Genomic DNA, 56,163 nt, shown 5'->3' on the forward strand with positions numbered 1-56,163 from the left:
CGACTTCGAGGCCGATTATCCCGCTATGGTCGAGCCAGCCTATATCCTGTTCGAGGGGAATGGTTCGGGCGAGTTCGCCTTCGGATGCTGCACCGGACACATCTGGGAGGCGAGCAACACCGAGGCGACCAGCATCGACTTCTCCTGGGACGGCAGCGACGAAATGACCGAGGTAGCCGGAGATGGCTCAGCCGAACTCCAGTCGGACGGCTCCCTCCACGGCGAAATCTGCTACCGTTATGGCGACGAATATCCCTTCATCGCCCGAAAATGGACTTCTTCAACAGCCTGCTAGAGCGTTTTCGATGCCGCATTTTCCAAGTCGTTGACCGTATACGGTCAACTTGAAAATGCTCTAGCCGCGCCTCACCGCGCGACCGTACTCAGCCGCGAGTGCCGGTTGAGGCTTTCCTGCATATGCTGGCGCGCGCATTGCCGGGCGGTCGACGGATCCATGCGGACGATCGCATCGAGGATCGCGTCATGTTCGCGGTGGATCATCTCGGCATAACGGCGATGCCCCTCTTCGGATTCGTCGCGCAGGTACAGGGTGCGCGGAGGAACGAGCCGGACGCCCAGGAAATCGATGATCCGGACATAATAGTCGTTCTGCGTCGCCCGGGCGATGGCGAGATGGAATTCGGAATCGGCGCGCGCCGCCGCCTCGGCATCGCCGCCGGTCTGCGCCATGCGCTCCAGCGCGTCGCGGATCGCGACGATGTCTGCAGTGGTCCGGCGCGATGCGGCGAGCGCCGCCATCTCGGCCTCCACGGCCAGTCGGATCTCGAGCAGCTTGATGACGTCGGCAAGCTCGACCAGCTCCTCACGCGTGACCTGGAATGCCCGATAGGGCGCGTTCTCGGCGACATAGACGCCCGAGCCCTGGCGCGAGAGCGTCAGTCCCTGGGCGGAGAGCCGGGCAAAGGCCTCGCGCACCACGGTGCGGCTGACCGATTCGGCTTCCGCCACGTCCTTCTGCGACGGCAGGCGCGAGCCGGGAGCCCAGGCGCCGGAGCGGATCTGGCGTTCGAGGCTTTCATAGAGACGGTCGGTAAGCGAGTCCGACATGGCAGCGATCTTTCTTCTGAAACTCGGGGCGACGGGGCAATCAGCGGGCCGGATCGAACTCGGGAGTCTGACCGGACACATGTCGCACCCAGTCCGCCTCGGTTCGAAAATCCGGTCCGCCGCTCCATGCCGCGCCCATATAATAGACAAAGGGTTGATCCGCCTCGACGCGGATCAGGACAAGGTGATTGTTGGCATCGTCGCGGATCGCCTCGATCCGTTTCGGATCGACCATCAGCGCCACGCCCATCGATCCCTTGCCCGGCTCGTCCGGCCCCCACCACACCAGCCGGCCGCGCGCGCGATCCACGGTCAGGCGGCCGGGGCGGTCCGATGTCGCCTTGCGGCTGATGCCGATGCCGACGACCAGCGGACCCGGCTTGTCCGAGTGGATCGTCGAGACCATGCGCGTGAAATTGGTGCCGAGCGGCAGCGAGAAGCGGCGCGTTTCCCAGACGCTGCGCGCGGTCCCGACCGGCCAGGGCGCATAATCGACCTCGAACCGCGCCTCGTCCGGTCCATTCTTCAGGATCCGGTGCCCGCGATAGTTGCGCGACACCCACAGCTTGTTGTCCTGCCAGACGCCCAAGCCGCCGGCACCGCGGAATTCGTTGACGTTGTAGAAGTCGAGCCCCTCGCCATGATCGGCATGCTGGTCGCCGGTGCGCAGCTGGCGGTCCATGAACGGCCAGCGAAACCGCTTGCCCCAGGCATCGATGCCGGACGTCGAGGGCGGCTCGACCGCCTCGAGCGCCGCGCCATAGATGCGATGCGCGGTCCGGTCATTCTCCCAGAGGAGATCGTCATAGCGATAATCGGCGACCACCACCGTCGCGCGGGGCACATGGTCCGGCGCCGGCTTCATCGGCGGCCGGGCCACCCGAGCGGTTTCGGCACCCGGCGTCTGCGCGTGCGCGACCGTCACCCAAGACAGCGCCGCGATCACTGCGCAGCCAAGCCCCCTGGCGGCCCTCGTCATATCCCCTCCTCAACCTTGCCCGCCAGCTTATACGATAACTTATCGCCGCTGTCATGCTCCCAGATAAAATGGGCTTTATTCCTTTTGTATCATTAACTTGATAGTCCCATTCGCGACATTTGTCCCCGCGGGAATGCGCCATAGATAAAAAGTTATACTACAACTTATTGCACTTTCCGGATCGGTCGGTTAGGTGCCGGGCAACGATCGGACGACTCGGCATATCAGCCCGGGCAGGTCGCAGGGAAAAGGGGAGGTTTGCATGAGGTTGAACAGGAATCCTGTGTCCGCGGCTCGGCCCGAGTGGCGGTTTGGCGCGTCACTTCTCGGGCTGGCGCTGGCGTTGCAGTCGGGTGCCGCCCTGGCGCAGTCGGCTCCCGCGGACGAACAGACCGAGACGCAGGAAGACCCTGCCTCCGAAATCGTCGTCACCGGCTTTCGCGGCAGCCTGAGCCGTGCGCTCGATATCAAGCGCAACCAGGCAGGCATCGTCGACACCATCTTGGCCGAGGATATCGGCAAGTTCCCCGACGCGAACCTGGCCGAATCGATGCAGCGCGTGCCCGGCGTCGCGCTGACCCGCGGCGACGGCGGCGAGGGCCGCGCGATCACGGTGCGCGGCTTGGGTCCGATCTTCACCCGCACCCGCGTCAACGGCATGGAAGCGAACAGCGGCATTTCCGGGTCGGACGTCCAGGGCACCAGCGGCCGCAGCCGCGGGTTCGACTTTAACGTCTTCGCCTCGGAAATCTTCCAGAACCTGACGGTGCGGAAAACCTATTCGGCCGACACGTCGGAAGGCTCGCTGGGCGCCACGGTCGACCTGCGCTCGCCGCGGCCGCTCGATTACAAGCAGGACTTCGTCCTCGCCGCCTCCGCCAAGGTCATCTACAACGACCTCAACCAGGATGCGGGACCGCGCCTGGCCGGGCTGCTGTCGAAGCAGTTCGCCGACGGCACGTTCGGCGTGCTCGTGTCGGCCGCCTATACCCAGCGCAAGACCCGTGAAGAGGGCTATTCGCCCGCCGGGATCATGCCCGCGCTGGTCGATGGCGGCTTCTGCAGCCCGATCGGGGTCACGCCGCAGAACCCCGCCACCGATCCGATGAAGGGCACCGATGCCGCAAATTGCGCCACCGGCGTACCGCGCACCGGATCGGTCGCGGCCTATCAGGCGGTGGTCGGCGGCGGCGGGTTCCACCCCCGTTTCCCGCGCTACATGCGCAGCGACCAGGACTATGAGCGGCTGGGCCTCACCGCATCGCTGCAGTGGAAGCCGACGGAGCGGACCAACATCTCGATCGACGGACTCTATGCCCGCTACGACATGGAGCGGTACGACGAGTTCATGGGCGCGCTCGCTACCGGGCGCGGCGTCGGCAACAACGGCAAGCCGCATGTCTCGATCGTCGATGCCGTCGTCTCGCCCGACAAGACCGTCCAATATGCGCTGTACAACGGGATGGACGTGTCCTCCTGGTCGACGCGCGACCTCTACACCTCGACCTTCAAGCAGGTCGCGCTAACCGCCGAACATGAGTTCAGCGACTGGCTGAGCGTCGATGCCTATGCCGGCATCGGCCGGACGAACATGGACGAGCCGTACCGGGTCGACCTGCGGCTGGACCGGGTGAACAGCAACGGCTTCTCCTATGACTTCCGCGGCGGGGGCCGGATCCCGGTCATCAATTTCGGGTTCGACATCACCGATCCGAACAATTTCGCCTTCGGGCCGATGCTGGCCGACGGGACGGTGCGCGGCACCTATGGGGCGCGCAAGGTGTTCACCGAGTTCCAGAACGAGCAATATGCGCTGAACGCGCTGATCACGCTCGACCCGGCGCTGCGCCTGCGCGTCGGCGGCGAGGTTCGCGTCAACAATTTCACCAGCCGCGAGCTCCAGCGCGCAGCGGCGATATCGAGCTTCACCCCGAGCCTTCCCGCCGGCGTCACGCTCGCCGACCTGACGACGCGCGTCGGCGGCTTCGGCAAGGGGCTGGGCGACGGCATGCCCAATGCCTGGATCAAGGCGGATCACGCCAAGTTCAACGACCTGTTCGGGCTGGACAGCAACACCGGCAATTTCGCCTTCAGCGGGCCGGAGAACGGTACCGCGCTGGGCGGCAATTTCTCGGTCGACGAGACGGTCAAGGGCGCCTTCGCCCAGGCCGAATTCGAAGTGGCGACGTTCATGCCGATCCGCGGCAATGTCGGGCTGCGCTACGTCACCACCGACCAGACCTCGTTCGGCTATATCACGCTGCCGACGCCGGTGAACGGGCGCAACTATTCCCCCGTCACGGTCGATCGCAGCTATGACGACTGGCTGTGGTCGGTTAACCTGACCGGCGAAGTGACGCCGAACCTGTTGCTGCGCGTCGCAGCCGCCAAGGTGATCGCACGCCCCGACCTGGGCCAGTTGTCGCCCAGCGGCGGGTTCAACCCGACGATCCGCACCGTATCGGTCGGCAACGCGCTGCTCGAGCCGATCCGCGCCAAGACGCTGGACCTGTCGGCCGAATGGTATTTCGCACCGGGCAGCATCCTGTCGGTCGGCTATTTCTACAAGGACATCGACACCTATATCCAGACGCTCCAGCGCCTGATCCCCTATACCGACACCGGCCTGCCACCCGAGCTGCTGCAGGGATCGCAGGCGACGCCGCAGGACCTGTTCACCGTCACGAACCTGGCGAACACCAAGGGCGGGCCGCTCCACGGGATCGAGGTGAACTATCAGCATCAGCTGCGCTTCCTGCCCGGCTTCCTGTCGAACACCGGCATCCTGCTGAACTACACCCACGTCACGTCGGACATCGAATATATCCTGAACGCGACCACGGGTGCGACCCGGAAGGCCCCGCTGGCCGGCATGTCGAAGGACCAGGTCAACGCGACGCTCTATTACGAGACCGACCGGTTCAGCATCCGCGGGTCGGCCGCCTATCGGTCGGACTTCATCCGCGCGGTGCCGTCGATCAACTCGCTGAGCGACGTCGATACGGTCGAGGGCACGGTCTATGTCGACATGTCGGCTTCGTGGTCGCTGACCGACAAGTTCAAGCTCACCTTCGAGGCGCAGAACCTGACCGACGAGCACCAGACGATCCTGGTCGACTCGGTGCGGCAGGACACGCTGTTCGACAGCCATGTCGGGCGGACGTTCACCTTCGGCATCTCGTACCGCTATTGACCCCAACTGGCGGCCACCCGCACGAGTGGCCGCCATTTTTTTCGCCCGCGGGGGAAAACGAATGAAACGGATTGCACGCCTTGGCGCGGTGGTGGCCGCAGTGTCGCTGGTGTCATCGGGCGCAGCGCAGGAGGCACCGCCCGCGACCGATCCGGTCGCTTCGGTCAACGTCTTCGTCGGCGCGGACAATAACGGCAATACCGTGCCCGGCGCAGGCGTGCCGTTCGGCTTCGTCACCTTCAGCCCCGATACGGTGCGCGGATCGACCAACGGCTATGACGGCCGATCGGAATTGACCGGCTTCAGCGTTACCCATGTCAGCGGCACCGGCGGCGACAGCAAATATGGCAATTTCCGCGTGACCCCGACGACCGGGCCGGTCGATCCGCGCAACCTGGTCTTCAAGCGCGCGGACGAACGCGGCACCCCCGGCTATTATGCGACGCGCATCGGCGCGGTGCGCAGCGAACTGACCGCCAGCCGCATGGCGGGCATGGGCCGTTTCACCTTTCCGGCGACGGCCGAGGCCAATCTGATCGTCGATGCGACCTCGGCAATCCAGCTGATGGGCAAGGGTCCCAAGGCGAGCAGCGCCGAGGTGCGGGTGCTCGACAAACGCACGCTGGGCGGGACGGCGTCGTTCGCCGGCGGGTGGAATGTCGCGCCGCTCACCCTGTATTTCGCCGCGACCTTCGACCGCGATCCGGTGCGGATCGGCGGATGGAACGCGACGCGCGGCACGCTGGACCTGCACCCCGGCGCGGGGGCAACCGGCGGCGACCAGCGGAGCGATCCGTCGAACCGGCTGGGCGGCTTCGCCAGCTTCGACACGCGGTCCGACCCGGTCGTGCGCATGAAGATCGCGGTCTCCTTCGTCAGCGTCGAGCAGGCGCGGGCCAACCTCGCCGAACTGCCCGGCTGGGACTTCGACACCCGTCGCCAGGCGGCGGCGAAACAGTGGCGCGACGCGCTGTCGCAGATCGAGGTTGCGGGCGGGAGCGAGGACGAGCGCCGCAATTTCTACAGCGCGCTGTATCGCAGCCACACCATGCCGCACGACGTGACCGGCGAGCGCGTCGGCGGTAGCCCCGACGGGCGGCCGCATTACGAGGATTATTACACGCTGTGGGACACGTTCCGCACGCTGCACCCGCTGCTCACCCTGATCCAGCCGAAGCGCCAGCGCGACATGATCGAATCGCTGCTGGATACCTACAAGGAAACCGGCTGGCTGCCCGATGCGCGCATCGCCGGTGCGAACGGCATGACCCAGGGCGGATCGAACAGCGACGTGCTGATCGCCGACGCGGTGGTGAAGGGACTGGGCGGGTTCGATCGCGAGCTGGCGTGGCAGGCGATCGTGAAGAATGGCGATGTCGATTCGGACGATCCGATCAATCAGGGCCGGGCGCTGAAGGATTATCTGCGGCTGGGCTATATGTCGCAGAACGAGACGCGATCGGCGTCGCGCACGCTGGAATATGCCTATAACGACTTTGCCATCGCCCAGGTGGCGGTAGCGATGGGGAAGCAGGGCGAGGCGGCGCGGTTCGGCAAGCGCGCCGGCAATTGGCGCAACCTGTGGGACGACCGGCTGGGCTGTATCCGCCCGCGCCATGCCGATGGCAGCTGGATTCCCGATTTCGACTGCAACCATCTCTATCCCGACAACACCACCGCCTGGTGGGACGCGCCCTTCTACGAAGGGTCGAGCCGGCAATATTCGACCTATGTGCCGCACGATGTCGCCGGCCTGATCGGCAAGACCGGCGGGGACACGGGCTTCGTTGCCTGGCTCGACACGCTGTTCGAGACCGATGCCCATGCGGGCGGCTATGATCATGGCAATGAGCCCGACTTCCTGGCCGCCTATCTCTATATCCATGCCGGGCGGCCCGACCGCACTGCCGAACGCGTGCGGGCGATCATGGCGAAGCAATATCGTCCGACCCATGACGGCCTGCCCGGCAATGACGATGCCGGGGCGATGTCGTCCTGGTATGTGTGGAGCGCGATGGGGCTGTTCCCCAATGCCGGTCAGCCCTTCTACTATATCGGATCGCCGGTCTTCACCCGCGCGCGGATCGCGCTGGAGGGCGGACGCAGTTTCGAGGTGCGCGCGTCCGGCGCGTCGGCCGAGCGTCGTTTTGTGACCGGCGCGCGGCTGAACGGGCGAGCGATCGACCGGGCGTGGATCACCCAACGCGAACTGGCGGCGGGCGGCGTGCTCGAGCTCGACCTGGCAGAGCGGCCGAACGGCTGGGCGTCGCGTTTCGTCGCACCGCCCAACCCCTTCCACCCCGATCCGGCGCAGCGCGCAACCGAGAGGAAATGATGAAGCATCCCCTGACCGCCACCCTGCTGATCGCGCTGGCGACGACCGCATTGGCGCCGGCCCCGGCCGCCGTCGCGCAGACCGCGCCCGCCGCAGGCCAGATCCGGCTGAACGCGCCCGCGCCGTGGAACCGCAGGGCGATCCTGGCGATCGGCGAGAAGGTTGCGGACTATCACATTGCCGAGCTGGCGGGCGGCAGCGCCTATCCCAAGGTGAAGACCGGCAACCGCTACCCGCTCGATCCCAAGGGCTGGGAACAGGGGGCGTTCCTGATCGGGCTGGCGCAGTTCGCCGATTTCAGCCGCGAGCCGCGCTATCGCCAGATGCTGATCCAGCGCGGCGTGGCCAATGACTGGGCGCTGGGCGACCGGCTCTATCATGCCGACGACCATATGGTCGGCCAGACCTATTTCTGGGCGGCACGCAACGGCATCGGGGACGCGGCGATCGCCAAGATGCGGGCGACCTTCGACCGGGTGCTTTCCAACCCCTCGACCGTCGACCTGAAGTTCGAGCGGGCAGCTCCGAAATGCGTCGATCGCTGGTGCTGGTGCGACGCCCTCTTCATGGCGCCGCCGGCCTGGCTGGAGATGAGCAAGGTCACCGGCGACCGGCGCTACCGCGATTTCGCGATGCGCGAATTCTGGGCGACGACCGATTATCTGTTCGATCCGAGCGAAAACCTGTTCTTCCGCGACAGCTCGTTCTTCGACGAGCACGATGCCAAGGGGCGAAAGCTGTTCTGGTCGCGCGGCAATGGCTGGGTGCTGGGCGGACTGGCCCGGATGATCCCGCTGCTGGACAAGGGCGATCCCGATCGCGCGCGGCTGGTCGAGCTGTACCGCAAGATTGCGGGCAAGCTGCTGAGCATCCAGAAGCCCGACGGATTCTGGGCGCCGTCGCTGCTGGCCGATCCGGCGGAATCGCTGCCAGAATCGAGCGGGACGGCCTTCTATGTCTATGGCCTGGCCTGGGGCGTGAACGAGGGGCTGCTCGACCGCGCGACCTATCTGCCGGCGATCCGCAAGGGCTGGACCGCGCTGACCCGCACCGTCCATCCCGACGGGCGGCTCGGCTGGGTGCAGGCGATCGGCGACCGGCCGATGCTCGTGCGGTACGAGGACACGCACGACTATGCGGTCGGCGCGTTCCTGCTGGCGGCGACGCAGGTCGACCGGCTCGCGCCGGCGCGCTGAACGGTTTCGGGGGGCAGGACGGCGATGTTCGCGCGCACTTATTACGGCACCCATCCGGACATGATGGCGGGGGCGTCGAACGCGGACCTGCGGGATCGCTACCTGATCCACGACCTGTTCCGCGAGGGCGCGTGCGTGCTCGCCTATACCCATGCCGACCGGTTGATCATCGGCGGGGTACGGGTTGGCGCCGGACCCGTGTCGCTGCCGCGGCAACAGGAACCGCCCTCTGCCGCGGGGCGCTCGCTGCTCGAGCGCAGGGAGATGGGGATCTTCAACGTCGGCGCGGTCGAGGGGGTGGTGACCGTGGACGGCACCGCGTTCGCGCTGGCACCGAAACACTGCCTCTATGTCGGCATGGGCGCGGATGAGGTCGTCTTCTCGGGCAGCGGCGCGCGCTTCTATCTGGCGTCCAGCCCGGCGCATCGCGCCTTTCCGACACGCCGCATCGGGCTCGACGATGCCGCGATCCTGGTTCGCGGGACGGCCGAGGAGGCGAATGCCCGGCGCATCCACCAGATGATCCTGCCGGGCACGTGCGACAGCGCGCAGCTGGCGATGGGGCTGACGATCCTCGAGCCGGGCAGCGTGTGGAACACGATGCCGCCGCACGTCCATGAGCGGCGCAGCGAGATCTATTTCTATTTCGACCTGCCCGATGTGGCGCAGGACCGGGTCGTTCATTTCATGGGCCAGGGCGAGGCGACGCGCAGCGTGGTCCTTCAGGACGGCGAAGCGGTGATCAGCCCGCCCTGGTCGATCCATATGGGCGTCGGCACCCGCGCCTATGCCTTTATCTGGACGATGGCGGGGGAGAATCTCGACTATTCCGACATGGACGTGCTCGACCTGTGCCAGTTGATGTGACGCGCATCTCGCGGCGCGGACTGCTGGCCGTGCTGGGTACGTTGCCGCTGGCGACGCCCGCCGCGCTCGCCGTGACTCGCACGCAGGATCCGGCGGACGAGCGGCTGATGCTCTGGCCCGACCGACCGCCGGGCGCGCCCGATCGGCTTCCCGAAGTCCGGATCGAGCAGAAGTCGCAGGATCCGGCGGTGCCGGTGCGCTGGCTCAGCGGCATCGACCGCCCGTGGCTGTCGGTACGGCGCCCCGCCAGGCCGAACGGCGCGGCGGTGATCGTCATGCCGGGCGGCGGCTATGGCTTCCTGTCCTGGGACCGCGAGGGCGAGGAGCAGGCGCGCTGGCTGACCGATCGGGGCATGACCGTGTTCATCCTCGCCTATCGGCTGCCGGGCGAAGGCTGGCGCGATCGCGCGCATGTCCCGCTTGCCGATGCGCAGCGGGCGATCCGCCGGGTGCGGGGCACGGCCGGCAGGTTCGGCATCGATCCCGGGCGTGTCGCGGTGCTCGGCTTCTCCGCCGGCGGTCACCTCGCCGCCAGCCTGGCGACGCGGCACGACGAGCCAGTCTATCGTCCCGTCGACGCGCAGGACCGCCTGTCGGCGCGGCCCGATGCGGCGGGGCTGATCTATCCGGTGGTCAGCATGGCCGCGCCGTTCACCCATAGGGGGTCGCGCGAGGCACTGCTGGGCGAGGCGGCATCGCAGGTCGATCGGCTGGCCGCGTCGGTCGAGACCCGTGTCACCGAGTCCACGCCGCCCTGCTTCCTCTTGCACGCCGCCGACGATCGCGTGGTCCCGATCGCCAACAGCCTCGCGCTGTACGAGCGGCTTCTGGCGGCGGGGCGCCCGGCCGAGTTTCACGGCTATGACAAGGGCGGCCACGGCTTCGCCCTGCGGCTGCCCGATGCGCTGCCCGCGTCGCGCTGGCCGGACCTGTTTGCGGCGTTTCTGGAACGATGGATAGGCGCGCTGCCTGCGGCTCGATAGGCCTCAGGCAGCGCCACCCGCGAACCGCGCGATCGTGCGTCGGGCGTCGTCCCGACGGGGCCGGCTCGCGCGGCGCTCGACCATGCCGTCGCCGAACAACGCGGGCAGGTCGAGGTCCTTCAGATGGCTGTAGCCGATATGGCAGTTGCAGCTTGCCTGCGGACAGGGGGACGGGCGGAGCAGCGCGTCGAAGCCGGGATCGTAGATATTGCCGATCGGCGTCGGGATGAAGTGGCACCGCCGCGCGGTGCCGTCGCCGCTGACGGAGATCGCGCTGTCGCCCGCGGCGCAGGCGCGGCCGCGGCTGGGCCAGGCACGGTTGTTGAGTTCGAACAGCGGGTCGATCGCCGCGAGGCGCTCGACCTCGGCGTCGGAATAGCAGCCCTGGAGCGATTCCTCGGCGTTGATCCAGAGATAGGCGTCGGGCGGCAGGTCGGCGCGAAGGCGTTCGATCGCCTCGAAATGCTCGCGCAGCGCGACGACGCCGACGCTGTAGCGCACCCCCATCGCCGCCAGCGCATGGATCTTGTCCACGAATCGCGCGCGATCGGTTTCGCCCGGATGATAGGTCGCCCAGAAGGCAGTGGCGCGCGGGTCGCACCCAGCGATCCAGCCGATCGACCCTGAGAGGTTGGTCTGGATCGCGACGGTGTCGATGTGCGGCGCGTGCGACAGGCGGGTGATCGCGTCGCGATAATGGCGGCGGATCAGCGCCTCGCCCCAAGGCGTGAACAGGATCGAGGTCGGACGGTCGCGCGCGATCGCCCAGTCGGTGAACCGCTCCAGCGCGGCGCGATCGGCGGCAAGGGTCGCGCGGCTGTCGCGTCGCTTCGCAAAGGGGCAATAGCCGCAATCATAGTTGCAGCCCGACAGCGGCCCGCGCCACAGGATGGTGAGCCCGTCGCTCACCGGACCGCCGCGCCCGTCATTCGCGCGCGCACCGCGTCCGAATAGAAGAGCGGCGGAATCGCATCGGCATGTTCCAGCCCGGCGTCGGTCGGACAAAGCTTGCCGTCCCGATCGACCAGCAGCCCCATCTCCCTAAGCAGGTCGAGCGCGGGAAAGGCCTCGACCGGCGACATGCGGTAGAGCTGGGCGAAACGGGCGCAATCCAGTCCGTCGCGCCTCAGGATCGACTTCAGGACGTAGCGCCGCATCGCCTCGTCCTGCGACAGGGTGATGCCGTGATGGGCGAAGCGGAAGGCATCGGCCGGGCTGGCGGCATAATCGTCGATGATGTCGAGCACGCCGCGCCGGGTGACGGCATAGCGCGTCGCATAATGGGCAGTTGCGGTATAGGAGCGCGCGCCGGTACCGATGCCGAGCACGCCGTCCTCCTGGCAACTGAACTCCTCGTCGGGATCGACCGCCGCGACCGGGCGGTGGAACGCGCGCATCGAGTTCTGGACATAGCCCTCGGCCAGCAGCAGGTCGCGGCCGATGCGATAGAGCGCGCGGCGATGCTCGTCCTCGACCCGCCCGCGCCCGTCGAGGCCAGTGCGAGGGCGAACATAGAGCGGATAGAGGAAGATCTCTTCGGGCTGCCACGCCAGAGCGCGGCGCAGCGAATGGCGCCAGCTGTCCGGCGTCTGGTTCGCGGCGCCATAGATCAGGTCGATGTTGAGCCGACCGAAACGATGGTCGCGGATCGTATCGAGCGCGGCAGCCAGGCGCGCGGGATCCTGCGGCCGCCCCATCGCCCTGGTCTCGTCCTCGATGAACGATTGTACGCCGATGCTGATCCGGTCGATGCCGCGGTCCGACAGCAGCGCGATCGTCTCCCGCCTGGCGGTCTTGGGCGAGGTCTCGATCGCGGTCGGCAACAGCCGCGAGTCGGCGTTCATCAGCCTTGCGGTCGTGTCGAACAGCCGTTCGAGCGCTGGGGCGCCGAGCAGTGTCGGGGTGCCGCCCCCGATCGCCATGCGCACCGGCCGCACCGGACCGATCGCCTCGCGCACCGCCTCCATCTGGCGGGTCAGCGCGGCGAGATAGCGGTCGACCCGGTCCTCGTCGGGATTCGCGACAGTGAACAGGTTGCAGAAGCCGCAGCGCATCTCGCAGAACGGGATGTGCAGATAGAGGAAGATCCGGTCCTTCCGCTCGGTCGCCCACAGCTCGCTCAGCGCGATCGGCGGATCGAAGGCGCGATAGGCGTTCTTGTGCGGATAGCCATAGGCATAATCCTGATAGAGCGGCCCGAGATCGGCGGGACCGGCGAGCGTGCGGACGGTACTGGCCATCAGGCGCCTCGCTCCTGTTCCAGCAAGATTTGCGCATAGGGGACGTCCCAGACGCTGGAATGGCCGATGCGATGCCCGTGATAGCCGTCCTCGCCAAAGGCGGTGCCGTGGTCCGAGGTCAGAATCGTGAGCAGCGGCGCGCGGCGGCGCAGCGCCGCGAACAGCGGCGGCAGACGCCGGTCGACATCGGCAAGCGCCGCACGCTGGCTGTCCGGCGAGTCGACATCGCCCTGCTCCCGATAGAAATGATGCGGCGGATGGCAGGCGGCCAGGTTGACGAAAACGAACAGGCGGCGATCCGCGGGCTGCGCCTCGATCCGCTCGACCGCACGCGCGACCTGATTGGCGGCGGAGTCGCGACAGGCGACGCCAAGACTTTCGTCCCACCAGCTTTCGTCGAACAGGCCGGGCAGCACCGAGCCGAGCGGAGAACGCTTGTTGAAGAAGCCGGTGCCGCCGATGCAGATCGTCCGGTAGCCCTGCCCCGCCAGCCCGGTCACGATGTCGGGCGCGTCGAACACCAAAGTCCCGTCGGCGGTCGTTTCGCTGCCCGGGAAGCGTGCCGCGAACAGACGGCGATGCGCGGCGGGCTGATCCTCGCGCGGCACGGCAGGGGTCGGCAGGAACCCGGCAAAAAATGCCTGGTGCGCGGCATAGGTGAAGCTGGCGGGCGTGTGGCGATGCTCCCAGCCAGTGGCGGGCAACAGCGCGGCGAGATTGGGCGTTTCACCGTGCGCCAGTGCCGCCCTCGCCACGTCGAGCCGCAAGGTGTCGAAGGTCATCAACAGAATGTCGTGGCTGCCGAGACAGGCAGCCGCGTCGATCGCCGCGCTCATGTCGCCGCCCTGTCCGGTTCGAGCCTGGCGGCGATCCGGTCCAGCTGCGCGGCATGCGGGCTGCGCGCGCCCGGCGTGAAATCCTTGACGAAATCGCCGAATATATTGGCTTCGAGCACGGCGTGGCGTCGGCCGTCGGCCAGCACCGCAATGTCGAGCCCGAGGACATGGCTGTCGGCGAAACGGCACGCCGCCGACCGGGCGGAGGCAAGGACCGACTGCCAGGCGGCATCGCCGATCCGGCGCACCAGTGCATCGACCGGTGCGCGGTCGCCGCCAAGATGGAGGTTGGTTATCGGATGGCGGCTGGTGCGCAATACGGGATGGATCGATCCGTCGTCGAGCATCACCAGCCGGACATCGGCGACCCGGCCGTCGATCCCGATCTTGGGCAGCCAGCGCTCGACATGCAAGCCGAGCGGGGCGAGCCGATCGACGAGGCGAGCAAGGTCGCCCCGGTCGGTCAGCCGTCGCAGGTTGCGGCTGGCGAGAATGCGTCCGCCCTCCCCGTCGACCGCGGTGGTCGTCGCGATCCAGCGGTCGCCCTGTCGGGCAAGCGCGATCATCCCCGCCGCGGCCGAGCCGTGGCGCAGCTTCACGAACACGCGGGAGAGGCCGGCAGCCTCCATCGCGGCAACGAGGTCATCGAAACTCTCGGGCGCCGCCAGCGCGAACGGCACCGGCACGCCTGCGGCGGCCAGCCGATCGCGCGCTGCGGCCTTGTCGAAGGCACAGGCGACATCCGCTGCCGAAGTCGAGACCTGTCCACCGCACGCGCGCGCGGTCGCCTCGGCCCGGGCCGTCGCCGCACCGAGCCCGAAGGCAAGCTGGGCGGGCGATCCGATCTCGCCGGCAGCAAGCCCGTCGATCCGGGAATCGGACAGCGTTTCGAACCCGGCGGCAGCGGCGGCATCCCGGCCCGCGCGGTACAGCGCCGCGATCGGGCCCGGCTGCTGGTCGGGCGTATCGATGCGCAGATAGCCGCCGGGTCGCAGCATCGCGGCCAGCCGATCGGGGTCGGCTAGGAACCGGTCCCAGGCGAGGCTGGCCGGCGCCCCGCCCAGGCGATCGACGCACGCCGCCACGAAGCTGTCGTGGCGAGGTCCCGCGCCCGCGCCGAGGACGACGATGCGGCCGGGCGCCCCGCCCGGCGGTGCCGTCATTCGGAGACCGCGATATAATAGTGCCGCTCTCCGTCCCATTCCTCCGCGGTCTGTGGCTCGTCGGCGACCAAGTTCGGCGTCGCGGCGCGCAATTCCTCGACCACTTCGGGGCTGGCGTAATGATGCGAGATGTCGAGCGTCTCCAGCTTGCCCAGCCTGCCCGAGGCGATCAGCGCCCGCGCGCCCGTGTCGGTCAGCGTACCCATCGACAGGTCGAGCTTCCTGATCCGGTCGAGCACCGGCGCGGCGGCGATCGCCTCGGCAAGCGCATCGCTATATTCGGAGTTGCGCAGCGCCAGCGTCTCGAGTTGCGGGAACAGCGTCCCGGCGAACAGGTCGGAGAAGTCGTCGACCGAGGTGTCGGCGCCGTATTCGTCCGATCCCAGCCAGAGTTCGAAATGCCGGATCGGCGCCCTGGCGGCCAGCGCCTGGTCCACTACCGTCTTGGGCAGGCCGCCGGCCTCGACGATCAGCGTATGGAGCTGGTCATGCTGGATGCTGCCGAGGCTGAGCGAATTGCCGCCCCGTACGGCGAAGTGGCCCAGCCGGGGGAAAGCCGCCCAGATCGCGGAATAATCGCCCTGCTCGATCCAGGAAATCTCGTTTTCCTCGGAAATGATGTCACCGAAGAACAGGGCGGACAGATCGGGCAGCTGAGCGCGAGCGGAGACCAGCTTCTCGATCGCCGGCGTGGGACCGACTTCATAGGTTTCGCCATTCTCGGCCCACAGGCCGAATACTAGTGCCTGGGTCGCACCCGAATTGGGTTCGGCAAGCATCGCGTCCAGAAGCTCGCTCAGCGTGGTCTTGTCGTCATATTCGCAGCGCAGCCGCGGCGCGGTTTCGGCGAAGCGGGCGATGTCGCCGGACTTGCGAAAATCGATCACCGGCTTGCCGGCAAAGCGTTCCAGATTGCTGTGAACCGTCATCGCACTCTCCCGCTGAAATGGCCGACCGCAATGTCCGCCCGCGTCGGGTGACGCAAGACGGCGACATGGCGTTCGACGCGCCTGTTGCACGGGACGTAGTTGCCGGGGGTGCGCGACGCCTTGATGACAGGCGGGCGGGCGGTTCAATAGCTCCAGTCGAGCTGGAGCCAGAATTTGTCGGTGTCGGTCGCCCACCTGTCCGCCTGATAATGGGCGAGGCGTGCCGAGACGGTTGCCTTTCCGCGCCGGGCGGTGAGCAACAGGTCGAGTTCGTCGCCATAGTGGCGGACCGCGCGATCGCTGTCGAAGCGGTGGAGGGTCGCGGAAAGGCTGAGCTGGTCGAACGGCCCCGCCCCCTTCCAGCCATGGCCGAACGTCGCATAGGCGTCGCGCAGGCCGTCCGGCGGGGTCGTGCCGAACTTTCCGGCCCAGCCATTCCATTTGAACAGCGACGAGAGCGGCGTCTGGACGCTGGTCAGCGCCGCGCCCGTGTCGGCACCCAGCACCTCATATCCGGCCGCTGCGTTGAACCCGCCGACGGCCAGCGTCGCCTCGCCCAGCGCATAGGTCGCGGCATAGTCGTTCGGGTTGCGATGCCAGTCGCTCTGCCGTGCCCAGCTGGCGGTATAGCCGAGCCTGGCACCCTTGCCGATCGGGGTCGCGCCGGCGAAGCGCACGCCATAGGTCTGGCTCGACAGGCGATAGCCCTGCAGCGCGGCCAAGTCCTGATCGACCAGATAGGCGAAGGCGGTCAGCGTGCCGGGCTTCAGCGCGTAGCCGAGCAGCGCGAAGACATTGTCGCCGTCGACCGATGCCGGCCGTGCGCCGAAACCCTGACGCCCGTTCACGGTGCGCAGGCTTGCCGCATAGGTGAGGTCGATCTGCACCCCGAGCGACCTGCCATATTGGACCCGCACCGCGTCGAAGGTCTGCTCGCTCTGACGCCACGGCGCCGAACCGACGAAGCGCTGATCGGCCAGCTCGATCCGCTGGCGGCCCAGGGTCACGGCCTGCCCGCCCTTGTCCGCATAGCGAAGCTGGGCGCGATTGAGTTCGAGATTGCCGGGATCGGCCACGACCGGATAGGCGGTGCGGCCGTTGAGCCCGTCATTATAGCGGTCGTTGAGCGCGAGGACCGCCTCGCCCTCGACCAGCGCAGACCAGGGGCCACGGGCAGCGGTGACGCCCAGCCGCGCCCGCAGGGTCAGCGCATCGGCCTCGCGCGGCAGGCCGTCCTGATCGACATGCTCGTAACGCAGCCGAAGATCGGCATTGGGTTTGATCGAGACGTCCTGAGCCCAGACGGTGCTGCAGGCCAGCACCGCCGGCAGCACCGCCAGCATCTTCATGGGATCATCCGCTAAAGAAGGGCCGGCCCACACGATGCGGACCGGCCCAGGGAGGAAAGTCAGGCGGCGCGGGCCAGCGGTCGGCGTTCGCCGTCCTGGGGCAGCGCGTCGAGCTCGCCGCTCTCGCGCGCCTTTCGGCCATAGACCAGTTCGAACACGGGGGTCGCCATCACGGTGGTGACGATCGCCATCAGCACCAGGATCGAGAACAGCGTCGGGCCGATGATCCCCTTTTGCAGGCCGATGTTGATGATGATCAGTTCCATCAGCCCGCGCGAGTTCATCAGCGCACCGATGCCCAGCGCGGTCCGGTTGTCCTCGCCCGACAGCCGCGCCGCGGCATAGCAGGCCCCGAATTTGGCCACGACCGACACGGCAAGGATGCCCAGCGCGATCAGCAGCAGCTCGACCGAATTGACCATGTCCATCCGGGTGTTGAGCCCCGAATAGGTGAAGAACATCGGCAGCAGCAGGACGACCGCCAGCGGCTCGACCTTGCGCTTCAGCTCCTCGACGAACAGGCCGCGCGGCATGCAGGCGCCCAGCAGGAAGCCGCCGAAGATCGCGTGGATGCCGATCGCATCCATGACGAAGCAGGACGCGCAGAACAGCATCATGACGACGGCGAGCATCTGGGTGCTCATCTCGCCCTTTTCCTCGACCATGCGGCCAAGCGGCGCCAGCAGACGGCGACCGTAGAGCAGCATGAAGCCGGTGTAGAGCACCGCCCCGCCGATCGCGATGACGGCCACGCCCGGCCCGCCGCCAAAAGTCGCGAGCACGATGGCAAGCACGCACCAGGAGGTGGCGTCATCGAATGCGCCCGCCGTCAGCGACAGCGTACCGAGCGACGAATTGGCGAGGCCGCGCTCGTTGATGATGCGGGCAAGCATCGGGAAAGCGGTGAGCGCGATGCAGGCGCCAAGGAAGAGGGTCGCATTCCCCTGCGAGATGCGCGGCGCGAACAGGCCCGGCACGCCCAGCAGCATCGGCGTGATCAACGCCGCAAGCAGGAACGGGACGATGATCCCCGCGGCCGAGACGCTGGCGGCGCTCTTCGCCTTGGACTGGAAATGGTCGAGCCGCAGCGTGAGGCCGACCATGAACATGTACAGGCCGACGCCGAGCTGGGCACCGACATAGAGGACGTTGCGCGTTTCCTTGGGAAAGATCGCAAGCTGCAGATCGGGGAAGAGCAGGCCGAACAGCGACGGCCCCAGCACGACGCCGGCGATCATCTCGCCCACCACCTGGGGCTGGCCGAGGAATTTCTTGCCGAGCCAGCCGACCACCCGGCAGACCAGGATGATCACCGCAAGCTGCAGGAAGAAATGGATGCTGTAGTCCGAGGGCGCATAGCTTTTCGCGGCTTGCACCGCCGGTCCGTGCGGGGACAGCACGTCCCCAAGCGCCCGAACCGCATCGTTCCACAAGTCGCTCAGCATCGAAAATACCTCCCCCAAGGCCGTTGTCCCGGCCGATTTCGGATCCAGGCATCGTCAAGGAGCGGAAAGCGGGGGGTGGGCGCAATCCGGAAAATGCGCAGGCGCAGTCGATTTCCGGCCGACTGTCCGATTGTGTTGCGCAGGCACAACAAGCTAGGTACGTACCTACATGACAGCGCGGTCAAACCTGGGGATACTGGCACCGATGAAGGTCGTGAGCAGCCGCGAATTCAATCAGGACGTCAGCCAGGCGAAGCGACTCGCCCGGATGGAACCGGTGTTCGTCACCGATCGCGGCCGGCCGACCCATGTCCTGATGAGCATCGAGACGTTCCGCCAGCTGACCAGCAAGAACGAGTCGATCGTCGATCTGCTCGCCGCGCCCGATTCGATCGACCTCGACCCCGCCGCCCTGCGGACACCCGGCGCCTGGGATCGGCGCTAATGTACCTGCTCGACACCCCGATCGTGCTGGAATTGCGCGGGGCAAAAGCCAGCGGCGCCGATGCCAAGCTGATCGCCTGGGCCGGCGGCGTGCCGCGGCAGAGCCTGTTCCTGTCCGCACTGAGCCTGCTCGAACTCGAGACCGGCGCGACGCGCCTGGCCGCCGATCGCGACAAGGCAGGGGCGGCCGCGCTGCGCGACTGGATCGAGGGGCCGGTCGCGCGGGCGTTCGAGGGGCGGATCCTGGCGCTCGACGCCGCGGTCATGCGCCGCGCGGCGCGGCTGAGCTATGCCGACATGCGCGACGCGCTGATCGCCGCGACCGCGCTGGAGCAGGGGCTGACCCTGGTGACGCGCAAGGCCGCGGCGTTCAAGGCGGGCAAGGTGAGGCTGTTCAACCCGATGGGCTACACGCCCGAAGCGGACAGCCTCGACGACTGGCGCCAGGCGACCAAGGGGCCGTCGCCCTGGCTGCGGGGACTGTTCAACCGGAGTTGAGGAATAACGCGAGGATTGGCCACATAGTCGCCGGGGCGCCGGTCAGCCTCACGGAATCGGCGTCGTCTCCAGGATCTCGATCGCCTCTGCCTTGCCGTTGAAGTCGACCTTCTCGCCCACTTCCGCGCCGATCAGCGCGCGGGCGAGCGGGGCTTGGAAGGCGATGCGGTCGGCGGCGGGATCGGCCTCGTCATGGCCGACTACGTCGATCACCCGTTCCTTGCCGGCAAGGCGGATGCGGACGCGCGATCCGATGCCGACGACATCGCCCTGGGGCGGTGCGACCACCTCGGCCGTGGCGGCACGGGTGTGCCAGTATCGCAACTGGCGCTTCAATACGTTGCGGGCCTCGTCGTCCTGCTCGGCGGCGATCGCCGATTCGAGTTCGGCGACCTTCGCGGCGATCAATGACCGGCCGCGTTCGGTCACCAGATTCGGACCTGCGGGGAGCGGCAGCTCGAACTTCGGCTCGAGATGTTCCTCGTCGCTTTCCCGGCGAAACGCGACGCTCATGACGCTTCGCCCAGTTCGGAAGACACTTTCCACAGATCGATCCCGCCCTCGGTCGCGAAGCGATCGATCGCCGCCAGTTCCTCGCCGGAGAAATCGAGATTCTTCACTGCGTCGAGCGAATCGTCGAGCTGTTCGACGGTGCGTGCGCCGATCAGCGCCGAGGTGACGCGCGGGTCGCGCAGCACCCAGGCGATCGCCATCTGCGCCAGCGTCTGGCCACGCGCCTGGGCGATGCGGTCCAGCTCGCGGATGCGCGACAGATTGTCCTCGCTCAGCAGCCGCTGGCCCAGCGACCCGCCCTTTGCCGCGCGGGCATCGGCGGGGACGCCGTTCAGATATTTCGAGCTGAGCATGCCCTGCGCCAGCGCGGAAAAGGCGATGCAGCCGGTGCCGAGGTCGTCGAGCGTGTCGAGCAGGCTGTCCTCGATCCAGCGGTTGAGCATCGAATAGCTCGGCTGGTGGATCAGCAGCGGCACCTTGTGGTCCGCCAGGATCGCGGCGGCGCGGCGGGTCAGTTCGGGCGAATAGCTCGAAATGCCGACATAGAGCGCCTTGCCCTGGCGATGGAGATGGGCGAGCGCGCCCATCGTCTCCTCCAGCGGCGTCCTGGGATCGACGCGGTGCGAATAGAAGATGTCGACATAATCGAGCCCCATCCGCTTCAGGCTCTGATCGCACGAGGCGATCAGATATTTGCGCGACCCGCCGACATCGCCATACGGCCCGGGCCACATGTCCCAGCCGGCCTTGGTCGAGATGACCAGCTCGTCGCGGTGCGTGGCGAAGTCGCTCGCCAGCACCCGGCCGAAATTCTCCTCGGCCGATCCGTAGGGCGGGCCGTAATTGTTCGCGAGATCGAAATGGGTGACGCCGCGGTCGAAGGCGCGGCGCAGCATCGCGCGGCCGGTCTCGAACACGTCGGCGCCGCCGAAATTCTGCCACAGGCCCAGGCTGATCGCCGGCAGGTCGAGGCCCGATCGGCCGCAGCGGCGATAGGGCATGCGCCCGTCATAGCGCTGGGCATCGGCGACATAAGGCTGGGGATAGGGCATGCGGCGCTCCTGAACGATCGGTCGGAGCGGCCGGATACGCCCGGCCGTTCAGACGGTAAAGCTCTCGCCGCAGCCGCAGGATCCCTTGGCATTGGGATTCTGGAACACGAAGCCGGCGGTGAAATCATCCTCGACCCAGTCCATCGTCGATCCGATGAGATACAGCACCGACGCACCGTCGACGAAGAAACTGCCGCCCGGCGTCTCGATCCGCTCGTCGAACGGCTTGGCCTCGGTCACGTAGTCGACCGAATAGGCGAGGCCCGAACAACCGCGGCGCGGCGTCGACAGCTTGACGCCGACCGTACCCTCGGGCGCCTTGGCCATCAGGTCGGCGATCCGCTGCTCGGCGCGCTCGGTCAGGGTCAGCGCGGCGGGGCGGGCGCGAAGCTTGGTCTCGGTCATCATTCCACTCCTCCCCTCCCGCAAGCGGGAGGGAATTGATCACAGCATGCCAAGTTCGAGCTTGGCCTCGTCACTCATCTTCTGCGGATCCCAGGGCGGATCCCAGACCAGGCTGACCTCGGCATGGCCGACGCCCGGCACCGACCCGACGCGCAGTTCGACTTCGGCCGGCATCGATTCGGCGACCGGGCAATGCGGCGTGGTGAGCGTCATCGTCACCGACGCATGGCCGTCCCCGGTCACCTCGACGCCGTAGATCAGGCCGAGATCATAGATGTTCACCGGAATCTCCGGGTCGTAGATCTCCTTCAGCGCATCGATGATCGCCTCGTACAGCGCGCCGCCAGGCTCGCCGCCCGACAGCGGCTGGGGCTTTTGCGCCAGGAAACCGTCGAGATAGTCGCGCTTGCGCTCGAACGTCTCGCGCACCGGCTCCGCCGGCGCGATCTCGTCCCCGACGCGCGCCTTGGGCGGCGCGGAGACGCTGTCGACCTGTTCGACCTCGAACTTCGATTGCTCGTTCACCCGAAAATCCTCGTCACGCGTTCGACGCCCTGTACCAGCGCCTCGATATCCCTGAGCCCGTTATAGACCGCGAAGCTGGCCCGCGCGGTTGCCGGCACGCCCAGATGGTCCATCAGCGGCTGTGCGCAGTGATGGCCTGCGCGGATCGCCACCTGTCCCTCGTCCAAGATGGTGGCGACATCGTGCGGATGCACCCCCTCCACTGCGAACGAGACGATTCCCGCGCTGTCGTCCGGCCCGAACAGCCGGACGCTGTTGATCGCGGCCAGCGCGGTCCGTGCCTCGCGAACCAGGGCGGCCTCGTGCGCATGGATGCGATCGAGGCTGATCCCGTCGACATAGTCGACCGCGGCGTGAAGCCCGAGCACGCCGACGATGTGCGGCGTGCCCGCCTCGAACCGGCCCGGCGGCGGGGCATAGGTGGTCCTGGCAAAGGTCACGCGGTCGATCATCGATCCGCCGCCCTGATAGGGCGGCATCGCGTCGAGCAGATCGTAGCGCCCCCACAGCACGCCGATCCCGGTCGGGCCGTAAAGCTTGTGGCCCGAGAAGACGTAGAAGTCGCAGCCGAGCGCGGCGACGTCCACCGCCATGCGCGGGACCGCCTGGCAACCGTCGAGCAGCAGCTTCGCGCCGACCGCATGCGCCAGTTCGGCGGCGCGGCGGGCGTCCAGCGTCGATCCGAGCACGTTCGAGACATGGGCCAGCGCGACCAGCTTGTGCCGGTCGGTCAGCATCACCTCCATCGCGTGCAGGTCGATGCGGTGATCCGCCGTCAGCGGCACCACGTCGATCTGCGCGCCGACGCGCTCCGCGACCATCTGCCACGGCACGATGTTCGAATGATGCTCTAGCGTCGACAGCAGGATCCGGTCGCCCGCCTTGAGATGGGTGCCGGCCCAGCATTGCGCGACGAGGTTGATCCCCTCGGTCGCGCCGCGCACGAACACGATTTCCTCGGACTTGCCGCCGATGAAACGGGCGACCCGCTCGCGCGCCGCCTCGAACGCATAGGTCATGTCGGCCGAGCGCTGATAGACGCCGCGATGAACCGTGGCATAGGTCTCGGCATAGCCGCGATGGATCGCATCAATCACCGGCCGCGGCTTCTGCGCGGTCGCGGCGGTGTCGAGATAGGCCCAGCCCTCGGGGATCGCCGGGAAGTCGGCGAGCAGGTCGAGGGGGCGGGTTTCGGCGGTCACGCTCACAGCGCAGCCTCCAGCCAGCGCTCGGCATCCGCGGCGAAGGCCTCGCGCACGCTGTCCTGCCCGATGCGGTCGATCGCATCGGCGACGAAGGCATGGGTCAGCAGCGCCTTGGCGCGCGGCTCGGGCAGGCCGCGACTCTGGAGGTAGAACATCGCGCGAGCATCGAGTTCGCCGACCGTGGCGCCGTGCGCGCATTTCACGTCGTCGGCGAAAATCTCGAGCTCGGGCTTCAGGTTCACCGTCGCGGTGCGCTTGAGCAGCAGGCCGCGCAGCGACTGTTCGCCATCGGTCTTCTGGGCGCCGCGCGCGACTTCGGCGCGTGCCGCCAGGCTGACGGTCGACTGGTCGGCGGCAACGGCGCGCCAGATCTGGCGGCTGGTGCCGTCGAGCGCGTCGTGGCGGACCGCGACGGCCGCCTCCTGACGCTGGGTGCCACTGGTGAGCAATGCGCCGCCCATCTCGGCAAAGCCACCCTTGCCGATGACATTCAGCGCGCCGTCGATGCGGCTGCCCATGCCGCCGGCGCCGAGGAACACGGACACGAGGCTGGCCGCCTCGCCGATCTCCGCCTCGTCGCGGATCGAGACGAAGCCGTCATCCTGCAGCAGCCGGACCGCGCGCATCAGCCGCGCACCGCGTGCCAGCACCATGCCGGTCATGCGATTGGCCCAGCCCGCGCCGGCATAGGTCTCGACCACCGAGGCGACCGCGTCCTCGCCCAGCAGGATGCGTGCGGGAACATGGTTCTCGCCACCCGTGCCGACATGGACGATCTGGACGGTGGATACCGCCTGCGCGGCATCGAGCGAGAGGGCCCAGCCCTCCCCCGCGGCAAGTCCGCCCAGGGGGTGCGCGGTTTCCGGTGCCAGGCGCGTGACCTGGACCTTGCCGGGAATGCTGTGCGCCGGCTCGAACGCGCCATCGACGAAGCACAGGCGCGGCCCGTCGATGTCGAGGAACAACGACCCGGGATCGATGCCGGATATGACGGGCGCGGAGCCGGCGGCGGCGCGCAGCGTCTCCATGTCCGCCCAACGCCATGCCTCCATGCGGGGATCGGGAAGTTCCAGAACGGGCGTCACGCGGCGATCGCTCCATAGCCTTCGGCTTCGAGCTCGTGCGCCAGTTCCGGCCCGCCGGTCTTCACGATCCGGCCATCGGCCAGGACGTGGACGACGTCGGGCTTCACATAGTCGAGCAGCCGCTGATAATGGGTGATCAGCAGCACCGCCTTGTCGGGCGCGCGCATGATCCGGTTGATCCCCTCGCCCACTGCCTTCAGCGCATCGATATCCAGGCCGGAATCGGTTTCGTCGAGCACCGCGAATCTGGGGCCGATGATGCCCATCTGGACCATCTCGTTGCGCTTCTTCTCGCCGCCCGAAAAGCCGACATTCACCGGCCGCTTGAGCATGTCCATGCTCATCCCCAGCGCCTCCGCCTGGGCACGGGCGAGCTTCAGGAACTCGCCGCCCGACAGCGGCGCTTCGTCACGCGCGCGGCGCTGCGAATTGAGCGCCTCGCGCAGGAACTGGACGTTCGAGATGCCGGGAATCTCGACCGGATACTGGAAGCCCAGAAACATGCCGATCGCGGCGCGCTCGTGCGGCGCCAGTTCGAGCAGGTCCTGACCGTTGAAGGTGACCGAGCCCTCGGTCACCTCATAGCCGGGACGCCCGCCCAGCACATAGCCGAGCGTCGACTTGCCCGCGCCGTTGGGGCCCATGATCGCATGGACCTGCCCGGCATCGACGCTGAGCGTCAGTCCCTTGAGGATCGGCTTGCCGTCGATTTCGGCTTGGAGATTTTCGATTTTCAGCATGAACCTGTTTGTGCCTCGGGGCTCGTGCGAGCCGCTTTATGAAGAAAGACTGCGACCGGATCCGGCCGTCAGCGCGGAATGTCCTTGGGACGATCCTCCGCGCCGCTCGAAAAACGAATCGCCGGCCCGTCGCTCGGCGCCTTGGGCACCGGGCCCAGCTTGACGCGCTGCCGCTCGGTCTCGCGATCCTCGCCCGCAATTTCGCTCGGCCCGATCGCAACGGGCGCGACCTGGGTCTTGGGCTGCAGCGGCTGGGTGACGTCGAACACGATCGATGCCGGGTCCTTGGCCGGAGGCGTCGGATCGAGCAGCGCCGGCTGGACGGCGGTCAGCTCGACGCAATCGGTCACCTCGTCGCGGGTCTTCTCGAAACACACCGGCGTGGCCTGACAGGCATTGGTGTCGCGCCGCTGGCTGCCGCTGGAGACCATGATCCGGCAATTATAGAGCTTGCCGTCGCGCCCCTTGTCGAACAGCATCGTCGTGTGGCCATAGGTCGCGCGCACGACGATCTCCTCGCCCTGCTCCGTCTCCGGATCGGGCGCGCGGACCGCCGCCGGGGGCGGCACGTCCTGCGCGAGGAACAGGAGCAGCGCGGCGACGATCACCCGACGCTGCCTTCCAGGCTGATCCCCAGCAGCTTCTGCGCCTCGACCGCGAATTCCATCGGCAGCTGCTGCAGCACTTCCTTGGCGAAACCGTTGACGATCAATGCCACCGCCGCTTCCTGGTCTAGCCCGCGCTGCATCGCGTAGAACAGCTGGTCCTCGCTGATCTTCGACGTCGTCGCCTCATGCTCGATCTGAGCCGACGGGTTGCGCACCTCGATATAGGGAACGGTGTGCGCGCCGCACTGGTCGCCCAGCAACAGGCTGTCGCACTGGGTGAAGTTGCGGACATTCTCGGCGGTCGGGCCGACACGGACCAGGCCGCGATAGGTATTGTCGCTGCGCCCGGCCGAGATGCCCTTCGACACGATCGTCGATCGGCTGCCCTTGCCCAGATGGATCATCTTGGTGCCGGTATCGGCCTGCTGGCGATTGTTGGTGACCGCGACGGAATAGAATTCGCCGACGCTGTTCTCGCCCGCCAGAACGCAGCTGGGATATTTCCAGGTGATCGCGGATCCCGTCTCGACCTGGGTCCAGCTGACCTTGGAGTTCCTGCCCTGGCACAGCGCGCGCTTGGTCACGAAATTATAGATGCCGCCCTTGCCGTTCTCGTCGCCGGGATACCAGTTCTGGACGGTCGAATATTTGATCTCGGCATCGTCCAGCGCGACCAGCTCGACCACCGCCGCATGCAGCTGGTTCTCGTCGCGCATCGGCGCGGTGCAGCCCTCGAGATAGGACACGTAAGCGCCCTTGTCGGCGACGATCAGCGTGCGCTCGAACTGGCCGGTATTCTCGGCATTGATGCGGAAATAGGTGCTCAGCTCCATCGGGCAGCGCACGCCCTCGGGCACATAGACGAAGGTGCCGTCGCTGAAGACCGCGCAGTTGAGCGTGGCGAAATAATTGTCGTGCTGCGGCACGACCTTGCCGAGCCACTTCTTCACCATCTCGGGATAGTCGCGGATCGCCTCGCTGATCGAGCGGAAGATGACGCCGGCTTCCTCCAGCTCCTTGCGGAAGGTGGTCGCGACCGAGACGCTGTCGAACACCGCATCGACCGCGATCCTGCGCGCGCCCTCGACGCCCGCCAGGACCTTCTGCTCCTCGATCGGGATGCCCAGCTTCTCGTAGGTGCGCCGGATCTCGGGGTCGAGCTCGTCGAGCGACGCGATGGTCTGCTTCTTCTTCGGCTCGGCGTAGTAATAGGCGTCCTGATAGTCGATCGGGGGGACGTTCAGCTTCGCCCAGTCGGGCGGCGTCATCGTCTGCCACAGGCGGAACGCCTTCAGCCGCCAGTCGAGCATCCATTCGGGCTCGCCCTTCTTGGCCGAGATATAGCGGACGGTGTCCTCGTTCAGTCCCTTGGGCGCGAACTCCTGCTCGACGTCCGAGGCGAAGCCCCATTCATATTTCTTGTTCGCAGCAGCGAGCGCTTCGGCGTTCTTCGTCGCCATCACAGCGTCTCCGTATTCATCATCAGGGGGGCCGCCGGCGCCGGGACCGCCAGCGCGGGCTCGGACCGACCGGAGGCGAGAACCGCCAGGCTGACGCTGGCAAGCGCGCCCTTTACCGCGCCGTTCACGACATTCCAGTGAGGTTTCACGCGGCAGCTTTCATCGATGCAGCAATCATGCTTGGCCGCATCTACACAGGCGGTCAGCGCGATCGGACCCTCGATCGCCTCGACGATGTCGGCAAGGCTGATCGCCGCGGGCGGCCGCGCCAGGCGGAAACCGCCGCCGGTCCCGCGCGCGCTTTCGAGCAAGCCGGCGGACGACAGGCGGCTGACCAGCTTCTGCACGGTCGGCAGCGGCAATCCGGTCTCGTCGGCGAGGAGCGTCGCGTTCAGCCGGCCGCTCGCGCCGCAGTGGCGCGCGGCGGCGGACATCATCACGACCGCGTAATCGGCTAGGCTGGAAAGGCGCATCGGCTCCAATCGGACAATATCGTTCCGATTGGGCATGTGGGCGCGTCAGCCCGCTTCGTCAACCGATTCCGGGATCACGTCGGGCAGGAAGTGGAAGGTTTCGTTGTCGAGCGTGATGGCCAGGACGGGATCGATCCGCTGGCGAAGCGAGGTCGGGGTATGCCCGGTGAAGTGCTTGATCTCCTTGATCATGTGCGGCTCGTCATAGAACAGGTCGGCGGTCTCGCCGGGGTCGCCCTTCTGGTAGATCCGCATCGCCGCGCGGATCGCGCGGAACTTGCGGGCCAGGTGCTTCGGCGGTCCGCCGAAATATTCGTTGCACAGCCGCGTCGCCTGGCGCCGGCCCATGGGCACGGCGCGGTAGAGCGCCTCGATGTCCGGATCGCCGCTGGCCGCCCATTCGCGTACCGCCCGGGCAAGTTCCAGATGCGCCTTGGGGACCTTTCGCCGCCGGGCCAGCAGCAGCGGCGAGACCGCGGCGATCATCTCCTCCAGCGTTGTCATGCCGCGCATCCGCGTGAGCAGGGCGTCGACCTCGGGACCGAAGATTTCACGCCCGTCGAGCACCCGGTCGGCGATCTCGTCCGCCGGCAGGCCAATGATCGCCTTCCACCCGATCGCGCGAAGCGAGATGCCGAAGCAGTGGAACGGGCCATCGACATGATAGGAGGAGGCGGCACTGCCCGGGCCGTTGATCATGACCGGCAAAGACGGCTCCGAATGGCCGTCGGGGAAGGTCATGGTGCCGGTGCCGGCAAGGATGAAGCGGATCTGCCCCATGTCGACCCGCTCGACACCATCGATGCTCACGGCATCGTAGCGGAACAAGTAGAAGGATTCGACAAAGGGCATCAATGCCCCGGTCGGCTGATGGAATTCGACCTCCGGCCGCGCCGCGCTCATGACGCGATCTGTCCGGCCGGGCGCGCTGCGACCCGCATGATGTCCCCTGTCTGCGGACATGCCCATCCGCGAGATTCAGGTAGCTGGAAGCAACCGACATGAAAAGAGGCCCGGCCAGTTGCCTGGCCGGGCCTTAGAAGAAAGGATCCCCCGTTAGCGGGACCCTCGGGTCGCAGTGCGGCTGTACGCAGCACTCGCCCGCACTGGCTTGGATAAATTGGACATTAAACCACTGGTCGGTGAACGAACCGGCGGGAAACGGGCTTTGACGCGGGCCGGCACGGATGCGAAAGGATCGGCCACAATGGCCGTTCACCCTCACAAAATCCTGTTCGCGCTCGATCCCGAACGTGCGCATCGCGCCAGCATCGCCGCGCTTCGCGTCGCCGGGAAGCTGGGTGTTAATTTTAAGTCCGAAACGGAGGAAGCCCGCCCAGTGCGCTTTGCGAGGCTCGAATTTCCGAATCGAGTCGGACTTGCCGCGGGCATGGACAAGGATGCCGAAGCGATTCCCGGCCTGTTCGGACTCGGGTTCGGCTTCGTCGAAGTCGGCTCGCTGACCCCCAGGCCGCAGCCGGGCAATCCCAAGCCACGGCTGTTCCGCCTGAGCGCGGACGAGGCGGTGATCAACCGCATGGGCTTCAACAATGGCGGCATCGACGCCGCGCTGGCGCGCATCGCGAAGCTCGGCCCGCGCCGCGGCGTGCTGGGCATCAATGTCGGCGCCAACAAGGATTCGGACGACCGGGTCGCCGATTATGCGCTGGGCGTCGGCAAGGCCGCACCGCTCGCCGATTATGTCACCATCAATGTCAGCTCGCCCAACACGCCCGGCCTGCGCGACCTCCAGTCGCGTCCCGCCCTGGACGAACTGCTCGCCGCCAGCGACACGGCCCGCATCCTGCCCGACGGCACGCGCCGGCCGCTGTTCCTGAAGGTTGCGCCGGATCTCGACCGGGCCGGCCTCGAAGGCGCGATCGCGGCGGCGATCGACAACCGGATCGACGCGCTGATCGTCAGCAACACGACGATCTCGCGCCCACCACTGCGCTCGCGCGATGCCGGCGAGGCCGGCGGCCTGTCGGGCGCACCGCTTCGCGAACTGGCGCGAGCCAAGCTGATCGAGGCCCGCGCGATCGCGGGCGACGCCCTGCCCCTGATCTCGGCCGGCGGCATCGACAGCGGCGACGAGGCGAAGCGCCGGATCGACGCCGGCGCCGGTCTTGTACAAGTGTACAGCGCGCTCGTGTTCAAGGGCCCCGGACTGGTCCGCGAGATCGCGCGCGCGCTGGGCTGAGCCCCTTCAGTTTGCCGGCGCAGGTTCGGCGATCGCCCGCCCCTCGCGCCGCGGGTCATAGCCGCCGTCGAACCGCCCGTCGCGGATCATCACGCCCTGCAGGCCCGAATCCTCGCCCTGTCCCGGCACGACACGGATCCCCCGGTCGAGCAGCGACTGGAGCAGTTCGGGCGAGAATTTGGTCACCTCGCCATTGAAGGTCCCGCCACGCGCGATCAGGTTCGGCAGCGCGATGGCGTCCTGCATCGGCAGATTCCAGTCGATCGCACCGACGACCGTCTTGCCGACATAGGCCAGGATCGCGTTGCCGCCGGCGGAACCCGCGGCACCAACGAACCGGCCCTCGCCATCGACGATCACCAGCGGCGTCATCGACGAGCGCGGGCGCTTGCCCGGCGCGGGCGCGTTGGCGACCAGCCGGCCCTGCGCGTCGCGCGGCTGGAGCGAGAAGTCGGTCATCTGGTTGTTGAGGAAGAAGCCGTCGACCATCCGGCCCGATCCGAAGATCGATTCGACCGTCGTGGTCATCGACACGACATTGCCCTGCGCATCGCCGACGATGAAATGCGAGGTGCCCATCGGCTCCATCGTTCGGTCGGCGGCGAGCTGCGGCGCGCCTACTGGCGTCCCCGCCACGGGCGGCGCACCGGCACGGTCGCCGATCAGCTTCGCCCGCGACGCGACATAGGCGGGATCGAGCAGCCCTTCGACGGGCACCTTAGTGAATGCCGGATCGCCGACATAGCGATCGCGATCGGCATACATCAGCCGGCTCGCCTCCGCGAAAAGGAACCAGGCCTGCGGATCCTGCGGCCCGCGACCGGCGATATCGGTCCGCTCGAGGATCGCGAGCAGCTGGAGCAGACCGACGCCGCTGGCCGGCGGCGGCGGCGTGCAGACGAGATAGACGCGGTAGCGGCCGCACAGCGGCTCGCGCTTGACCGGGCGATAGGCGGCGAGATCGGCGAGCGTCATCGATCCGCCATCGGGCCCGGCCTGGGTCCGCGCGACAATTCGCTGCGCGGTCGGCCCCTTGTAGAGTGCGTCGGGACCCTGCGCCGCCAGTCGGCCGAGAAACCCGGCATAGGCCGGGTTCACCAGCCGGTCGCCGGCGCTCTTCCGGCTGCCATCCGCGTTGGTGAAATAGGCACGGACATCGGGCGCCGCATTCTGGGGGAAGCCCCCGCCGATCATCCGCGCCAGCCGCGGCGTGACGGTGAACCCGTCGCGCGCGGTCCGCTCGGCATCGCCGAACAGGTCGCGCCACGCCAGCGCGCCATGCTCGCGCTGGACGAGCGCCAGCATGCCGACCGCCCCGGGAATGCCGGTGGCGCGGCCGCTGAGGACGGCGGTTCCGAACGGCATCGGCTTGCCGTCGGCCGCCAGGAACATGCCCTCGCTGGCACCCGCCGGCGCCACTTCGCGCCCGTCATAGATCGTGATCCGGCGCGACGCGCCGTCATACCAGGTCAGGAAGGCGCCGCCGCCGACGCCCGAGCTCTGCGGTTCGACCAGCGACAACATCGCCTGTACCGTCACTGCGGCATCGGCCGCACTGCCGCCGCGGCGCAGGACGGCCATGCCGGCCTCGGTCGCCAGCGGGTTGGCGGCCGCGACGAAGATCTGCGACTGCGCGACCCCGGCACGGACAGGCGCCGCAGCCGGCTGCGAGGGGCCGGCGCTCTGGATCGTCGTACAGGCTCCGAGAGACAGGGCAGCTGCGGCCGCGACGAGCCGGGAAATGAATGTCATGGCTAAGTGCTTCCTCGCGCTTGGAACTTGCGTGGCTGGCCGGTTCGTCTGCGGATAGCCACCCCGGCCGCCTGCGTCCACGCCTGCTGGCGCTCATCCCCCATGCCCTCTAAGAATGGCGACACAACAGGCAACGCGACGCACCGCTGATGCGTTGCCGGGGGGAGAGAAGGGGAAGGGATGAGCCGAAAGCTCGAGCATTTCGACAGTCTGGTCCAGATGTTCTTCGTGCGCGCGAAGGAAAAGGGCGAGGCCCCGTTCCTGTGGCACAAGAGCGGCGGGACCTGGCATCCCACCAGCTGGGCGGAGGCGGCGCGGCAGGTGGCGGCGCTGGCGACCGCGCTGACGAAGATGGGGCTGAAACGCGGCGACCGGGTGATGCTGGTGTCGGAGAACCGCCCCGAATTCTGCATCAGCGATCTGGCGATCATGGCCGCCGGATGCATCACCGTCCCGACCTACACGACCAATACCGAGCGGGATCACCAGCACATCATCGAGAATTCGGGGGCGTGCGCGATCATCGTGTCGACCACCAAGCTCGCCAAGGTGCTGCTGCCCGCGGCGCTGCGCGCGTCGAGCGCGCGGATGGTGATCGGGATCGACGATGTCCGCGTGGGCCAGTCGGGCACGATCGACTTCCACGACTTCCGTTCGCTGATCGCGCAGAACCCGACCGACGTCGACAGCTTCGCCGCGGGCATCACGTTCCGCCGCGAGGACCTTGCCTGCATCATCTACACCAGCGGCACCGGCGGCGCGCCGCGCGGCGTGATGCAGCATCACGGCGCCATCCTGCACAATGTCGCGGGCTGCTGCACCGTGATCAGCGAGGATTTCGGCTGGGCGGACGAGGTGTTCCTGTCGTTCCTGCCGCTCAGCCATGCCTATGAGCACAGCGGCGGCCAGTTCTTCCCGATCGGCCTGGGCGGACAGATCTATTATTCCGAGGGGCTGGAGAAGCTGGCCTCGAACATCGAGGAGGTGCGCCCGACGATCATGGTCGTGGTGCCGCGCCTGTTCGAGGTGCTGCGCACGCGCATCACCAAGCAGGTCGAGAAACAGGGTCGCTTCTCAAGCTATCTGCTGGACCGCGCGGTGACGATCGGCGGAAAGGCGGCGGCGGGCGGCATCCCGATCACCGACATGCCGATGAACCTGTTCCTGAAGGCGACGCTGAAGCCCAAGCTGGCGAAGAAGTTCGGCGGTCGGATCAAGGCGATGGTGTCGGGCGGCGCCCCGCTGAACCCGGAGGTCGGCATCTTCTTCCAGAGCCTGGGCCTCACCTTCCTCCAAGGCTATGGCCAGACCGAGGCGGCGCCGGTCATCTCGTGCAACCGCCCCAAGGTCGGGCTGAAGATGGACACGGTCGGCCCGCCGCTGGAAGGCGTCGAGGTCAGGATCGCGCCCGACGGCGAAATCCTGGTCCGCGGCGAGCTGGTCATGCACGGCTATTGGCGCAATGACGAGGAGACCGCGCGCGTCCTGAAAGACGGCTGGCTCCACACCGGCGATATCGGACTGATCGACGACAAGGGCCGGATCCAGATCACCGACCGCAAGAAGGACATCATCGTCAACGACAAGGGCGACAATGTCGCCCCGCAGAAGATCGAGGGCATGCTGACGCTGCAGCCCGAGATCGTCCAGGCGATGATCTATGGCGACAAGAAGCCGTACATGACCGCGGTGCTGGTGCCCGATCCCGAATGGACCCAGGAATGGTGCGCGCGAACCGGCAACCAGTGCGATTTCCGCAGGCTGGCGCAGGACGGCGACTATCGCGCGGCGCTGGGCGCGGCTGTCGAGCGGGTGAACAAGGACCTGTCCGTGATCGAGCGCATCCGCAAGTTCATCCTGGCCGATGCCCCGTTCACGATCGAGAACGAGCAGCTCACGCCCAGCCTGAAGATCCGCCGCCACGTGCTGAAACAGGCCTATGGCGAGCGGCTGAACGGATTGTATTGAGGCCGGCGGGCTCGTCCCGACAGGGACGGGCCCGGTTCATTCCGGTGATCGCGCCGCGACGCCCGTTTCTGTCCGCTCTACCTTGGCCCAGATCGGGGATCGGCATACCGGCCAGGCACTCGCGTATCGCGCGGGGAGTGCGGGAAGGGAAACAGCGCCGATCCCGCGACCGCGGCGCTGCCATGCAGCACCGCGCGTCGATCGATCATCGCCCTCCCTGCCGGACAGGCCGCACGCTCACCGGCGGCGCGCGGGTGCCTTCTTCGCCTTTTCGGGCAGAACGACCATCGACCAGTCCTTGGCCGGGACCAGATACTTCACCGCCAGTGCCTGGATGTCGGCCGGCGTGATCTGCCGATAATCGATGCCGATGGTCTTCACCGCTTCGATCCGGGCCGGATCGCCGGCGCCGCCATTGGTCAGCATCATCCAGAACATGTTGCCGCTCGAACGACGCAGCAGCGTCTGCCACAGCGGGTTCACCGCACGATCGAGCTCGTCCTGGGTCACCGGCTTGGCGACCAGATCGGCGGCGATCTCACGCGACAGCTTGAAGAAGAAGTCGGTCTTGTCGGGCGGGATCATGCCGAGCGCCATGATCTTGCCGCCGTCGGGCATGCCCACCGGCCAGTCGCTGGCGACCATCGGCGAGTAGCTGACGCCAGCCTGGCTGCGCAGCTGGTCGATCAGCCGGTCGCGGAAGATCGCGGCGAGCACCTCGATCCGGCGGCCCTCGGAGATGCCGGAACTGCCGCCGCCGGTCGGCCAGGCGATGACCGCCGCGGCCTGGTCGGGCTGGCCGGTATGGGTCCGCACCACCGGTTTCGCGATATGCGCCGGGAACCTGGCGCCGCCCGACACGGCGGCGCTTGCCGGACGCGGCTTCAGCGCGCCGAAGGTCGCCGCCACCGCCTGGATCGTCTCCTCGGTCTTCAGGTCGCCGAAGATCGAGACCTCGATCGGACCCGTGGCGAGCAGCGGCTCCCACAGCTGGCGGAAATTCTCCGGCGTCAGTGCCGAGATCTGCTCGCGCGACGGCGTGCCCCAGCGCGGATCGCCGGAATGGAGCAGGCCATCGAGATCGCGGCTCAGGACCGCGTCGGGCGAGGAGGACAGGCCGGCATAGGTCGACAGCGTGCCGGTCTTGACCCGGTTGACCGGGTTCGGATCCCAGGCGGGTGCCGCCAGCTTCACCGCGAACAGCTTCAGCTGGTCCGACAGATCGGTCATGTTCGTCTGCGCGTTGAGGACGAAGGCGTCGTCATCGGTATTGAACGAAAAGCCGATCTGACGATTGCCGGTCAGCGCGTCGAGTTCTTCCTGACCATAGCTGCCCAGGCCGCTGGCGACCAGCGCGCCGCCGCCGGCCCAGGCCGGCGTGGGACGATTCGACGGCAGCCCACGCAGGCCGCGACCGAACCGGACGTTGACATAGACCTTGCCGGTCTCGGACGAATTCTCGCGCACCAGCAGCGTGACGCCATTGGCGAAGGCAACCCGCTCGATCTTGGGTTCGTCGAGCACGACCTGACGGCTGGTCACGGTGCCGGGCGCGCCCAGCTTGGGCAGCGCGTCGAACTTGACATGCGCCAGGTCGGCGCGCGGCTTGCCGGTACCGCTCACCTTGGCGCTCAGCACCGCGTTCAGTTTCACCGATGCCTGTGCGTCGGGCTTGTGCAGGTTCACGATCGCGCGGGTGGCAGTCCCCTGGAAGACGCGCTTCGACGCTTCCTGGACGGTCGCGGGGGTGAACATCTTCTGGTCCACCGCGCCCTTGAAGATGTCGTAGCTCGCCTGCGGCGTGGTCACCGTCTCGTTGATGTCGACTGCCTGGATCAGGTCGTCGGCCAGCGAGACGCCCGATTCGACCGGGGCGGTGCTGATCCGGTTCTTCATCGAGGATTCGATCTCGGCCAGCTCGCGGTCGATCTCGGCCTGGGTCGGCGCGGTCTCGATCGCGTCGGCGATGATCTCGCGCACGTCCTTCAGTGCGGCTTCCCAGTTCTCGCCGACCGGCATCACCTGAACGCTGGTGACGTTCGCCGACCGGGCGATGTCGTCGAGCCCGGCGCCCGCTGCCAGGAAGGTCGCTCCGGCGCGTGCGCGTGATTCGAGGCGGCGGTTCATGATGCGGATCGCGACAAGGTCGATCATCCGCTTCTGGTTGAAGATCACCGTGTCGGAGAACACTGTCCAGGGACGCGACACCGACAGCATCGCCATCTGCGGGATGGTCGGCTCGACGATCGTCGCGGTCGTCGCGCCGGTCGTGCTCGGCTTGCCGAAATCGGGGGTCTGCGGCGCCGGGCCGGCGCCCTTCCAGTCGGAGAAATGCTTGACGACCAACTGTTCGAGCAGCGTCGTGTCGAGATCGCCGATGACGATCACGACCGCGCGCTCGGGGCGGTACCAGCGGTCGTGGAACGCCTTGACCGTCTGGGCCGTCGCCGCGTTCAGCGTCTCGGTCGTCCCGATCGGCTTGCGCTTGGCCAGCGGCTGGCCGGCGAACATCAGGTCGAACATCGCGTCCTGGAATCGGGTCTGCGCGCCCGGCTGCTCGCGCGCCTCGGCCAGCACGACCGGACGCTCGGCGTTCAGCGTCTCGGGCGTGATGTTCGGGCCGTACATCATGCCGGCCAGGATCTTCATGCTCTCGTCGAGGCCGGCCGGCGTCGCGCTGGGCAGGTCGAGCTTGTAGACGGTCTGGGTGAAGGTGGTGCTGGCGTTGCTGTCCGACCCGAAGGTCACGCCCAGCCGCTGCCAGATCCGCTTCGAATCGCCATCGGGAACGTGGACGGATCCGCGGAAGGAAAGATGCTCGAGCAGATGAGCGAAGCCGCGCTCGCTGTCGGTTTCCATCAGCGAGCCCGCATCGATGCGCACGCGCACCGCGACCTGGCCCGGCGGCACGCCGTTCTTGCGCACCGCATAGCGCACCCCGTTGGGCAGGCGGCCGAACTTCCACGCATCGTCATGGACGAGGTCGCTGTTCTTGTAGAGCCAGGGGTCGTCCGCGGTCTGGACGGGGCGCTGTCCGCTGGTTGGCGCCGGCGCCTGCTGGGCGATCGCGGGCGTCGCGAAGGCAAAGATCGACAGGGCGAGAAGGGCGGAGCGCGCGCTGCGCAGGTACGGGAACATGCGCCCTTGTGTAGGGACCGAATCCCCGCCCCGCAACTGCGCGAAAAAGGGCCGCATTCCCGAAGGGTTGCGCCATGTTTTGGACCCATCGCGGGACTAGTTTGCATCCTGACGAGAACGGGTTCCGGGATGTCGCAGGGAGAGCGGCACCACGGAATCCGGTGGAGAATCACAGGACAGGGGCAAGGCACGCGTGGGCGTCGGCAGCTTTCAGGACCATGGAACAATGTGGCGCGATCGGGGCGGAGCGATCGCGCTGGCGACCGACTCGCCCGGACGCTCCTTTCGGCACATGGTCGACCGGCTGCTCGCGGCATCGTCGCTGATTCCCAACGACCCCGTGCTCGACATGCGCGATTTCGCGTGGACCGCGATGCTGCGCGCCAACTGGCGCATGATCCGCGACGAGGCCGCGGCGAAATTGTCGGGCAGCGGCAGGCCGCAGCGGCTGGCCCTGTTCGAACATGGCGCGGTTGCGGGACTGGACGGATGCCCGCAGACCGCCCAGGCGCTGTCGCAGATTCCGGGGCTGGTCAGCGCACGCTATTCGACGCTTGCATCGGGCATTCACGTGCCGCGCCGTCGCGGCGCGACCAAGGGTCTGGTGACCTGCCACCTGGCGCTGCAGGTGCCGCGCGACGGCGATGTGCGCATGGCGCTGGCCGATCGGGTGCTGCGCTGGTCGGAGGGCGAGACGCTGGTCTTCGACGACAGCTATGAACATGAATTGTGGAACGAGGCGAGCGCGGGACGGACCGTCCTGCACCTTCAGTTCCGCAGGCCGCTGAAGCAGCCCGCCCGCTGGCTGGCCGAGCGGCTGATCTGACCGGACTCGGGATCCGCGTAACCCTGGGTTTCCCTATCGCGCCTTGATCCGGACACGCGCAAGCGCCACATGGCGCTCATGCTGATCGAGACCGAACCGACACCGAACCCGGCAACGCTCAAATTCCTGCCGGGCCGCACCGTGATGGAAGCGGGCACGCGGGATTTCGCGACACCGGAAGAAGCCGCGGCTTCGCCGCTTGCCGAGGCGTTGTTCAACCTGGGCGACGTCACGGGCGTGTTCTTCGGCCGCGACTTCATCTCGGTGACCGCGGCGCCGGGCGTCGAGTGGCCCGGGCTGAAGCCCGACGTGCTGGCGATCCTGCTGGACCATTTCTCGGCGAACATGCCGCTGTTCCACGCCCCGTCAGCAGGCTTCGCCGTGCCGCCGGCCGAGGATGAGGGGCTGGACGACGATCCCGAGGATGCGGACATCGTCGCGCAGATTCGCGAGCTGATCGACACGCGCGTCCGTCCGGCGGTCGCCAATGACGGTGGCGACATCGTCTATCGCGGCTTCAAGCAGGGCAAGGTGTTCCTCCAGATGCAGGGCGCCTGTTCGGGCTGCCCGTCATCGACCGCGACGCTGAAGAACGGGATCGAGCAACTGCTCAAACATTATGTTCCCGAAGTCACCGAAGTCCGCGCCGTCTAATCCCAGCACAGCAGGATCGAACCCATGGGCAAGCCTCTCGACGCCGACGGCCTCGACACCATCTTCCGCACCGCGCGCTCTGCCAACGGCTATAATGGCGACCCGGTCAGCGAGGTGGATATCCGCGCCATCTATGACCTGGTGAAGATGGGGCCGACTTCGGCCAACCAGCAGGCGGCACGCTTCGTCTGGCTACTGTCGCAGGAGCAGAAGGACGCGCTGGCCGACTATTCCAGCGGCACCAACGCCGCCAAGATCCGCACCGCGCCGGCCGCGGTGGTGATCGGCATGGACCTGGCGTTCAACGAACAGCTCCCCTGGCTCTTCCCGCATGCGCCCGACGCGAAGAACTGGTTCCCGACCGAGGAGGTGCGCCGCACCCATGCGATGCGCAACTCCTCGCTGCAGGGCGCCTATTTCATCATCGCCGCCCGCGCGCTGGGTTTCGATGTCGGCCCGATGTCGGGATTCGACCATGACAAGGTCGACGCCCATTTCTTCGCCGACCAGCCGACGGTGAAGACCAATTTCATCGCGACCTTCGGCCATGCCGATCCGGCGACGATTCACGATCGCCTGCCGCGTCCCGAATTCGACCAGTTCAACCGCGTGCGGTAACCGGTTCGCTCCGCCCCCCGGCGGACGCGCAACGGCCCGCTTGCCTGGCCCACCTTCCTACGGACAGCATCCGGGAGGCAGGGTCAGGCAAGCGGGCCGTTGTGATTCCATCGATCGCGGCGTCGAGGATCAGCGTGCCGCGCTGACCCGCCACACGCGGTTGCCGACATCGTCCGACACCAGCAGCGCACCGGTCGCGTCGGTGATGACCGCGACCGGACGGCCCTGCGCCTTGTCGTCCTTGTCCAGAAAGCCGGTCAGGACATCGATCGGCTTGGCATTGGGCAGCGGAAAGCCGTTCGGCCCGAACGGCACGAACACCACCTTGTACCCGGCCAGCGGCTCGCGATTCCACGAGCCATGCAGGCCGACAAAGGCGCCGGTCGCGAACGGACCGCCTAGCCGGGCATCCTCGGCAAAGGCCAGGCCCAGCGGTGCGGTATGCGGGCCGACCGAATAATCGGGCCGCTTGGTATATTCGCGCAGGTCCGGCCGGCCGGGGCTGACCCGCTTGTCGACATAACCGCCCCAGTAATTCCATGGCCAGCCGAAGAAGGCGCCGACATCGACGCGCGACAGATAGTCGGGCGGCATGTCCGATCCCAGCATGTCGCGTTCGTTGACCACCGCCCAGAGCGCACCGCTGGTCGGCTCGATCGCCATGCCGTTGGCGTTGCGGATGCCCCAGGCATAGATCTGGCCCGCCTTGCGGTCGGGGAACACCTGATAGATCGTCGCGCGGCTCGGCCGGGTCGCGGCGATCATCCGCTCGCGCGCATTGGCGGCGACATAGGCCGGCCCTTCGACCTCCAGACCATTCTCCGCGATGTTCGAGGAAGATCCGATGCTGACGAACAGGCTCTGGCCGTCGGGTGCGGCGATGACGTTGCGCGCCCAGTGATTGCCGCCACCCGGCAGGTCGACGATCTTCTCCGCCTTCGCGGTGATCTTCGTATCGCCGGTCTTGTAGGGAAAGCGGACCAGCGCGTCGGTATTGGCGACATAGAGCCAGTCGCCGACCAGCACCATGCCATGGGGCGAGTTCAGGCCGGACAGCAGCACCGACTTGGCATCGGCGACGCCGTCGCCATTGGTATCGCGCAGCAGCGTGATCCGGTTGGCCGAGGGGACTGCCGCCCCCGCCTTCTTCATCAGCGATCCCATCACCATGCCGGTGATGCCGCCGACGTCGCGCGGCGGCGAGTTGCTCTCGGCGACCAGGATGTCGCCATTGGGCAGCCGGTAGAGCCAGCGCGGATGATCGAAGCCGCTGGCAAAGACCTCGACCTTCAGCCCCTTGGCGGCGACCGGCTTGGCGCCGTTCGGCCAGCCCACCGCTTCGGCCACTTCCATCGTCGGAATGGTCTGCGGGCGCGCGGCGCTCAGTTGCGGGCGCACCCCGCTGACCGCCTCGACGCTGAGCCGCGCCACATCGGGCCGGGTCATCCAGTAGAAGATGGCGAAGATCAGCGCGGCGAGCGCGATCAGGATGAGGATGATGTGACGGGCATAGCGGCGCATGACCGGAGGAATAGGCCGCCCCCGGCGCTTGTTCCACACAAAAGCGCAGCCCGTCGGCGGCGCCCGACTACTCTTCGGGAACCGCCAGTTCCTCGGGCGGATGGAGCCTCAGCCGGGTCACCCGGCGGCCATCGGCATCGACGATCTCGAGCGTCCAGCCGCTGTCGTGCGTCAGGCACTCGCCCGGTTCGGGCACATGACCGGCAAGCACGAAGGCCAGGCCGCCCAGCGTGTCGATATCCTCGTCCACCTCGGCGAGGCGCGGATCGACGGTCTGCGCGACATCCTCCAGCTCGACGCGCGCATCGGCTTCCCAGCCGCCGCCGTCCAGCGGCACCAGCATCTGGACCGGCGCCTCGTCATGCTCGTCCTCGATCTCGCCGACGATCTCCTCGATCAGGTCCTCGATCGTGATCAGACCCTCGGTGCCCGAATATTCGTCGAGCACGATCGCCAGATGCGTGCGGCTGCCGCGCATCTGCGCCAGCAGGTCGAGCGCGCCCATCGACTGTGGCACGTAGAGCGGCTGGCGGATCAGCGCCGCGATCGAATCGGGCGGCGGCGCGCCGGTCGCCAGGATGTTGAACACGTCCTTGATGTGGACCATGCCGATGACGGTATCGAGCCGCCCGCGATAGACCGGCAGGCGGCTGTGCCCCGCCTCGGCGAACAGCGCCACGAGGTCGGCGAAGCTGGTATCCTCGGCAACCGCGATGACGTCTGCGCGCGGCACGCCGACATCGCCGGCGTCGCGCTCGCCGAAATGGAGCAGGTTGCGCAGCATCTGGCGCTCGATCGGGGCCAGGTCGCCGGCGGGCGCCCTGTTCGTCCCGCCTTCATGCTCGTCGATCGCGTCTTCCAGCTTGTCGCGCAGCGTCTCTTCCTGCGCTTCGCCGAACAACAAGGTGCGAAGGCCCCGCCATATGCCTCCCCCTTCGGAAACATCGTCGTTACCGCTGCTACTTTGGCCCTCGGGCATGATGTGGTGTCAGTCCTCGCGTACGGGATAGGGATCGTGAAGGCCGAGCTCGCGGAGCGCGACGCGTTCCATGTCCTCCATGACCTCGGCTTCGTGATCCCCTTGGTGATCATAACCTAGCAAATGCAAGGTGCCGTGGACAATCAGGTGCGCGGCATGATCGACGGTCGAAATGCCGCGTTCCTCGGCTTCGGCAGCGCACACGCCATGCGCCAGCACGATATCGCCCAGCAGCACCTCGCCATCGTCGCTGTTCTGCGTCACCGCTTCCAGCAGGTCGGGCTGGATCATCGGGAAGGACAGCACGTTGGTCGGCTTGTCCTTCTTGCGATAGTTGCGGTTCAGCACGTGCACTTCGTCGTCGGAGGTCAGCCGGACGGCGACCTCGATCGAGACCGGCCAGGTGGCCCATTCGCCGAACGCCGACTGGGCCAGCGCGGCCGATGCGGCGCGGGTGGCGATCGCCTCCCAGTCCGCATCGGGCCAGCCTTCGGCCTGCACCGCGACGTCAAGCATCGGGACCCTCATAGGCTTCGACGATCCGCCCGACGATCGGGTGACGCACGACGTCCCCGGCGGTGAAGCGACTGACATTGATTCCCTCGACGCCCTCCAGCCGGCGGACGGCATCGTTCAGCCCCGAAGCGTTGGTGCCGCCCGGAAGGTCGGTCTGGTTGGGGTCGCCGCAGATCACCATCCGGCTGTTCTGGCCGAATCGGGTGAGGAACATCTTCATCTGTGCCGGCGTGGTGTTCTGCGCCTCGTCCAGGATGACGAAGGCGTCGGCCAGGGTGCGGCCGCGCATGAAGGCGATCGGCGCGATCTCGATCTCGCCGCTGGCGATGCGCCGCTCGACCTGCTCGGGCGGCATGCAGTCGTACAGCGCGTCGTAGATCGGGCGGAGATAGGGATCGACCTTTTCCTTCATGTCGCCGGGCAGGAAGCCCAGCCGCTCGCCCGCCTCGACCGCGGGGCGCGACAGGATCAGCCGCTGGACGCTGCCGGTGATCAGCTGCGCGACCGCCTGGGCGACCGCGAGATAGGTCTTGCCCGTGCCCGCCGGCCCGAGCGCGAAGATCATGTCGTTCGACACCAGCGCGCGCATATAGTGCGTCTGCGCCAGGCTGCGCGGCACGATCGTCTTCTTGCGCGTGCGGATCATGATCGGCGGGGGCGAATGGCCGGTGTCGGCACCGATGATGCCGGTCAGCGTCGGCTCGCTGGACATGGCGATCACCGCGTCGATCAGGCCGGTATCGATATCCTCGCCGCGGATCACCCGGCTGTGCAGTTCCTGCAGGACCTCGCGCGCATGGGCGACCGCTTCCGCCGACCCCTCGATCACGACGCGCTGGCCGCGGGCGTGGATATAGACGCCCAGCCGTTCCTCGAGCGCCAGGATGTTGCTGTCGAATTCGCCGAACAGTCGCGGCAGGAGCTGGGGCTTGTCGAACGTCACCTCGACCCGGCTGCGTTCCCCGGATTGCGCTTGGACAGGCTTGCGGCTCATGCGGCTCCTTGCTGGCTGGACTGGCGGTGCTGCCGGCACCTTGATGTGCGGCATTCGTGACATGGGCGGGACTGCCGGCTCAAAAGGCCGTAACCGGACCAAAGGCTGTGGGTTCCATCGCGCATGTGCGGTGTCGAGACTGGCAGAACCGCCCGGGGCTGCACAGGGGAGAAATGCGCGCCGCCAAAGAAGGCCGCGGCTGTGCGATCGATGTCACACCCTCGAGTCGCCAAGCGATGCCGGCGGCCCGCCGCGGCGACCGGCCGTCATGTCGCCGTCAGGCAGCGAGGCCGACCGTCTCGATACCGGCGAGCGAGTTGGGGAGCCCCGCCTCGATCCGCACCTCGATCAGGTCGCCGATCCGGGCATCGGTCACCAGATGCACCGATTGCAGCCAGGGCGACTTGCCCAGCATCTGGCCGGGCTGCCGGCCGCTGCGCTCGATCAGGATCTGGCACGTCTTGCCAACCGTCGCTTGGTTGAACGCGGCCTGGTGACGCAGCACCGCTGCCTGGAGCCGCTGGAGTCGCTCGTCCATCACCGCGGCCGGCACGGCGCCGTCCATATCGGCCGCCGGCGTGCCGGGGCGCGGGCTGTACTTGAAGCTGAACGCGGCGGCGTAGCGCACCTCGTCGATCAGGCTCAGCGTATCCTCGAACTCGGCATCGGTCTCGCCGGGAAAGCCGACGATGAAGTCGCCGGACAGCGCGATATCCGGGCGGACCGCACGGACGCGGTCGAGCAGGCGGAGATAGGAATCGCGGCTATGGCTGCGGTTCATCGCCTTGAGGATGCGGTCGTTCCCCGCCTGAACCGGCAGGTGGAGATAGGGCATCAGGCTTTCGACATCGCCATGCGCGTCGATCAGCCCCTGGCTCATGTCATTGGGGTGGCTGGTGGTGTAGCGGATCCGCTTCAGCCCATCGATCCGGTCGAGCGTGCGGATCAGGCCGTGCAGGCCATGACCCGCCTCGTCATCCCACGCATTGACGTTCTGGCCAAGCAGGGTGATCTCGCACGCGCCCGCATCGACCAGCGCCTTCGCCTCGTCGACGATCGCCTGGAACGGCCGGCTGACCTCGGCCCCGCGGGTATAGGGAACGACGCAATAGGTGCAGAATTTGTCACACCCTTCCTGCACCGTCAGGAACGCGGATGCCCCGACCTTGCGCCGCGCCGGCAGGCTGCCGAACTTGGCGATCGCCGGCATGTCGGTATCGAGCGCGAGGCTGCCCGCCGCCGCCTGGGACACCAGCTCGGGCAGATTGTGATAGGCCTGCGGCCCGACGACGACGTCGATCTTCGCCCGCCGCGCGATCTCGGCGCCCTCCGCCTGCGCGACGCAGCCGGCAACGGCGATCATCGGCGCGGGTGCCGCGTCGCGATGCTTCAGCCGCCCGATCTCGGAATAGACCTTTTCGGTCGCCCGCTCGCGGATGTGGCAGGTGTTGAGCACCACCAGCTCGGCATCCTCGGCGCCGGCCGCGACCATGCCCTGCGCGCCGAGCAGCTCGGCCATGCGCTCGCCGTCATAGACATTCATCTGGCAGCCGAACGACTTGACGTGGAAGGTCTTGGGAGTCTTGGGGGCGTTCATGATCGCGCGGCTATAGTCGCAGCGGGCGCCTTCGTCACCCCGGCCTTCTACGAAGCGCCCGGCTCGGCCGGCGATCCTGACGGCACCGCGCCCATCGCATAGGCGAAGGGGCGCAGCGGCCTGCCCAGCGCCTCGACCAGCGCGACCTCGATCCGACGCCGGCTCTCGGCGGCGATCGCCTTGCGGCCGGGATGGTCCTGCGGAAGGAAGGGTTCGAGAAACGAGACCTTCAGCTCGAAACTGCCCTTGCGGCTCAGGATCCGCTTCGCATTGTTGATCCCGCTCTCGACCCCGATCCAGCCGATCTCCTCGGCGACCGGGCCGTAATCGAGCATCACCGGCTGGACCATCACGCCCGGCGGCGGGGGTTCGAGCACGCGCAGCATCGGCGTCTTGAACGGCAGCAGCGACTGGCCGTCGGTGGTCGTCCCCTCGGGAAAGACCGTAACCGCCCAATTCTCCTCCAGCGCGTCGCGCAACTGGTTGATCTGTTCGGCGACGCCCAGCCGGTTTTCCCGCTTCACATAGACGGTGCGATTCATCCCCGCGAGCCAGCCCACGATTGGCGAGGCGCCGATCTCGACCTTGGCGACGAAGGCGGTGCCGCTGGCGCCGCCCAATGCGAGGATGTCGATCCAGCTGAGATGGTTGGAGATGTAGAAGACGTCGCGCTTCAGCGGCACGCCCTTCCTGGCCACCCTCGCGCCGACGATCCGCGCCGATGTGCCCAGGAAGATGCGCGGCCAGGGCGAGGAGAGGCGGAGCAGCCGCCACAGATAATGAAGCGGGACGAACAGCAGCACCGCGCCGACCAGCATCGCGACCCGCCGCCACAGGCGCACCTGCTCCCGCAGCGTGAGCTGCGTCGGAATGCCGGCCGCCGCATCGGCGCGGGCCGTCGCCTTCGCATCGCTCCGGTCAGGCGGCCCGTCCCCCAACGAGCCGTCAGTTCTTGCGTTCGAGGCTGACGCCGTAAAGCTCCATCCGGTGATCGACCAGGCGGAAGCCCAGCCGTTCGGCGATCTGCTTCTGCAGCTGTTCCAGCTCGGGATCGACGAACTCGATCACCTTTCCGCTCTCGACATCGATCAGATGATCGTGATGCGCCTCGGGCGCCGGCTCGTAGCGCGCACGCCCGTCGCCGAAATCGTGGCGGTCGAGAATCCCTGCCTCCTCGAACAGGCGGACGGTGCGATAGACGGTCGCGATCGAGATGCCGGGATCGATCGCGGAGGCACGTTCATAGACTTTCTCGACATCGGGATGGTCGTCGGCGTCCGAAAGCACGCGGGCGATCACCTTGCGCTGTTCGGTGATGCGCAGGCCCTTTTCGTGGCAGAGCGCTTCGAGATCGATCTTTCGAGCCATGTGTCCTTCCGGCTTGGAACGTGCCGCCGATGTAGCGACTTGATGGCGCGGGGGAAAGGGCAAGCCCGAACGCAAAAGCGGCGGCCGGGCACTTTGCCCGGCCGCCGCCCGATGCATTGCACTCGCGCGCTGCGATCAGCGCTTGCGGCGCTTGGTGCCCAGGCCGATCTTCTTCGCCAGGGTGCGGCGCTGCTCGGCATAGTTGGGAGCGACCATCGGATAGTCAGCCGGCAGGTTCCACTTGGCGCGGTACTGCTCCGGGGTCATCTGATAATGGGTCATCAGGTGGCGCTTGAGCATCTTCAGCTTCTTGCCGTCCTCGAGACAGACGATGTAGTCGGGCTTGACCGAGGAACGAACCGAGACCGCAGGCTCCTGCTTAACCTCAGGTTCAGGAACGACCGTTCCGAGACCGACCAGCGCGCCGTGAACGTTCTGGATGAGCACGGGAAGATCCGACACCGCAACACTGTTGTTGCTGACATGGGCCGCGACAATATCGGCGGTCAGCGTTACCAGCGTTTCCTGCATATCGTTCTGGTTTTCCATTTCGACTAATTTCCTTCGACCCGGTGTGTTGTTTTAAGTGCCACCTCAGGGCCGCGCTATCGGACCAAATTGGACCAAACGCAAGTCCGTGCGTGAACCGGTTGCGGAAATCAGGTCAATTTTCTGGAGTAGCTATGGGCGTCATATGAGTTGCCGTCTCTGCCGCGATAGTAAAGGTGCCGTTCGCCGACCTTGGCGAAGCCTTCGCGCTGGTAGAGCCGGACTGCGTCATTACCGGATCGCACCTCCAGATGCAGATCCTCGATCCCGCGAGCCTTGGCCTCGGCGATGACCGACCGCAGAAGCGCCGATCCGACCCCCCTGCCGCGCGCCGAACGGCGGGTTGCAAGCAGCAGCAGTTCGGCTTCGGGTCCTCCGGCGCGCGACAGGGCAAAGCCGACATCCTGGTCGTCGAGGCTGGCGATCACCAGCCAGACACCCGGCAGGGCCATCATCCCCAGGCACTGGGCGGCGGTCCAGGCCTCGCCATAGCGGGGGTCGAACGCATCCTGCATCACCTCGGCGACCACCGAGACGTCCTGTACGCCGCCTTCGCGCAGTTCGACGAAGCTCAAGCTCATGCCAGCCCCCGCTCGGCCAGCGTCTTCGCGTCCGGCGCGCGGCCATAGATGGGGCGCGGCGCCAGTGCCGCGAAGGCCGGGGGAAGCAACGGCGCGTCGGCGGCGCGCGGAAGCATTTCGGTCAGTTCCGGCGCGGCGCTCAGCGGCTCGAGGAAGCGGACGCCATTGCCGAATGCCGGCAGCCCGTCGAGCACGGCAAGCGCCGCCTCCGGCGCGAGCGAGGCGAAGCTGCCCTCCCCGGCAAGCGCGGCGTCGAAACGCTGGACGAAGACTTCGCCATGACCGCCCTCCAGGACGACCGCGAGCAGCGCCAGTTCGGGACGCGCCGCAAATGCCTGGGCAGCGATCAGCGCGAGCGAGGAATAGCCGGAGACCTGCGCCCCCCAACCGATCGCGAGACCGTGCGCGGCGGCAAGCCCGACCCGAACCCCGGTGAAGCTGCCGGGCCCGCAATCGACCAGGATCCGGCCGGCACGCCCCTTGTCCGGCAGCGAGGCGATCATCGGCACCAGCCGCTCGGCATGGCCGCGACCGACCACTTCATGTTCCGACGCGATCACCGCGCCATCCTCGACCAGCGCGGCCGAACAGGCGGCAGTTGCGGTTTCGATCACGAGTATGCGCAAGTCCGGGCCTCGAATGTTCGGATTGAACCTGCCTAAGAGCCGTCCCGCGCGACTTTGGCAACCGGGCGCGGAGACGCGGTGCCTATCGGTCGAGCGCTCCGGCACCATCCATGTCGGCGCCGGGCACATAGCTGGCCGGTCGGTAGGTCGCGCGCGAGTCACCGAAAATCCCGGTCGCCGCACGCTCGGAGAGATCCGGCTCGGGCATCGGCGCGCTGGCGACGGCCTCCACCGACCGGTAGGTCGGGATCGCGGTACCAGCGACCGTATAATTGCCCAGCACCAGCCCGCCCAGGCTGCCCAGCGCCGCGACCGACGTCATCCCCACCGCCGCGAGGGCAAGGCGGCGACTGGCGAACATCCGGTGGACCCAGCGAGGCATAGGCGCACAACCCGCCAGGCGATCACCCGTTCCTCATCCCGCCGCGATCGACGGAGCCATGGCGATTACTTCAGCAGCTTGGGCGCCACCTGCAGCAACTTGTCGCGCACCTTGCCCGCGAACATCATCAACATCGGCGGCAGGTCGACCTCGGCATGGACATGGGCATCGAACACCTCGACCTTGCTCGCGATCGTCTGGCCCATCGCGTTCAGCGTGAAATGGAGCGTGTCGCCTTCCCAGCGATGCTGCACCGTCCCGCCGCCGGGGATCATGTCGGCCAGCTTGCCGATACCGCCTGCCATGCGCGTGCGCGCCGTCTCGCGGCCAAGCTTGTGCGGGATATCGACCTTGATCGGTTCGGACATTCAACTCACTCCGTGGCGAACAGCTTCGCATCGTCGGCAAACGCCTTGAACTCCAGCGCGTTGCCGCTGGGATCGCGAAAGAACATCGTCGCCTGCTCGCCGGGCTGGCCCTTGAAACGGATGTGCGGGGCGATGCCGAAGACGATGCCGGCCGCCCCGACGCGCTCGGCAAGCGCCTGCCAGTCCGGCATGGTCAGCACGACGCCGAAATGGGGCACCGGGACATCATGGCCGTCGACCGAATTCTCGACCGCGACCGGCCGGGCTGCGGGATCGAGATGCGCCACGATCTGATGGCCGAACAGGTCGAAGTCGATCCAGTGATCCGACGAGCGCCCTTCGGGACAGCCCATCACGACGCCATAGAAGTGGCGCGCGGCCGACAGGTCGTGGACCGGGAAGGCGAGATGGAACGGGCGAAGCGAAGACATGGCGAAGGCCCCTAACCGATCTTCACCCGAAGGGGGAGGATCATGTAAGGCGGCGTCGATGTCCTCCCGTCCTCTCCTCATCGCCCTGGTCGCCGGCATGGCGTCCGCGACCGGCTTCGCGCCGCTCGACCTCTGGCCGGTCCTGATCCTGGGGCTGGCCGTGCTGCTCTGGCTGACGCACGAGGCGCCGACGCTGAAGGCGGTGTTGCTGCGGGGGTGGATCTTCGGGCTCGGTCATTTCACCGTCGGCAACAACTGGATCCAGCACGCCTTCGACTTCCAGGACAAGATGCCGCCGGTGCTGGGCTATTTCGCGGTCGTCGCGCTCTCGCTGCTCCTGGCGCTGTATCCGGCGATCGCGATGGGTCTTGCCTGGCGCTTCTCCCGCCAGGTCACCTCGCGCGCCGGATGGCAGGGCCCCGATGCCGGCTTCGTCCTTGCCGCGGTCGCCGCCTGGATCGCGACCGAATGGCTGCGCAGCGTGATCTTCAGCGGCTATCCGTGGAACCCGCTGGGCGTTGCCTGGCTGCCGCTCCATTCGATCGCCCAGGCCGGCGCGCTGATCGGCACCTATGCCCTGTCGGGTGTGATGGTCCTGGCTGCAGGCGTGCTCTACCTCGCCTTCGCCCGCGACTATCGCGGCGCGGGTGCGCTCGCCATAACGATCGGGATGCTCGGCATCGCGGCGCGCATCTTCGTGCCCGCAGCCCCCGCCGCCGATGCCACCCGCCTCGTCCGCGTCGTCCAGCCCAATATCGGTCAGGACGCAGTCGGCGAACCCGATTACAATGCGCGCTTGCTCTCCCGGCTGGTCTGGGGAAGCGGGCGGGCGGGCGCCCTGCCCCGCCTGATCGTCTGGCCCGAGGGGATGGTCAACGACTGGGTCGAGGACGGCTATCCGCGCAACTGGTACCGGGTCGATCCGCGGGCGATCCGCGCCCAGATCGCCAGCGGCCTCGGCCCCGACGACCGGGTGCTGATCGGCGGCACCGCGCTGTTCGTCGACCAGCAGGGCGAGGCGACGGGGGTCGGCAACGCCATCTGGGCTGTCGATCCCGACGGCATGCTGGGCCCCCGCTACGACAAGGCGCATCTGGTCCCCTATGGCGAGTATCTGCCGATGCGCACGATCCTTGCGCCGCTGGGGCTGGCGCGGCTGGTGATGGGCGATGTCGACTATGTCCCGGGCCCCGGCCCGCGCACGCTCCCGATCGAGGGGTTCGGCAAGGCGGGGATGCAGATTTGCTACGAGATCATCTTCTCCGGCCAGGTCGTCGATCGCGCCGATCGCCCCGACTTCCTGTTCAATCCGTCCAACGACGCCTGGTTCGGCAGCTGGGGCCCGCCCCAGCATCTGGCGCAGGCGCGGATGCGCGCGCTGGAGGAGGGGCTGCCGATCCTGCGCGCCACGCCGACCGGCATTTCCGCGATCATCGACGCGCACGGCAGGCTGGTCGACTTCGTCCCGCCGGGACAGGAGGGCGCGGCCGAGGCGCCGATGCCGCGCCCGCTGCCGCCGACCCCGTTCAGCCGCCTGGGCAACTGGATGGCGGCGATCGCCGCTGCCTTGCTCCTGATGATTGCGATTGCCATTCGCCGCGCGCGCCGCTAGGGCCGGACGCTGATATAAGGAAAGCTTTATATGGGCATGGCAACGGCCCGGGCTTTCCTCTCCCACCAAGAGGATATTCCATGCGTTCCAGCTATCTCTTCACGTCCGAGTCGGTTTCCGAAGGTCACCCGGACAAGGTCGCCGACCAGATCAGCGACGCGATCGTCGACCTGTTCCTGACCAAGGACCCCGAGGCGCGCATCGCCTGCGAGACGCTGACCACGACCCAGCTCGTCGTCCTGGCCGGCGAGATCCGCGGCAAGGGCATCATGGACGAGGCGGGCAACTGGGCCCCGGGCGTGCAGGAGGAGGTCGAGCAGACCGTCCGCGCGACCGTCAAGCGCATCGGCTACGAGCAGGACGGCTTCCACTGGGAGACGCTGCGCTTCGAGAACAACCTGCACCCGCAGTCGGCGCACATCGCGCAGGGCGTGGACGCATCGGGCAACAAGGACGAAGGCGCCGGCGACCAGGGCATCATGTTCGGTTTCGCCTGCGACGAGACCCCGGACCTGATGCCGGCGACGCTCGACTATAGCCACAAGATCCTCGAGCGCATGGCAGCCGACCGCCATTCGGGCGCCGCGCCGTTCCTGGAACCCGACACCAAGAGCCAGGTCACGCTGAAGTTCGAGAACGGCAAGCCGGTCGCCGCGACCGCGATCGTTGTCTCGACCCAGCATGGCAAGGGCTATGACCAGGGCGACAACGAAGCCGAGCTCAAGGCCTATGTGAAGGGCGTCGTTGCCGACGTGCTCCCGGCCGAGCTGCTGTCGGACGCGACCGAATATCACATCAACCCGACCGGCTCGTTCGAGATCGGCGGCCCCGACGGTGACGCCGGCCTGACCGGCCGCAAGATCATCGTCGACACGTACGGCGGCGCGGCGCCGCACGGCGGCGGCGCCTTCTCGGGCAAGGATCCGACCAAGGTCGATCGCTCGGCAGCGTACATCACCCGCTATCTGGCGAAGAACATCGTCGCGGCCGGCCTGGCCAAGCGCGTCACGATCCAGCTCGCCTATGCGATCGGCGTGTCGAAGCCGCTGTCGCTCTATGTCGACACCCACGGCACCGGCACCGTCGGCGACGACCGGATCGAAGCCGCGATCCAGGGCATCGACAAGCTGGGCGGCCTGACCCCGCGCGCGATCCGCACGCATCTGAGCCTCAACAAGCCGATCTACCAGCGCACCGCCGCCTATGGCCATTTCGGCCGCAAGGCAGAGGGCGACTTCTTCCCCTGGGAGAAGACCGACCTGGTCGAGGACCTGAAGGCAGCGATCGCCGCCTGACCGGCGCGAAAGCCCGAAACATCGAACCCCCGTCGCGGCCCGCCGCGGCGGGGGTTTTGTTTTCGGAGCGCTCTCTTAGGGGTGCATAGCGCCTCTCGCGGCACGCCGATCTTGCTTCCCCCGGCCAGCGCGCTAGTGCCGCGCGCATGACCGCACACAAGCCCGGCGATCCCACCACACTGCGCCGCCTCTATGGCCGCAGCAAGGGCCACAAGCTCCGCGAGGGGCAGGCCGCCCTGGTCGAGGACGCGCTTCCCCGTTTCAGCGTGCCCGACCACGGGCCGCTCGATGCCGTCACGCTGTTCGGCGACGACCGGCCGCTCGAGTTCGAGATCGGCTTCGGATCGGGCGAGCATCTGGCGGGCCAGGCCGGCATGCGGCCGGATCACGGCTTCATCGGCTGCGAACCTTTCCTCAACGGCGTGGTCGGCGCGCTGAACCATATTCGCGACGACGACCTGGCCAATGTCCGCCTGCATATGGGCGATGCGCTGGAAGTGCTCGAGCGGCTGCCCGACGCCAGCCTCGACCGGCTGTACCTGCTCCATCCCGATCCCTGGCCCAAGGCGCGCCATGCCAAGCGGCGGATGGTCAATCCCGGCCCGATGGACATGATCGCGCGCAAGCTGAAGCCGGGCGCCGAGTTCCGCCTGGGCACCGACGACCCGACCTATTGCCGCTGGTCGATGATGGTGATGAATGCGCGGCGCGATTTCGTGTGGCAGGCGGAACGGCCGGCCGACTTCCTCGTTCGCCCCGACGACTGGCCCCAGACGCGCTATGAAGCCAAGGCGCGTCGCAAGGGCCATGAAGTGTGGTATTTCATCTACAAGCGGGTCTGAGCGGACACGCGGGGGGGGGGGCAGATCCATGACGACGCCGATCATCGAACCGACAGGCGACCCGGCGAGCGTGCCGCCCGCCGATGCGATCGCCCCGCCCCCCGCCGCGTTCCGACCGGCGCGCATCGCCGCGGCGACGGTCACCATCATCGCGATCGTCGGGGTGGCGTGGCTGTTCATCGAGCTCACCCGCTTCTTCATGCTCGTCTTCGCATCGCTGATCCTGGCGGTGATCTTCAGCGCTTTGACGACGCGGGTCACCGCGGCGACGCGCATGCCGCGCGGGCTGGCGCTGTTGCTGTCGATCCTGGCCTTGATCGGCGTGTTCGCCGGTGCCTTCACCCTGTTCGGCACCCAGATGGCGGGCGAATTCGATACGATCGTGAAGAGCATCCCGCCGGCGATCACCCAGGTCGACGCCCTGCTCGCGCGCTTCGGCGTCAGCGAAGGCGTTCGCGAACTGCTCGACAAGGGCAGCAGCGGCGTGTCGCGACTGATGTCGCAGGCCGGCGGCTATGTACTGGCGGCGGGCAGCGGCGTCGCCGACTTCGTGCTCGTCTTCGTCGGCGCGATCTTCATCGCCAGCGATCCCGCCGTCTATCGCCGCGGCCTGCTGCTGCTGATGCCGCGCCGGGTCGAGCCGGTGGTCGACCGCTCGCTCGACGACATGGCGCACGGCCTGCAAGGCTGGATGATGGGCCAGGCCGTGTCTTCGGTACTGGTGGCGTTTCTCACCTGGGCCGGGCTCGCATTGCTGGGCGTGCCGGCAGCCGGCGGCCTCGGCATCATCGCTGGCCTCCTCGACGTGATCCCGATGGTCGGCCCGATCATTGCGGCGATTCCGGCCGTGCTGCTCGCCTTCACCGTATCGCCGGCAACGGCATTGTGGACGATCGGCCTGTTCCTGATCATCCAGCAGCTGCAGGGCAATTTCCTGCAACCGATGATCCAGAAACAGGCGGTCGACGTGCCGCCCGCGGTGCTGTTGTTCGCGGTGGTCGCGGCGGGGACCGTCTTCGGCTTCCTGGGCGTATTGCTGGCAGCGCCGATTACCGTCGTCGTCTATGTCGCGGTCCAGCGCATCTATGTGAAGACGATCCTGGGCAAGGACATCCGCCTGGTCAGCGACCGCCGCTGACCGGGCCGGAACCGGCGGCCTCAAGTCGCGCGGCGAGGTCGAGCGCGTTTTCGGTCGCCGCGGACGACGCTGTATTGTCGAAGATGCACCAGCATGTAGCCGGGGCGCTCGCCACAGCCTCGATCCGCTGCGCATAATGCGCCAGCGCCGCTGCATCATAGGGCGAGCGATAGATGGCGGGCGAGCCATGAAGGCGCCAATAGGCCAGGCCCGGCCAACCACCTGGCTCGGCGGCGGATGGCGCGATTGCGGGATCGGCGGCAACGCGCCCCACGCGGTGATGACGAAGCAGCATTTCCGGCTCGTCGGTGAACCAGCTGGGATGACGCGGCTCGCAGGCGATCGCCGCCGGGATCGCCTTGGCGACGCTTGCGAAGAACCTGTCGGCAATGGCCGGATCGAAGGTCAGGCTGGGCGGAAGCTGCACCAGCAGCACCGCGAGTTTCGACCCCAGATTCTCCACCTGCCCGGCGAACGCCTCGATGAGCGCCTCCGCACCGATCAGCCTTGAATCGTGCGTGATCGCCTTCGGCATCTTGACCGAGAAGCGAAACCCGTCGGGGACGCTGGCCGCCCAGCGGGCCCAGGTCGCTGGCCGATGTGGCCGGTAGAAGGACGAGTTCATCTCGACGCCGCGAAAGATGCGCGCATAGCGTTCCAGGACGGAACCGCCATCGGGGAACGACGCCGCGTCCTGGCGTGGAATGCTCCAGCCTGCCGTACCGATCGTCACGTCCATGCCGGCCAAACGCGACGTCGCTTGCACGGATGCATCAGTCATCATGGACTTTTCGCAAAAGACGAGATTGAAGGTTGATACCTTATATCATCGCGTCTATCGCCCCCGCATCTTCCCGAATGAGAGTGCGTATTTGATGATCCGTAGCCTGTTGCTTGCCACCGCCGCCATCATCGCCCTGCCCGCCCATGCCGAGGAACGGGTCGTCCCGGCCGACCCGGCGGCGGACACGACCGCTGCGACGGCGGACCAGCAGCCCCAGGACCATGCGCATGATCACGACCAGCCCGATTCGGAGATCGTCGTCACCGGCACCCGGGCGCGGTCGGCCAATGATCTGCTGGGCGGCACCGCGGTGCTTGCCAATGAGGAACTGACCCGCAGCCTGCGCCCGACGATCGGCGAGACGCTGGCATCGCAGCCCGGCGTGTCGGCGACGTCGTTCGGGCCCAACGCATCCAAGCCGGTCCTGCGCGGCTTCACCGGTGACCGTGCGCCCGTGCTGACCGACGGCATCGGCAGCATCGACGTGTCGAACACCTCGGCCGATCACGCAGCGGTCATCAATCCGCTGACCGCCGACCGGATCGAGATCCTGCGCGGCCCCGCCGCCCTGCTGTTCGCGCCCTCGTCGATCGGCGGCATCGTCAACGTGCTCGACAGCCGGATTCCCCGCCATGTCGAGATGCCGCTCCATGCCGACGGCATCGCCACCTATGGATCGGCAGCGAACGAGCGCGCCGTATCGGGCGTGATCGACGTGCCCGTTACCGGCGGGCTGGTCGTCCATGCCGATGGCAGCTGGTCCAAGACCGACGACATGAAGACCGGCGGCTATGTCCTCTCCCCCGCCCTGCGCGCGCAGGCGGCTGCCAGCGCCGATCCGGAGATCGCCGAACTGGCCGATCTGCGCGGCACCGTGCCCAACACTGCGGCGCGGACCTGGAACGTCGCCGGCGGCGCTGCGGTGATCAACGAAGGCGGCAATCTGGGCTTCGCCGTCAGCCATTATGACAGCCTCTACGGTGTGCCGATCCGCTATTCGCTCGATCCTTCGGTCGAGGCCGAGGCGGTCCAGCTTCAGGTCAAGCAGACGCGCGTGGATATCCGCGGCGAGGTGAATACCGGCGGCAGCGTCTTCAGCAACCTGCGCCTTCGCCTGGGCGCGGCCGATTATCGGCATAGCGAGATCGAGGACACCGGCGAGGTCGGCACGACCTTCTTCAACCAGGGCTATGAGGGCCGGCTCGAGCTGGTCCAGGCCGCGCGCGGAGGCTGGGACGGCCTGATCGGCGCGCAGTTCGCGACCAAGGCGATGCACATCGACGGCGAGGAGAAATTCCTGCCGAAGACGCGGAGCAACCGCTACGGCCTGTTCACCCTGCAATCCTATGATGCCGGCGCGCTGAAGGCCGAGGCGGCGCTACGCTACGAGCATTCGGCGGTGCGTGCCTTTGCCGATTTGGACCTCGGCAATCCCGATTCCGATCGCCGCTTCGACACGCTGTCAGCCTCGTTCGGCGCCAGCTACGAACTGGCGCCGCGCGTCCGCTTCGGTGTGAACGTGTCGCGCAGCGAGCGTGCGCCGTCCGCCGAGGAACTGTTCGCCAACGGCCCGCACGCCGGCACCCAGGCGTTCGAGATCGGCAATCCCGATTTCGGCACCGAAAAGGCCTGGGGCGTCGAAGCGACGCTGAAGGGTTCGGGCGACGGCTGGAGCCTGGCCGCGGCCGCCTATCACAGCTGGTATGACGGCTTCATCTACGACACGCCTAATGGCGAGATCGAGGACGACCTGCCCGTCTTCCAGTATAATCAGGCCGATGCCCGCTATTACGGGTTCGAGATCGAGGCGTCGAAGCGGCTCGCACGGGTCGG

The 56,163-nt window shown here is 67.4% G+C and carries 54 protein-coding genes (1 of these 54 only partly in view); 18 read left to right on the forward strand and 36 right to left on the reverse strand.

Translation table 11 applies throughout. The annotated features are described in order from the left end of the window. The coding region (locus TPR58_RS07710) for a hypothetical protein (protein ID WP_346246057.1) at positions 1-295 on the forward strand (295 nt) is incomplete at its 5' end. Positions 296-366: 71 nt separating this feature from the next. Here the strand turns inward: TPR58_RS07710 and TPR58_RS07715 are convergent. Together TPR58_RS07715 and TPR58_RS07720 are read right to left on the reverse strand one after the other, a co-directional pair. Continuing rightward, positions 367-1,068 (reverse strand): FadR/GntR family transcriptional regulator, encoded by a 702-nt coding sequence (locus TPR58_RS07715; protein WP_346246058.1) that lies wholly within the window; start codon positions 1,066-1,068, stop codon positions 367-369. 40 nt (positions 1,069-1,108) lie between these two features. Beyond that, the gene (locus tag TPR58_RS07720; RefSeq protein ID WP_346246059.1) at positions 1,109-2,047 is read right to left on the reverse strand and encodes a DUF4861 family protein; all 939 of its coding nucleotides are present in this window, start codon (positions 2,045-2,047) and stop codon (positions 1,109-1,111) included. Between the two features lie 262 nt (positions 2,048-2,309). Here TPR58_RS07720 and TPR58_RS07725 point away from each other — a divergent pair, with 262 nt between their 5' ends. The 5 genes from TPR58_RS07725 to TPR58_RS07745 all read left to right on the forward strand — a co-directional run bounded on the left by TPR58_RS07725 (position 2,310) and on the right by TPR58_RS07745 (position 10,621). Next, entirely contained in the window at positions 2,310-5,240 is a 2,931-nt protein-coding gene (locus tag TPR58_RS07725) for a TonB-dependent receptor (protein WP_346246060.1), read from the forward strand. Positions 5,241-5,301: 61 nt separating this feature from the next. After that, positions 5,302-7,575: a GH92 family glycosyl hydrolase gene (locus TPR58_RS07730; protein WP_346246061.1), complete on the forward strand. Its 2,274-nt coding sequence runs from the start codon at positions 5,302-5,304 to the stop codon at positions 7,573-7,575. Next, the gene (locus TPR58_RS07735; protein ID WP_346246062.1) at positions 7,572-8,771 is read left to right on the forward strand and encodes a glycoside hydrolase family 88/105 protein; all 1,200 of its coding nucleotides are present in this window, start codon (positions 7,572-7,574) and stop codon (positions 8,769-8,771) included. Before TPR58_RS07730 ends, TPR58_RS07735 begins: the two co-directional genes overlap by 4 nt. Before the next feature lie 24 nt (positions 8,772-8,795). Then, positions 8,796-9,638, forward strand: a complete 843-nt coding sequence (kduI, locus tag TPR58_RS07740; protein WP_346246063.1) for a 5-dehydro-4-deoxy-D-glucuronate isomerase — start codon at positions 8,796-8,798, stop codon at positions 9,636-9,638. Next, positions 9,635-10,621 (forward strand): alpha/beta hydrolase, encoded by a 987-nt coding sequence (locus tag TPR58_RS07745; protein ID WP_428835705.1) that lies wholly within the window; start codon positions 9,635-9,637, stop codon positions 10,619-10,621. Before kduI ends, TPR58_RS07745 begins: the two co-directional genes overlap by 4 nt. Before the next feature lie 3 nt (positions 10,622-10,624). On the opposite strand, the gene TPR58_RS07750 is transcribed toward TPR58_RS07745, so the two are convergent. From TPR58_RS07750 to TPR58_RS07780, 7 genes are all read right to left on the reverse strand, one after another. Beyond that, a complete protein-coding gene (locus TPR58_RS07750) occupies positions 10,625-11,530 on the reverse strand; it encodes an STM4011 family radical SAM protein (RefSeq protein ID WP_346246064.1) in 906 nt (301 codons plus the stop codon). Continuing rightward, positions 11,527-12,861, reverse strand: coding sequence for an STM4012 family radical SAM protein (locus TPR58_RS07755; RefSeq protein WP_346246065.1), 1,335 nt, complete (start codon positions 12,859-12,861; stop codon positions 11,527-11,529). The genes TPR58_RS07750 and TPR58_RS07755 overlap by 4 nt, the downstream gene beginning before the upstream one ends. Further along, positions 12,861-13,697 carry an STM4013/SEN3800 family hydrolase gene (locus tag TPR58_RS07760; RefSeq protein ID WP_346246066.1) on the reverse strand — a complete coding sequence of 279 codons (837 nt, stop codon included), beginning with the start codon at positions 13,695-13,697 and terminating at the stop codon, positions 12,861-12,863. The genes TPR58_RS07755 and TPR58_RS07760 overlap by 1 nt, the downstream gene beginning before the upstream one ends. After that, positions 13,694-14,860, reverse strand: coding sequence for an STM4014 family protein (locus TPR58_RS07765; RefSeq protein WP_346246067.1), 1,167 nt, complete (start codon positions 14,858-14,860; stop codon positions 13,694-13,696). Before TPR58_RS07765 ends, TPR58_RS07760 begins: the two co-directional genes overlap by 4 nt. Further along, a complete protein-coding gene (locus TPR58_RS07770; RefSeq protein ID WP_346246068.1) occupies positions 14,857-15,789 on the reverse strand; it encodes an STM4015 family protein in 933 nt (310 codons plus the stop codon). The genes TPR58_RS07765 and TPR58_RS07770 overlap by 4 nt, the downstream gene beginning before the upstream one ends. 143 nt (positions 15,790-15,932) lie before the next feature. Next, complete coding sequence (locus TPR58_RS07775) at positions 15,933-17,138, reverse strand: alginate export family protein (protein WP_346246069.1); 1,206 nt, start codon at positions 17,136-17,138, stop codon at positions 15,933-15,935. A 59-nt stretch (positions 17,139-17,197) separates the two neighbouring features. Next, a complete protein-coding gene (locus TPR58_RS07780; protein ID WP_346246070.1) occupies positions 17,198-18,583 on the reverse strand; it encodes a cation:proton antiporter in 1,386 nt (461 codons plus the stop codon). A gap of 205 nt (positions 18,584-18,788) precedes the next feature. Between TPR58_RS07780 and TPR58_RS07785 the strand changes: the two genes are divergently transcribed. Further along, a complete protein-coding gene (locus TPR58_RS07785; RefSeq protein WP_346246071.1) occupies positions 18,789-19,028 on the forward strand; it encodes a type II toxin-antitoxin system Phd/YefM family antitoxin in 240 nt (79 codons plus the stop codon). After that, entirely contained in the window at positions 19,028-19,525 is a 498-nt protein-coding gene (locus TPR58_RS07790; protein WP_346246072.1) for a PIN domain-containing protein, read from the forward strand. The genes TPR58_RS07785 and TPR58_RS07790 overlap by 1 nt, the downstream gene beginning before the upstream one ends. A gap of 48 nt (positions 19,526-19,573) precedes the next feature. On the opposite strand, the gene TPR58_RS07795 is transcribed toward TPR58_RS07790, so the two are convergent. The 11 genes from TPR58_RS07795 to TPR58_RS07845 form a co-directional block, all read right to left on the reverse strand. Then, positions 19,574-20,038 (reverse strand): GreA/GreB family elongation factor, encoded by a 465-nt coding sequence (locus tag TPR58_RS07795; protein ID WP_346246073.1) that lies wholly within the window; start codon positions 20,036-20,038, stop codon positions 19,574-19,576. Further along, positions 20,035-21,090 carry an L-glyceraldehyde 3-phosphate reductase gene (mgrA, locus tag TPR58_RS07800; RefSeq protein WP_346246074.1) on the reverse strand — a complete coding sequence of 352 codons (1,056 nt, stop codon included), beginning with the start codon at positions 21,088-21,090 and terminating at the stop codon, positions 20,035-20,037. The genes TPR58_RS07795 and mgrA overlap by 4 nt, the downstream gene beginning before the upstream one ends. Positions 21,091-21,138: 48 nt before the next feature. Next, positions 21,139-21,498 (reverse strand): HesB/IscA family protein, encoded by a 360-nt coding sequence (locus TPR58_RS07805; RefSeq protein WP_346246075.1) that lies wholly within the window; start codon positions 21,496-21,498, stop codon positions 21,139-21,141. A gap of 36 nt (positions 21,499-21,534) precedes the next feature. After that, a complete protein-coding gene (locus tag TPR58_RS07810) occupies positions 21,535-22,020 on the reverse strand; it encodes an SUF system Fe-S cluster assembly protein (protein WP_346246076.1) in 486 nt (161 codons plus the stop codon). After that, positions 22,017-23,228: a cysteine desulfurase gene (locus tag TPR58_RS07815; protein WP_346246077.1), complete on the reverse strand. Its 1,212-nt coding sequence runs from the start codon at positions 23,226-23,228 to the stop codon at positions 22,017-22,019. Before TPR58_RS07815 ends, TPR58_RS07810 begins: the two co-directional genes overlap by 4 nt. Beyond that, complete coding sequence (locus tag TPR58_RS07820; RefSeq protein WP_346246078.1) at positions 23,225-24,310, reverse strand: SufD family Fe-S cluster assembly protein; 1,086 nt, start codon at positions 24,308-24,310, stop codon at positions 23,225-23,227. Before TPR58_RS07820 ends, TPR58_RS07815 begins: the two co-directional genes overlap by 4 nt. After that, entirely contained in the window at positions 24,307-25,050 is a 744-nt protein-coding gene (gene sufC / locus TPR58_RS07825; RefSeq protein ID WP_346246079.1) for a Fe-S cluster assembly ATPase SufC, read from the reverse strand. Before sufC ends, TPR58_RS07820 begins: the two co-directional genes overlap by 4 nt. Positions 25,051-25,118: 68 nt before the next feature. After that, a complete protein-coding gene (locus TPR58_RS07830) occupies positions 25,119-25,658 on the reverse strand; it encodes a hypothetical protein (RefSeq protein WP_346246080.1) in 540 nt (179 codons plus the stop codon). Further along, positions 25,655-27,118 carry a Fe-S cluster assembly protein SufB gene (sufB, locus tag TPR58_RS07835; RefSeq protein WP_346246081.1) on the reverse strand — a complete coding sequence of 488 codons (1,464 nt, stop codon included), beginning with the start codon at positions 27,116-27,118 and terminating at the stop codon, positions 25,655-25,657. The genes TPR58_RS07830 and sufB overlap by 4 nt, the downstream gene beginning before the upstream one ends. Then, the gene (locus TPR58_RS07840; protein ID WP_346246082.1) at positions 27,118-27,591 is read right to left on the reverse strand and encodes an SUF system Fe-S cluster assembly regulator; all 474 of its coding nucleotides are present in this window, start codon (positions 27,589-27,591) and stop codon (positions 27,118-27,120) included. Before TPR58_RS07840 ends, sufB begins: the two co-directional genes overlap by 1 nt. A 45-nt stretch (positions 27,592-27,636) precedes the next feature. Beyond that, entirely contained in the window at positions 27,637-28,494 is an 858-nt protein-coding gene (locus TPR58_RS07845; RefSeq protein ID WP_346246083.1) for a DUF6597 domain-containing transcriptional factor, read from the reverse strand. Between the two features lie 304 nt (positions 28,495-28,798). Here TPR58_RS07845 and TPR58_RS07850 point away from each other — a divergent pair, with 304 nt between their 5' ends. Further along, a complete protein-coding gene (locus TPR58_RS07850; RefSeq protein ID WP_346246084.1) occupies positions 28,799-29,791 on the forward strand; it encodes a quinone-dependent dihydroorotate dehydrogenase in 993 nt (330 codons plus the stop codon). A gap of 6 nt (positions 29,792-29,797) precedes the next feature. Here the strand turns inward: TPR58_RS07850 and TPR58_RS07855 are convergent, their stop codons facing one another. Then, complete coding sequence (locus tag TPR58_RS07855; protein ID WP_346246085.1) at positions 29,798-31,543, reverse strand: gamma-glutamyltransferase family protein; 1,746 nt, start codon at positions 31,541-31,543, stop codon at positions 29,798-29,800. A gap of 180 nt (positions 31,544-31,723) precedes the next feature. Here TPR58_RS07855 and TPR58_RS07860 point away from each other — a divergent pair, with 180 nt between their 5' ends. Further along, positions 31,724-33,511 (forward strand): AMP-dependent synthetase/ligase, encoded by a 1,788-nt coding sequence (locus TPR58_RS07860; RefSeq protein ID WP_346246086.1) that lies wholly within the window; start codon positions 31,724-31,726, stop codon positions 33,509-33,511. A gap of 237 nt (positions 33,512-33,748) precedes the next feature. Here TPR58_RS07860 and TPR58_RS07865 read toward each other — a convergent pair whose 3' ends face one another. Further along, positions 33,749-36,649, reverse strand: coding sequence for a M16 family metallopeptidase (locus TPR58_RS07865; RefSeq protein WP_346246087.1), 2,901 nt, complete (start codon positions 36,647-36,649; stop codon positions 33,749-33,751). A 226-nt stretch (positions 36,650-36,875) separates the two neighbouring features. Between TPR58_RS07865 and TPR58_RS07870 the strand changes: the two genes are divergently transcribed. The 3 genes from TPR58_RS07870 to TPR58_RS07880 all read left to right on the forward strand — a co-directional run bounded on the left by TPR58_RS07870 (position 36,876) and on the right by TPR58_RS07880 (position 38,747). Continuing rightward, positions 36,876-37,475 carry an aspartyl/asparaginyl beta-hydroxylase domain-containing protein gene (locus tag TPR58_RS07870; RefSeq protein ID WP_346246088.1) on the forward strand — a complete coding sequence of 200 codons (600 nt, stop codon included), beginning with the start codon at positions 36,876-36,878 and terminating at the stop codon, positions 37,473-37,475. Positions 37,476-37,553: 78 nt separating this feature from the next. After that, positions 37,554-38,129 carry a NifU family protein gene (locus TPR58_RS07875; protein ID WP_346246376.1) on the forward strand — a complete coding sequence of 192 codons (576 nt, stop codon included), beginning with the start codon at positions 37,554-37,556 and terminating at the stop codon, positions 38,127-38,129. Positions 38,130-38,153: 24 nt separating this feature from the next. Beyond that, positions 38,154-38,747 (forward strand): malonic semialdehyde reductase, encoded by a 594-nt coding sequence (locus TPR58_RS07880; RefSeq protein ID WP_346246089.1) that lies wholly within the window; start codon positions 38,154-38,156, stop codon positions 38,745-38,747. A gap of 129 nt (positions 38,748-38,876) precedes the next feature. Here the strand turns inward: TPR58_RS07880 and TPR58_RS07885 are convergent, their stop codons facing one another. From TPR58_RS07885 to TPR58_RS07945, 13 genes are all read right to left on the reverse strand, one after another. Beyond that, positions 38,877-40,268 (reverse strand): PQQ-dependent sugar dehydrogenase, encoded by a 1,392-nt coding sequence (locus TPR58_RS07885; protein WP_346246090.1) that lies wholly within the window; start codon positions 40,266-40,268, stop codon positions 38,877-38,879. A 67-nt stretch (positions 40,269-40,335) separates the two neighbouring features. Further along, positions 40,336-41,247 (reverse strand): hemolysin family protein, encoded by a 912-nt coding sequence (locus tag TPR58_RS07890; protein WP_346246091.1) that lies wholly within the window; start codon positions 41,245-41,247, stop codon positions 40,336-40,338. A gap of 9 nt (positions 41,248-41,256) precedes the next feature. Then, entirely contained in the window at positions 41,257-41,763 is a 507-nt protein-coding gene (gene ybeY / locus TPR58_RS07895; protein ID WP_346246092.1) for an rRNA maturation RNase YbeY, read from the reverse strand. Beyond that, positions 41,756-42,757, reverse strand: a complete 1,002-nt coding sequence (locus TPR58_RS07900; protein ID WP_346246093.1) for a PhoH family protein — start codon at positions 42,755-42,757, stop codon at positions 41,756-41,758. The genes ybeY and TPR58_RS07900 overlap by 8 nt, the downstream gene beginning before the upstream one ends. Positions 42,758-43,034: 277 nt before the next feature. Further along, positions 43,035-44,354 carry a tRNA (N6-isopentenyl adenosine(37)-C2)-methylthiotransferase MiaB gene (gene miaB, locus TPR58_RS07905; protein WP_346246094.1) on the reverse strand — a complete coding sequence of 440 codons (1,320 nt, stop codon included), beginning with the start codon at positions 44,352-44,354 and terminating at the stop codon, positions 43,035-43,037. A gap of 47 nt (positions 44,355-44,401) precedes the next feature. Beyond that, on the reverse strand, positions 44,402-45,292 hold the full coding sequence (locus TPR58_RS07910) for a lysophospholipid acyltransferase family protein (protein ID WP_346246095.1): 891 nt from the start codon (positions 45,290-45,292) through the stop codon (positions 44,402-44,404). Between the two features lie 7 nt (positions 45,293-45,299). Beyond that, on the reverse strand, positions 45,300-45,722 hold the full coding sequence (locus TPR58_RS07915) for a Fur family transcriptional regulator (protein ID WP_346246096.1): 423 nt from the start codon (positions 45,720-45,722) through the stop codon (positions 45,300-45,302). A 135-nt stretch (positions 45,723-45,857) separates the two neighbouring features. Continuing rightward, positions 45,858-46,271 carry a Ros/MucR family transcriptional regulator gene (locus TPR58_RS07920; RefSeq protein WP_346246097.1) on the reverse strand — a complete coding sequence of 138 codons (414 nt, stop codon included), beginning with the start codon at positions 46,269-46,271 and terminating at the stop codon, positions 45,858-45,860. Between the two features lie 110 nt (positions 46,272-46,381). Further along, a complete protein-coding gene (locus tag TPR58_RS07925; protein ID WP_346246098.1) occupies positions 46,382-46,852 on the reverse strand; it encodes a GNAT family N-acetyltransferase in 471 nt (156 codons plus the stop codon). Continuing rightward, a complete protein-coding gene (tsaB, locus tag TPR58_RS07930) occupies positions 46,849-47,478 on the reverse strand; it encodes a tRNA (adenosine(37)-N6)-threonylcarbamoyltransferase complex dimerization subunit type 1 TsaB (RefSeq protein ID WP_346246099.1) in 630 nt (209 codons plus the stop codon). Before tsaB ends, TPR58_RS07925 begins: the two co-directional genes overlap by 4 nt. A gap of 82 nt (positions 47,479-47,560) precedes the next feature. Next, positions 47,561-47,839 (reverse strand): hypothetical protein, encoded by a 279-nt coding sequence (locus tag TPR58_RS07935; RefSeq protein WP_346246100.1) that lies wholly within the window; start codon positions 47,837-47,839, stop codon positions 47,561-47,563. Positions 47,840-47,925: 86 nt separating this feature from the next. Next, positions 47,926-48,228, reverse strand: a complete 303-nt coding sequence (locus TPR58_RS07940; protein ID WP_346246101.1) for a polyhydroxyalkanoic acid system family protein — start codon at positions 48,226-48,228, stop codon at positions 47,926-47,928. 5 nt (positions 48,229-48,233) lie between these two features. Next, positions 48,234-48,659: a VOC family protein gene (locus tag TPR58_RS07945; RefSeq protein WP_346246102.1), complete on the reverse strand. Its 426-nt coding sequence runs from the start codon at positions 48,657-48,659 to the stop codon at positions 48,234-48,236. 58 nt (positions 48,660-48,717) lie between these two features. On the opposite strand from TPR58_RS07945, the gene lnt reads away from it, so the two are divergent. The 4 genes from lnt (at position 48,718) to TPR58_RS07965 (ending at position 53,546) form a co-directional block, all read left to right on the forward strand. Then, the gene (gene lnt, locus TPR58_RS07950) at positions 48,718-50,271 is read left to right on the forward strand and encodes an apolipoprotein N-acyltransferase (protein WP_346246103.1); all 1,554 of its coding nucleotides are present in this window, start codon (positions 48,718-48,720) and stop codon (positions 50,269-50,271) included. A gap of 80 nt (positions 50,272-50,351) precedes the next feature. Next, on the forward strand, positions 50,352-51,566 hold the full coding sequence (gene metK, locus TPR58_RS07955; protein ID WP_346246104.1) for a methionine adenosyltransferase: 1,215 nt from the start codon (positions 50,352-50,354) through the stop codon (positions 51,564-51,566). Positions 51,567-51,712: 146 nt separating this feature from the next. After that, the gene (gene trmB, locus TPR58_RS07960; RefSeq protein ID WP_346246105.1) at positions 51,713-52,408 is read left to right on the forward strand and encodes a tRNA (guanosine(46)-N7)-methyltransferase TrmB; all 696 of its coding nucleotides are present in this window, start codon (positions 51,713-51,715) and stop codon (positions 52,406-52,408) included. Between the two features lie 28 nt (positions 52,409-52,436). Beyond that, on the forward strand, positions 52,437-53,546 hold the full coding sequence (locus TPR58_RS07965; protein ID WP_346246106.1) for an AI-2E family transporter: 1,110 nt from the start codon (positions 52,437-52,439) through the stop codon (positions 53,544-53,546). On the opposite strand, the gene TPR58_RS07970 is transcribed toward TPR58_RS07965, so the two are convergent. Next, positions 53,530-54,327 carry a DUF72 domain-containing protein gene (locus tag TPR58_RS07970; RefSeq protein ID WP_346246107.1) on the reverse strand — a complete coding sequence of 266 codons (798 nt, stop codon included), beginning with the start codon at positions 54,325-54,327 and terminating at the stop codon, positions 53,530-53,532. The genes TPR58_RS07965 and TPR58_RS07970 overlap by 17 nt on opposite strands. A gap of 94 nt (positions 54,328-54,421) precedes the next feature. On the opposite strand from TPR58_RS07970, the gene TPR58_RS07975 reads away from it, so the two are divergent. After that, a protein-coding gene (locus TPR58_RS07975; protein WP_346246108.1) for a TonB-dependent receptor crosses the window boundary here: on the forward strand, positions 54,422-56,163 show its 5' portion. It continues 376 nt past the right edge of the window; 1,742 of the gene's 2,118 nt are visible here — the first part of the coding sequence; it begins with the start codon at positions 54,422-54,424; its stop codon lies beyond the right edge, outside the window.

Origin of the sequence: Sphingomonas rustica, from assembly GCF_039652585.1 — a bacterium.
Lineage (GTDB): Bacteria > Pseudomonadota > Alphaproteobacteria > Sphingomonadales > Sphingomonadaceae > Sphingomonas > Sphingomonas rustica.

What these genes read in the sequence shown, in the direction of transcription:
- TPR58_RS07715 (WP_346246058.1), bottom strand. Translation starts at nt 1,068, where the DNA reads ATGTCGGACTCGCTTACCGACCGTCTCTATGAAAGCCTCGAACGCCAG.
- TPR58_RS07720 (WP_346246059.1), bottom strand. Translation starts at nt 2,047, where the DNA reads ATGACGAGGGCCGCCAGGGGGCTTGGCTGCGCAGTGATCGCGGCGCTG.
- TPR58_RS07725 (WP_346246060.1), top strand. Translation starts at nt 2,310, where the DNA reads ATGAGGTTGAACAGGAATCCTGTGTCCGCGGCTCGGCCCGAGTGGCGG.
- TPR58_RS07730 (WP_346246061.1), top strand. Translation starts at nt 5,302, where the DNA reads ATGAAACGGATTGCACGCCTTGGCGCGGTGGTGGCCGCAGTGTCGCTG.
- TPR58_RS07735 (WP_346246062.1), top strand. Translation starts at nt 7,572, where the DNA reads ATGATGAAGCATCCCCTGACCGCCACCCTGCTGATCGCGCTGGCGACG.
- kduI (WP_346246063.1), top strand. Translation starts at nt 8,796, where the DNA reads ATGTTCGCGCGCACTTATTACGGCACCCATCCGGACATGATGGCGGGG.
- TPR58_RS07755 (WP_346246065.1), bottom strand. Translation starts at nt 12,861, where the DNA reads ATGGCCAGTACCGTCCGCACGCTCGCCGGTCCCGCCGATCTCGGGCCG.
- TPR58_RS07760 (WP_346246066.1), bottom strand. Translation starts at nt 13,697, where the DNA reads ATGAGCGCGGCGATCGACGCGGCTGCCTGTCTCGGCAGCCACGACATT.
- TPR58_RS07765 (WP_346246067.1), bottom strand. Translation starts at nt 14,860, where the DNA reads ATGACGGCACCGCCGGGCGGGGCGCCCGGCCGCATCGTCGTCCTCGGC.
- TPR58_RS07770 (WP_346246068.1), bottom strand. Translation starts at nt 15,789, where the DNA reads ATGACGGTTCACAGCAATCTGGAACGCTTTGCCGGCAAGCCGGTGATC.
- TPR58_RS07775 (WP_346246069.1), bottom strand. Translation starts at nt 17,138, where the DNA reads ATGAAGATGCTGGCGGTGCTGCCGGCGGTGCTGGCCTGCAGCACCGTC.
- TPR58_RS07780 (WP_346246070.1), bottom strand. Translation starts at nt 18,583, where the DNA reads ATGCTGAGCGACTTGTGGAACGATGCGGTTCGGGCGCTTGGGGACGTG.
- TPR58_RS07785 (WP_346246071.1), top strand. Translation starts at nt 18,789, where the DNA reads ATGAAGGTCGTGAGCAGCCGCGAATTCAATCAGGACGTCAGCCAGGCG.
- TPR58_RS07790 (WP_346246072.1), top strand. Translation starts at nt 19,028, where the DNA reads ATGTACCTGCTCGACACCCCGATCGTGCTGGAATTGCGCGGGGCAAAA.
- TPR58_RS07795 (WP_346246073.1), bottom strand. Translation starts at nt 20,038, where the DNA reads ATGAGCGTCGCGTTTCGCCGGGAAAGCGACGAGGAACATCTCGAGCCG.
- mgrA (WP_346246074.1), bottom strand. Translation starts at nt 21,090, where the DNA reads ATGCCCTATCCCCAGCCTTATGTCGCCGATGCCCAGCGCTATGACGGG.
- TPR58_RS07805 (WP_346246075.1), bottom strand. Translation starts at nt 21,498, where the DNA reads ATGATGACCGAGACCAAGCTTCGCGCCCGCCCCGCCGCGCTGACCCTG.
- sufC (WP_346246079.1), bottom strand. Translation starts at nt 25,050, where the DNA reads ATGCTGAAAATCGAAAATCTCCAAGCCGAAATCGACGGCAAGCCGATC.
- sufB (WP_346246081.1), bottom strand. Translation starts at nt 27,118, where the DNA reads ATGGCGACGAAGAACGCCGAAGCGCTCGCTGCTGCGAACAAGAAATAT.
- TPR58_RS07840 (WP_346246082.1), bottom strand. Translation starts at nt 27,591, where the DNA reads ATGCGCCTTTCCAGCCTAGCCGATTACGCGGTCGTGATGATGTCCGCC.
- TPR58_RS07845 (WP_346246083.1), bottom strand. Translation starts at nt 28,494, where the DNA reads ATGAGCGCGGCGCGGCCGGAGGTCGAATTCCATCAGCCGACCGGGGCA.
- TPR58_RS07850 (WP_346246084.1), top strand. Translation starts at nt 28,799, where the DNA reads ATGGCCGTTCACCCTCACAAAATCCTGTTCGCGCTCGATCCCGAACGT.
- TPR58_RS07855 (WP_346246085.1), bottom strand. Translation starts at nt 31,543, where the DNA reads ATGACATTCATTTCCCGGCTCGTCGCGGCCGCAGCTGCCCTGTCTCTC.
- TPR58_RS07860 (WP_346246086.1), top strand. Translation starts at nt 31,724, where the DNA reads ATGAGCCGAAAGCTCGAGCATTTCGACAGTCTGGTCCAGATGTTCTTC.
- TPR58_RS07865 (WP_346246087.1), bottom strand. Translation starts at nt 36,649, where the DNA reads ATGTTCCCGTACCTGCGCAGCGCGCGCTCCGCCCTTCTCGCCCTGTCG.
- TPR58_RS07870 (WP_346246088.1), top strand. Translation starts at nt 36,876, where the DNA reads ATGTGGCGCGATCGGGGCGGAGCGATCGCGCTGGCGACCGACTCGCCC.
- TPR58_RS07875 (WP_346246376.1), top strand. Translation starts at nt 37,554, where the DNA reads ATGCTGATCGAGACCGAACCGACACCGAACCCGGCAACGCTCAAATTC.
- TPR58_RS07880 (WP_346246089.1), top strand. Translation starts at nt 38,154, where the DNA reads ATGGGCAAGCCTCTCGACGCCGACGGCCTCGACACCATCTTCCGCACC.
- TPR58_RS07885 (WP_346246090.1), bottom strand. Translation starts at nt 40,268, where the DNA reads ATGCGCCGCTATGCCCGTCACATCATCCTCATCCTGATCGCGCTCGCC.
- TPR58_RS07890 (WP_346246091.1), bottom strand. Translation starts at nt 41,247, where the DNA reads ATGCCCGAGGGCCAAAGTAGCAGCGGTAACGACGATGTTTCCGAAGGG.
- ybeY (WP_346246092.1), bottom strand. Translation starts at nt 41,763, where the DNA reads ATGCTTGACGTCGCGGTGCAGGCCGAAGGCTGGCCCGATGCGGACTGG.
- TPR58_RS07900 (WP_346246093.1), bottom strand. Translation starts at nt 42,757, where the DNA reads ATGAGCCGCAAGCCTGTCCAAGCGCAATCCGGGGAACGCAGCCGGGTC.
- miaB (WP_346246094.1), bottom strand. Translation starts at nt 44,354, where the DNA reads ATGAACGCCCCCAAGACTCCCAAGACCTTCCACGTCAAGTCGTTCGGC.
- TPR58_RS07915 (WP_346246096.1), bottom strand. Translation starts at nt 45,722, where the DNA reads ATGGCTCGAAAGATCGATCTCGAAGCGCTCTGCCACGAAAAGGGCCTG.
- TPR58_RS07920 (WP_346246097.1), bottom strand. Translation starts at nt 46,271, where the DNA reads ATGGAAAACCAGAACGATATGCAGGAAACGCTGGTAACGCTGACCGCC.
- TPR58_RS07925 (WP_346246098.1), bottom strand. Translation starts at nt 46,852, where the DNA reads ATGAGCTTGAGCTTCGTCGAACTGCGCGAAGGCGGCGTACAGGACGTC.
- TPR58_RS07935 (WP_346246100.1), bottom strand. Translation starts at nt 47,839, where the DNA reads ATGTTCGCCAGTCGCCGCCTTGCCCTCGCGGCGGTGGGGATGACGTCG.
- TPR58_RS07940 (WP_346246101.1), bottom strand. Translation starts at nt 48,228, where the DNA reads ATGTCCGAACCGATCAAGGTCGATATCCCGCACAAGCTTGGCCGCGAG.
- TPR58_RS07945 (WP_346246102.1), bottom strand. Translation starts at nt 48,659, where the DNA reads ATGTCTTCGCTTCGCCCGTTCCATCTCGCCTTCCCGGTCCACGACCTG.
- lnt (WP_346246103.1), top strand. Translation starts at nt 48,718, where the DNA reads ATGTCCTCCCGTCCTCTCCTCATCGCCCTGGTCGCCGGCATGGCGTCC.
- metK (WP_346246104.1), top strand. Translation starts at nt 50,352, where the DNA reads ATGCGTTCCAGCTATCTCTTCACGTCCGAGTCGGTTTCCGAAGGTCAC.
- trmB (WP_346246105.1), top strand. Translation starts at nt 51,713, where the DNA reads ATGACCGCACACAAGCCCGGCGATCCCACCACACTGCGCCGCCTCTAT.
- TPR58_RS07965 (WP_346246106.1), top strand. Translation starts at nt 52,437, where the DNA reads ATGACGACGCCGATCATCGAACCGACAGGCGACCCGGCGAGCGTGCCG.
- TPR58_RS07970 (WP_346246107.1), bottom strand. Translation starts at nt 54,327, where the DNA reads ATGACTGATGCATCCGTGCAAGCGACGTCGCGTTTGGCCGGCATGGAC.